55 protein-coding genes and 1 tRNA gene (2 of these 56 running past the window's edge) are annotated in these 55,664 nt (G+C 71.8%); 26 read left to right on the forward strand and 30 right to left on the reverse strand.

Annotated elements, in window-relative coordinates; genetic code table 11:
- Together EDD93_RS08165 and EDD93_RS08170 are read left to right on the forward strand one after the other, a co-directional pair.
- Nucleotides 1–306 carry the 3' portion of a 1-phosphofructokinase family hexose kinase gene (locus EDD93_RS08165; RefSeq protein WP_123524527.1) on the forward strand. It extends 639 nt beyond the left edge of the window, so only the last 306 of its 945 coding nucleotides appear in the window; its start codon lies off the left edge, out of view; its stop codon occupies nt 304–306.
- A gap of 55 nt (nt 307–361) precedes the next feature.
- Nucleotides 362–1,213, forward strand: coding sequence for a class II fructose-bisphosphate aldolase (locus EDD93_RS08170; RefSeq protein ID WP_123524528.1), 852 nt, complete (start codon nt 362–364; stop codon nt 1,211–1,213).
- Nucleotides 1,214–1,399: 186 nt separating this feature from the next.
- Here EDD93_RS08170 and EDD93_RS08175 read toward each other — a convergent pair whose 3' ends face one another.
- The gene (locus tag EDD93_RS08175) at nt 1,400–2,398 is read right to left on the reverse strand and encodes a CBM35 domain-containing protein (protein ID WP_123524529.1); all 999 of its coding nucleotides are present in this window, start codon (nt 2,396–2,398) and stop codon (nt 1,400–1,402) included.
- 152 nt (nt 2,399–2,550) lie between these two features.
- Nucleotides 2,551–4,200: a diguanylate cyclase CdgB gene (cdgB, locus tag EDD93_RS08180; protein ID WP_123524530.1), complete on the reverse strand. Its 1,650-nt coding sequence runs from the start codon at nt 4,198–4,200 to the stop codon at nt 2,551–2,553.
- A 300-nt stretch (nt 4,201–4,500) separates the two neighbouring features.
- Here cdgB and EDD93_RS08185 point away from each other — a divergent pair, with 300 nt between their 5' ends.
- Entirely contained in the window at nt 4,501–5,007 is a 507-nt protein-coding gene (locus EDD93_RS08185) for a flavin reductase family protein (protein WP_123524531.1), read from the forward strand.
- A 64-nt stretch (nt 5,008–5,071) separates the two neighbouring features.
- On the opposite strand, the gene arfB is transcribed toward EDD93_RS08185, so the two are convergent.
- Nucleotides 5,072–5,506, reverse strand: coding sequence for an alternative ribosome rescue aminoacyl-tRNA hydrolase ArfB (arfB, locus tag EDD93_RS08190; RefSeq protein WP_123524532.1), 435 nt, complete (start codon nt 5,504–5,506; stop codon nt 5,072–5,074).
- A 184-nt stretch (nt 5,507–5,690) separates the two neighbouring features.
- Between arfB and EDD93_RS08195 the strand changes: the two genes are divergently transcribed.
- Entirely contained in the window at nt 5,691–6,266 is a 576-nt protein-coding gene (locus EDD93_RS08195; RefSeq protein ID WP_123524533.1) for a TerD family protein, read from the forward strand.
- Between the two features lie 277 nt (nt 6,267–6,543).
- On the forward strand, nt 6,544–8,115 hold the full coding sequence (locus EDD93_RS08200; protein ID WP_123524534.1) for a M4 family metallopeptidase: 1,572 nt from the start codon (nt 6,544–6,546) through the stop codon (nt 8,113–8,115).
- A 51-nt stretch (nt 8,116–8,166) separates the two neighbouring features.
- On the opposite strand, the gene EDD93_RS08205 is transcribed toward EDD93_RS08200, so the two are convergent.
- The 4 genes from EDD93_RS08205 to EDD93_RS08220 all read right to left on the reverse strand — a co-directional run bounded on the left by EDD93_RS08205 (nt 8,167) and on the right by EDD93_RS08220 (nt 12,042).
- Nucleotides 8,167–9,546 (reverse strand): M1 family metallopeptidase, encoded by a 1,380-nt coding sequence (locus tag EDD93_RS08205; RefSeq protein WP_398903102.1) that lies wholly within the window; start codon nt 9,544–9,546, stop codon nt 8,167–8,169.
- Between the two features lie 133 nt (nt 9,547–9,679).
- Nucleotides 9,680–10,867, reverse strand: a complete 1,188-nt coding sequence (locus tag EDD93_RS08210; protein ID WP_260255664.1) for a YncE family protein — start codon at nt 10,865–10,867, stop codon at nt 9,680–9,682.
- Nucleotides 10,864–11,460, reverse strand: a complete 597-nt coding sequence (locus tag EDD93_RS08215) for an ankyrin repeat domain-containing protein (RefSeq protein WP_123524535.1) — start codon at nt 11,458–11,460, stop codon at nt 10,864–10,866. The genes EDD93_RS08210 and EDD93_RS08215 overlap by 4 nt, the downstream gene beginning before the upstream one ends.
- A 24-nt stretch (nt 11,461–11,484) precedes the next feature.
- Nucleotides 11,485–12,042, reverse strand: coding sequence for a heme-binding protein (locus EDD93_RS08220; protein WP_123524536.1), 558 nt, complete (start codon nt 12,040–12,042; stop codon nt 11,485–11,487).
- Between the two features lie 241 nt (nt 12,043–12,283).
- On the opposite strand from EDD93_RS08220, the gene EDD93_RS08225 reads away from it, so the two are divergent.
- Nucleotides 12,284–13,534: a sensor histidine kinase gene (locus EDD93_RS08225; RefSeq protein ID WP_123524537.1), complete on the forward strand. Its 1,251-nt coding sequence runs from the start codon at nt 12,284–12,286 to the stop codon at nt 13,532–13,534.
- Entirely contained in the window at nt 13,531–14,193 is a 663-nt protein-coding gene (locus EDD93_RS08230; protein ID WP_123524538.1) for a response regulator transcription factor, read from the forward strand. The genes EDD93_RS08225 and EDD93_RS08230 overlap by 4 nt, the downstream gene beginning before the upstream one ends.
- A 74-nt stretch (nt 14,194–14,267) precedes the next feature.
- On the opposite strand, the gene EDD93_RS08235 is transcribed toward EDD93_RS08230, so the two are convergent.
- Nucleotides 14,268–15,089 carry a class I SAM-dependent methyltransferase gene (locus EDD93_RS08235; RefSeq protein WP_123524539.1) on the reverse strand — a complete coding sequence of 274 codons (822 nt, stop codon included), beginning with the start codon at nt 15,087–15,089 and terminating at the stop codon, nt 14,268–14,270.
- A gap of 182 nt (nt 15,090–15,271) precedes the next feature.
- Between EDD93_RS08235 and EDD93_RS08240 the strand changes: the two genes are divergently transcribed.
- Nucleotides 15,272–15,805, forward strand: a complete 534-nt coding sequence (locus EDD93_RS08240) for an NUDIX hydrolase (RefSeq protein WP_123524540.1) — start codon at nt 15,272–15,274, stop codon at nt 15,803–15,805.
- Here the strand turns inward: EDD93_RS08240 and EDD93_RS08245 are convergent.
- The gene (locus EDD93_RS08245; protein ID WP_123524541.1) at nt 15,783–17,129 is read right to left on the reverse strand and encodes a hypothetical protein; all 1,347 of its coding nucleotides are present in this window, start codon (nt 17,127–17,129) and stop codon (nt 15,783–15,785) included. The genes EDD93_RS08240 and EDD93_RS08245 overlap by 23 nt on opposite strands.
- A gap of 257 nt (nt 17,130–17,386) precedes the next feature.
- Here EDD93_RS08245 and EDD93_RS08255 point away from each other — a divergent pair, with 257 nt between their 5' ends.
- Nucleotides 17,387–17,782 carry a hypothetical protein gene (locus tag EDD93_RS08255; protein ID WP_398903106.1) on the forward strand — a complete coding sequence of 132 codons (396 nt, stop codon included), beginning with the start codon at nt 17,387–17,389 and terminating at the stop codon, nt 17,780–17,782.
- 92 nt (nt 17,783–17,874) lie between these two features.
- Here EDD93_RS08255 and EDD93_RS08260 read toward each other — a convergent pair whose 3' ends face one another.
- Nucleotides 17,875–18,768, reverse strand: coding sequence for a hypothetical protein (locus EDD93_RS08260; protein WP_123524543.1), 894 nt, complete (start codon nt 18,766–18,768; stop codon nt 17,875–17,877).
- Between the two features lie 270 nt (nt 18,769–19,038).
- Between EDD93_RS08260 and EDD93_RS08265 the strand changes: the two genes are divergently transcribed.
- The 4 genes from EDD93_RS08265 to EDD93_RS08285 all read left to right on the forward strand — a co-directional run bounded on the left by EDD93_RS08265 (nt 19,039) and on the right by EDD93_RS08285 (nt 21,375).
- Complete coding sequence (locus tag EDD93_RS08265; RefSeq protein ID WP_123524544.1) at nt 19,039–19,740, forward strand: class I SAM-dependent methyltransferase; 702 nt, start codon at nt 19,039–19,041, stop codon at nt 19,738–19,740.
- A 330-nt stretch (nt 19,741–20,070) separates the two neighbouring features.
- Complete coding sequence (locus EDD93_RS08270; RefSeq protein ID WP_123527649.1) at nt 20,071–20,328, forward strand: hypothetical protein; 258 nt, start codon at nt 20,071–20,073, stop codon at nt 20,326–20,328.
- 8 nt (nt 20,329–20,336) lie between these two features.
- Nucleotides 20,337–20,705, forward strand: a complete 369-nt coding sequence (locus EDD93_RS08275; RefSeq protein WP_123527650.1) for a hypothetical protein — start codon at nt 20,337–20,339, stop codon at nt 20,703–20,705.
- Nucleotides 20,706–20,877: 172 nt separating this feature from the next.
- A complete protein-coding gene (locus tag EDD93_RS08285) occupies nt 20,878–21,375 on the forward strand; it encodes a hypothetical protein (protein WP_123524545.1) in 498 nt (165 codons plus the stop codon).
- A 25-nt stretch (nt 21,376–21,400) separates the two neighbouring features.
- Here EDD93_RS08285 and EDD93_RS08290 read toward each other — a convergent pair whose 3' ends face one another.
- On the reverse strand, nt 21,401–22,108 hold the full coding sequence (locus EDD93_RS08290) for a pentapeptide repeat-containing protein (protein ID WP_123524546.1): 708 nt from the start codon (nt 22,106–22,108) through the stop codon (nt 21,401–21,403).
- Nucleotides 22,109–22,218: 110 nt separating this feature from the next.
- Between EDD93_RS08290 and EDD93_RS08295 the strand changes: the two genes are divergently transcribed.
- On the forward strand, nt 22,219–23,439 hold the full coding sequence (locus EDD93_RS08295) for an NAD(P)-binding protein (protein WP_123524547.1): 1,221 nt from the start codon (nt 22,219–22,221) through the stop codon (nt 23,437–23,439).
- Between the two features lie 52 nt (nt 23,440–23,491).
- Nucleotides 23,492–24,493, forward strand: a complete 1,002-nt coding sequence (locus tag EDD93_RS08300) for a zinc-binding dehydrogenase (RefSeq protein ID WP_123524548.1) — start codon at nt 23,492–23,494, stop codon at nt 24,491–24,493.
- A 37-nt stretch (nt 24,494–24,530) separates the two neighbouring features.
- Here the strand turns inward: EDD93_RS08300 and EDD93_RS08305 are convergent, their stop codons facing one another.
- Both EDD93_RS08305 and EDD93_RS08310 read right to left on the reverse strand, forming a co-directional pair.
- On the reverse strand, nt 24,531–25,007 hold the full coding sequence (locus EDD93_RS08305) for a GNAT family N-acetyltransferase (RefSeq protein WP_123524549.1): 477 nt from the start codon (nt 25,005–25,007) through the stop codon (nt 24,531–24,533).
- Between the two features lie 34 nt (nt 25,008–25,041).
- Nucleotides 25,042–25,971, reverse strand: coding sequence for an aminoglycoside phosphotransferase family protein (locus tag EDD93_RS08310; RefSeq protein ID WP_398905016.1), 930 nt, complete (start codon nt 25,969–25,971; stop codon nt 25,042–25,044).
- 24 nt (nt 25,972–25,995) lie between these two features.
- Here EDD93_RS08310 and EDD93_RS08315 point away from each other — a divergent pair, with 24 nt between their 5' ends.
- From EDD93_RS08315 to EDD93_RS08325, 3 genes are all read left to right on the forward strand, one after another.
- A complete protein-coding gene (locus EDD93_RS08315) occupies nt 25,996–26,670 on the forward strand; it encodes a rhomboid-like protein (RefSeq protein ID WP_123524551.1) in 675 nt (224 codons plus the stop codon).
- A 76-nt stretch (nt 26,671–26,746) separates the two neighbouring features.
- The gene (locus EDD93_RS08320; protein ID WP_123524552.1) at nt 26,747–28,147 is read left to right on the forward strand and encodes an FAD-binding oxidoreductase; all 1,401 of its coding nucleotides are present in this window, start codon (nt 26,747–26,749) and stop codon (nt 28,145–28,147) included.
- Between the two features lie 179 nt (nt 28,148–28,326).
- On the forward strand, nt 28,327–30,024 hold the full coding sequence (locus EDD93_RS08325; protein WP_260255665.1) for a PE-PGRS family protein: 1,698 nt from the start codon (nt 28,327–28,329) through the stop codon (nt 30,022–30,024).
- 96 nt (nt 30,025–30,120) lie between these two features.
- On the opposite strand, the gene EDD93_RS08330 is transcribed toward EDD93_RS08325, so the two are convergent.
- Together EDD93_RS08330 and EDD93_RS39545 are read right to left on the reverse strand one after the other, a co-directional pair.
- Entirely contained in the window at nt 30,121–30,924 is an 804-nt protein-coding gene (locus tag EDD93_RS08330) for a maleylpyruvate isomerase family mycothiol-dependent enzyme (protein WP_123524553.1), read from the reverse strand.
- A gap of 225 nt (nt 30,925–31,149) precedes the next feature.
- Nucleotides 31,150–32,214 carry a hypothetical protein gene (locus tag EDD93_RS39545; protein WP_185092246.1) on the reverse strand — a complete coding sequence of 355 codons (1,065 nt, stop codon included), beginning with the start codon at nt 32,212–32,214 and terminating at the stop codon, nt 31,150–31,152.
- Nucleotides 32,215–32,337: 123 nt separating this feature from the next.
- On the opposite strand from EDD93_RS39545, the gene EDD93_RS08340 reads away from it, so the two are divergent.
- Nucleotides 32,338–32,799, forward strand: a complete 462-nt coding sequence (locus tag EDD93_RS08340; RefSeq protein WP_123524554.1) for a hypothetical protein — start codon at nt 32,338–32,340, stop codon at nt 32,797–32,799.
- A 40-nt stretch (nt 32,800–32,839) separates the two neighbouring features.
- Here EDD93_RS08340 and EDD93_RS08345 read toward each other — a convergent pair whose 3' ends face one another.
- Nucleotides 32,840–33,160, reverse strand: coding sequence for a co-chaperone YbbN (locus EDD93_RS08345; protein WP_123524555.1), 321 nt, complete (start codon nt 33,158–33,160; stop codon nt 32,840–32,842).
- Between the two features lie 252 nt (nt 33,161–33,412).
- On the opposite strand from EDD93_RS08345, the gene EDD93_RS08350 reads away from it, so the two are divergent.
- Nucleotides 33,413–34,990 (forward strand): AMP-binding protein, encoded by a 1,578-nt coding sequence (locus EDD93_RS08350; protein WP_123524556.1) that lies wholly within the window; start codon nt 33,413–33,415, stop codon nt 34,988–34,990.
- 51 nt (nt 34,991–35,041) lie between these two features.
- Here the strand turns inward: EDD93_RS08350 and EDD93_RS08355 are convergent, their stop codons facing one another.
- Nucleotides 35,042–36,562, reverse strand: a complete 1,521-nt coding sequence (locus tag EDD93_RS08355; protein ID WP_123527652.1) for an FAD-dependent monooxygenase — start codon at nt 36,560–36,562, stop codon at nt 35,042–35,044.
- 228 nt (nt 36,563–36,790) lie between these two features.
- Nucleotides 36,791–36,867: transfer RNA gene (locus EDD93_RS08360), tRNA-Thr, on the reverse strand.
- A gap of 181 nt (nt 36,868–37,048) precedes the next feature.
- On the opposite strand from EDD93_RS08360, the gene EDD93_RS08365 reads away from it, so the two are divergent.
- The 3 genes from EDD93_RS08365 to EDD93_RS08375 all read left to right on the forward strand — a co-directional run bounded on the left by EDD93_RS08365 (nt 37,049) and on the right by EDD93_RS08375 (nt 39,560).
- Nucleotides 37,049–38,185, forward strand: a complete 1,137-nt coding sequence (locus EDD93_RS08365) for an ABC transporter ATP-binding protein (RefSeq protein ID WP_123524557.1) — start codon at nt 37,049–37,051, stop codon at nt 38,183–38,185.
- 215 nt (nt 38,186–38,400) lie between these two features.
- Nucleotides 38,401–38,814, forward strand: coding sequence for a hypothetical protein (locus tag EDD93_RS08370; RefSeq protein WP_123524558.1), 414 nt, complete (start codon nt 38,401–38,403; stop codon nt 38,812–38,814).
- A gap of 35 nt (nt 38,815–38,849) precedes the next feature.
- Nucleotides 38,850–39,560 carry a nucleotidyltransferase family protein gene (locus EDD93_RS08375; RefSeq protein ID WP_123524559.1) on the forward strand — a complete coding sequence of 237 codons (711 nt, stop codon included), beginning with the start codon at nt 38,850–38,852 and terminating at the stop codon, nt 39,558–39,560.
- 116 nt (nt 39,561–39,676) lie between these two features.
- Here the strand turns inward: EDD93_RS08375 and EDD93_RS08380 are convergent, their stop codons facing one another.
- From EDD93_RS08380 to EDD93_RS08420, 9 genes are all read right to left on the reverse strand, one after another.
- A complete protein-coding gene (locus EDD93_RS08380; RefSeq protein WP_123524560.1) occupies nt 39,677–41,344 on the reverse strand; it encodes a DoxX family membrane protein in 1,668 nt (555 codons plus the stop codon).
- Between the two features lie 290 nt (nt 41,345–41,634).
- Nucleotides 41,635–42,591: a 23S rRNA (guanosine(2251)-2'-O)-methyltransferase RlmB gene (gene rlmB, locus EDD93_RS08385; RefSeq protein WP_123524561.1), complete on the reverse strand. Its 957-nt coding sequence runs from the start codon at nt 42,589–42,591 to the stop codon at nt 41,635–41,637.
- A gap of 83 nt (nt 42,592–42,674) precedes the next feature.
- On the reverse strand, nt 42,675–44,078 hold the full coding sequence (gene cysS / locus EDD93_RS08390; protein ID WP_123524562.1) for a cysteine--tRNA ligase: 1,404 nt from the start codon (nt 44,076–44,078) through the stop codon (nt 42,675–42,677).
- A 199-nt stretch (nt 44,079–44,277) separates the two neighbouring features.
- Nucleotides 44,278–46,002, reverse strand: coding sequence for an ABC transporter permease subunit (locus EDD93_RS08395; RefSeq protein WP_123524563.1), 1,725 nt, complete (start codon nt 46,000–46,002; stop codon nt 44,278–44,280).
- 4 nt (nt 46,003–46,006) lie between these two features.
- Complete coding sequence (locus EDD93_RS08400) at nt 46,007–47,527, reverse strand: ABC transporter substrate-binding protein (RefSeq protein WP_123524564.1); 1,521 nt, start codon at nt 47,525–47,527, stop codon at nt 46,007–46,009.
- Nucleotides 47,528–47,603: 76 nt separating this feature from the next.
- Entirely contained in the window at nt 47,604–48,176 is a 573-nt protein-coding gene (locus tag EDD93_RS08405; protein ID WP_123524565.1) for a GNAT family N-acetyltransferase, read from the reverse strand.
- 121 nt (nt 48,177–48,297) lie between these two features.
- The gene (gene ispF / locus EDD93_RS08410; RefSeq protein WP_123524566.1) at nt 48,298–48,819 is read right to left on the reverse strand and encodes a 2-C-methyl-D-erythritol 2,4-cyclodiphosphate synthase; all 522 of its coding nucleotides are present in this window, start codon (nt 48,817–48,819) and stop codon (nt 48,298–48,300) included.
- Nucleotides 48,809–49,555, reverse strand: coding sequence for a 2-C-methyl-D-erythritol 4-phosphate cytidylyltransferase (ispD, locus tag EDD93_RS08415; RefSeq protein WP_123524567.1), 747 nt, complete (start codon nt 49,553–49,555; stop codon nt 48,809–48,811). The genes ispF and ispD overlap by 11 nt, the downstream gene beginning before the upstream one ends.
- 505 nt (nt 49,556–50,060) lie before the next feature.
- Nucleotides 50,061–50,543 carry a CarD family transcriptional regulator gene (locus EDD93_RS08420; RefSeq protein WP_006380568.1) on the reverse strand — a complete coding sequence of 161 codons (483 nt, stop codon included), beginning with the start codon at nt 50,541–50,543 and terminating at the stop codon, nt 50,061–50,063.
- 664 nt (nt 50,544–51,207) lie between these two features.
- On the opposite strand from EDD93_RS08420, the gene EDD93_RS08430 reads away from it, so the two are divergent.
- Nucleotides 51,208–51,891 carry a DUF461 domain-containing protein gene (locus EDD93_RS08430; protein WP_123524568.1) on the forward strand — a complete coding sequence of 228 codons (684 nt, stop codon included), beginning with the start codon at nt 51,208–51,210 and terminating at the stop codon, nt 51,889–51,891.
- A gap of 158 nt (nt 51,892–52,049) precedes the next feature.
- Here EDD93_RS08430 and EDD93_RS08435 read toward each other — a convergent pair whose 3' ends face one another.
- Nucleotides 52,050–52,730: a response regulator transcription factor gene (locus EDD93_RS08435; protein WP_123524569.1), complete on the reverse strand. Its 681-nt coding sequence runs from the start codon at nt 52,728–52,730 to the stop codon at nt 52,050–52,052.
- Nucleotides 52,727–54,001, reverse strand: a complete 1,275-nt coding sequence (locus tag EDD93_RS08440; protein ID WP_123524570.1) for a cell wall metabolism sensor histidine kinase WalK — start codon at nt 53,999–54,001, stop codon at nt 52,727–52,729. The genes EDD93_RS08435 and EDD93_RS08440 overlap by 4 nt, the downstream gene beginning before the upstream one ends.
- A 198-nt stretch (nt 54,002–54,199) precedes the next feature.
- On the opposite strand from EDD93_RS08440, the gene phoU reads away from it, so the two are divergent.
- Together phoU and EDD93_RS39550 are read left to right on the forward strand one after the other, a co-directional pair.
- The gene (phoU, locus tag EDD93_RS08445; protein ID WP_123524571.1) at nt 54,200–54,877 is read left to right on the forward strand and encodes a phosphate signaling complex protein PhoU; all 678 of its coding nucleotides are present in this window, start codon (nt 54,200–54,202) and stop codon (nt 54,875–54,877) included.
- A 180-nt stretch (nt 54,878–55,057) separates the two neighbouring features.
- On the forward strand, nt 55,058–55,207 hold the full coding sequence (locus EDD93_RS39550; protein ID WP_185092247.1) for a hypothetical protein: 150 nt from the start codon (nt 55,058–55,060) through the stop codon (nt 55,205–55,207).
- Between the two features lie 60 nt (nt 55,208–55,267).
- Here the strand turns inward: EDD93_RS39550 and EDD93_RS08450 are convergent, their stop codons facing one another.
- On the reverse strand, nt 55,268–55,664 hold the final stretch of the coding sequence (locus tag EDD93_RS08450) for an MFS transporter (protein WP_123524572.1). 929 nt of this gene lie beyond the right edge of the window; the window shows 397 of its 1,326 coding nt (coding positions 930–1,326); its start codon lies beyond the right edge, outside the window; the stop codon is at nt 55,268–55,270.

The following is a 55,664-nucleotide window of genomic DNA, read 5'->3' on the forward strand; positions in this document are numbered from 1 at the left end:
GGCGCGCACACGGTGATCGCCTCGCTGGGCCCGGAGGGCATGCTGGCCGTCACCCCCGACGGCAGCTGGCAGGCATCGCCGCCGGCCGCCGTCAGGGGCAACCCGACCGGAGCCGGCGACTCAGCGGTGGCCGGGCTGCTGTCCTCCCTCGTCGAGGGCCTGAGCTGGCCGGACCGGCTGCGACGGGCGGTGGCACTGTCGACGGCGACCGTGCTGGCCCCCACAGCGGGTGACTTCGACCGCGCGGCCTACGAGGAGCTGCTGCCGCGCGTCGCCATCGAGGAACACGCAGACGGAGCGGCCTGAGCGCCGCGCCCCCACCGGGCCCCCGCCGGGTCCGAGGAAACAACAGAGGTCAGCAATGCCGCTCGTCAGTACCGGTGAACTCGTCTCCGCCGCACAGGCCCAGGGACGCGGGATCGCCGCCTTCAACGTCATCACGCTGGAGCACGCGGAGGCCATCGCCACCGGTGCCGAGCGGGCCGGCGCCCCCGCCATCCTCCAGATCTCCGAGAACGCCGTGAAGTTCCACGGCGGCCGGCTCTCCGCCATCGCGGCCGCCGCCGCGGCCGTCGCCCGCACCTCCACCGCCCCGCTCGCCCTCCACCTCGACCACGTCGAGTCCGTGGAGCTGCTGCACCAGGCGCACGACGAGGGCTTCGGCTCGGTCATGTTCGACGCCTCCAAGCTCAGCTACGAGGAGAACGTCCGGACCACCGCCGAGGCCGTCGCCTGGGGCCACGAGCGCGGGATCTGGATCGAGGCCGAGCTCGGCAAGGTCGGCGGCAAGGAGGGCGAGGCCCCGCTCGACGCCCACGCCCCCGGCGTCCGCACCGACCCGGCCGAGGCCGCCGCGTACGTCGCCGCGACCGGCGTGGACGCGCTCGCCGTCGCCGTCGGCTCCTCGCACGCCATGACCGAGCGCACCGCAGCCCTGGACCACGCCCTGATCGGCCGGCTGCGCGACGCCGTCCCCGTACCGCTGGTCCTGCACGGCTCCAGCGGCGTCCCGGACGACGAGATCCGCCAGGCCGTCGCCGCCTCCGGCATGGTCAAGATCAACGTCGGTACGGCCCTGAACACCGCGTTCACCGGCGCCGTCCGCGCCCACCTGGCCGAGAACACCACGGGCGTCGACCCGCGCAAGTACATCGCCCCGGGCCGCGAGGCGATGGCCGCGACGGTGGCGGGTTTCCTGGCGCTGATGGGCTGACGGCGCGGCGCGGCCACGGTGGCGGACCTCCAGGGATCGAAGTCCACGGATAGTCGGCCTCACCGCCTCGCCGGCACCGGCACCGCGGGCCAGGACAGCAGGGTCGTGTCCGGGTGAGAAATACGACTGTGGCCCCTCCCGGGTTCGGACACCGGGAGAGGCCACAGACAGTTCGTCCGCGAGGGGCTAGCCCTTCTCGGGGGTGACTTCCAGCCAGTCCAGGATCACGTCGCACTGGTTGCCGTCCTGGCACGAAATGCTGATCTCGTTCTCACCCTTGACCAGGTCGACGGGCGCCCAGGTCGTCTGCCAGTTCTTCTCCCAGTTCGGGTCGGAGGAACCGACGAAGTCCTTGAGCCCGATCGGCTGCGAGTTCGGCTTCCCGTTAACCGTCAGCGTCGCGTTGGCGTCCTTGGCGGGGATCGCGTAACGCACCGTCAGGCGGTACGAACCGGCGTTCTCCATCGCCGCCTGCCACGTCACGGAGGACCCGACCGTGTTGAACCCGGAGACATAGGAACCGTCCGGGCCCTCGGCGCCCTTGACGCTCTTCTCCACGGCCGCCGTACCGCCGAGCTTCAGCGAGGCCGCGTCCTGCTTCGGGAGCTCGGGGGGCGCCTCGGAGGTCTCGGACTGCTGCGGCTTCGGCGACTCCTCGACCTCACCGGCCGCGCCGGAGGAGGCGGACGCCGTGTCGTCGTTCTTCTTGTTCTTGTCCCCGTCGCCCGTCATCAGGGCGGCGGCGATGCCGATGAGCACGACCGCGACGACCGCGACGGCGCCGATCAGCAGGCCCTTGGTGTTGGGGCCGCCCTTGCCGGGGCCGCCGCCGTTGCCACGGCCGCCCTGGTGCGGGACCTGGGTGGTGGGGGCACCGGGGTACGTCTCCGGCGCCGCGTACTGCGCGTTCGGCTGACCGTACTGGCCCTGCTGCTGGCCGTACTGCGCCTGCTGCGGCGGGTAGCCGTAGGCCCCCTGCTGCGGCACCTGCTGGCCGTACTGGCGCTCACCGACGGTGCGCACCTGGTTGTACGAGGTACGCGGCACACCGGGCTGCGCGGCGGGACCCGGGTAGCCGTAGCCTCCCTGACCCGGCGGCTGTGCGCCGGCCGCCCGCCCGTCCTCGTAGAGGTAGCCGAACGGGTCGTCGTCCTCGGGTGTACTCGCGCCGTTGTTCCCGGCCATCCCTGGGTCACTCCTCACCATGTCGTCGGCCCTCGCCGTATACCGTCAGCCCACGCCGACCGGCCGAGCCTACCCCGAACGGACCAGCCCAAGAATTGCCGGAGGCGCCGCGGGAACCTGGGTGGGGTAAGCGCGCGACGGCCCGGCGAACCTCAGCCGGCCCTGCGGTGAACCTTCGACCGGGACCGCTTCTCGATGTACATCCGCTGGTCGGCGGAGCGCAGCACCTCTTCGGCGGTCATGCCGCAGGCGGCCCAGCCGATGCCGAAACTCGCCCCGACGCGCACCGCCCGCCCGTCGACCCGAATGGGCGGAATGATGGCGTTACGCAGGCGTACGGCCAGGTCCGCGGCGTCCGCCGAGCCCAGTCCGTCCGCGAGCACGACGAATTCGTCACCCCCGAGCCGGGCGACGGTGTCGCCGTCGCGGACACAGGTGGTGAGCCGGCGGGCGACCTCGATGAGGACCGCGTCACCCGTGTGGTGGCCGAAGCGGTCGTTGATCGACTTGAAGCCGTCCAGGTCGCAGAAGAGGACAGCGAGCCCCTTCGAGCCGTCGTCCTTCCCGGTGTCGGGTGCGACGGAATGCACATGGTGGTCGTACGGGCCGACGCCCGCCCCGGCGTCGAACCCGTCGACGGGGAAGCCGTGCACCCGGGCCTCGTCCACGTCCCCGTAGGCCGCGTCCAGCACCTGCACGTCCGTGGACGCCATCGCGTGCGGGCGCTCGCAGAGCCGGGCGCTGAGCCGGGAGCGCAGCTCGGCGCTGTTGGGCAGGCCGGTGAGGGCGTCGTGGGAGGCGCGGTGCGCGAGGTTCAGCTCGTGGCGCTTGCGCTCCTCTATGTCCTCGACGTGCGTGAGCAGGAAGCGCGGCCCGTCCGCGGTGTCCGCGACGACGGAGTTGCGCAGCGAGACCCAGAGGTAGGTGCCGTCCCGGCGGCCCAGCCGCAGCTCGGCCCGGCCGCCCTCGGCGGAGGTGCGGAGCAGGGTGCCGATGTCCTCGGGGTGGACCAGGTCCGCGAAGGAGTAGCGGCGCAGCACGGAGGCGGGGCGGCCGAGCAGCCGGCACAGGGCGTCGTTGGTGCGCAGCAGCCGGCCGTGCTGGTCGCCGCCCATCTCCGCGATGGCCATGCCGCTGGGGGCGTACTCGAAGGCCTGGCGGAAGGATTCCTCGCTGGCCCGCAGCGCCTGCTGTTCCCGCTCCAGGCGGACCAGGGCGCGCTGCATGTTGGCCCGGAGCCGGGCGTTGCTGATGGCGATGGCCGACTGGGAGGCGTACATCTGGAGGGCCTCGCGGCCCCAGGCGCCGGGGTGGCGGCCGTTGCGGGGGCGGTCGACGGATATGACGCCCAGCAGGTCGGAGCCGCCGCCGGAGGCGTACATCGGGGCGTAGAGCCGGTCCTGCGGGTGCCACTCGTCCTCGAAACGGGGCTCGGGGCCCTCGGTGTGCCACTGCGGGACGTCGTCGTCGAGGAGGACCCAGCCGTCGGTGTGCGGTATGAAGCGGAGCTCGTCCCATATCTCGCCCATGGCCAGCCGGCGCTCCCAGGAGGTGCGGGAGCCGACGCGGCCGGTGATCAGGGCCTCGGCGGCGCTGTTCCCGGCGAAGGCGGCGACGACGAGGTCGCCGTCGGGACGGACGAGATTGACGCAGGCCAGCTCGTAGCCGAGACCAGCGACGATTCCGTCGGCCACGGTCTGCAGCGTGTCGGCCAGGCTCCGCGCCGTGTTGAGATCGGCCACGGCCTGGTGCAGCTGCCGCATCGTCGCAAGACGGACGTACGGCTCCGACTCGGCCTCCATCGCTCGCACTCCCCGAGACCTCGACAGCACTCCAGGTTTCATATCGGCGTACTTGACGTACTTACTGCAGTGTCACGGCCACTGAATCACAGTGAGCTGTGCACCCGGTACACAGGGTCAACAAATATCGCGCTCTGTGAGACAAGTCACAACAGATAGTAAAGGACTCCATGGCGGTCCTAGGACCTGGCTGGTCCCCTGGCCCGATGCGCCGGCGCCCCGCGCACGACTAGCGTGCCCGGTGTGTTGCAGACGAAGCCCCCCACCCCGCGTTCCCGGCCCGTCCCCCATGCTGAGGGGGTGAGCAACGACGAGTTCCGTGGTGCCCTCGCCCGACTGGCCGCCGGCGTGGTGCTGGTCACCGCGCAGGAGCCGCCGCTCGACGAGCACGGGCGCGGCGAGGACGTCGGCATGACCGCGACCGCGTTCATGTCGGTCTCGCTGGATCCGCCGCTGGTCATGGTGAGCCTGCGCAACGACTCACGGATGGACGACCTGCTGGCCGAGCAGCCGCTGTGGGCCGTCTCGGTCCTGTCGGAGAGCCAGCGGCACATCGCCGGACGGTTCGCCATGAAGGGCCGGATCAGCGACCGGCTGCTGTTCGAGGACATCCCGCACGTACGCGGGGAGATCAGCGGGGCACCGCTGGCCGGCGGCGCGCTCGCCACGCTGGAGTGCCGCACGGAGCAGCGCGTCGTGGCGGGTGACCACACGCTGGTGATCGGGCGGGTGCTCGCTGCGCAGCTGCCGACCCAGGAAGGCGGCCCGCTGACGTACTTCCGCGGGCGCTACCGGCAGCTGGGCTGACCGCCTCCGCCGGCGGACGGCCGGTTCACCGGTCGCGGCCGGTGCTCACGGCGCCGCGGCCCGTTCACCAGTCGCGGCCGGAGCGGCCGCGCTTGGTGTCGCCGCGCTGCTTCTTCTCGCGCAGCCTGCGCTCGTTGATGCCGCGCGGGATCTTGCGCTTGCGGCGCGGCTTGGGGGGCGGCGCCGTGGCCTCGGCCAGCAGGGCGGTGAGCCGTACGGCGGCCGTCTCGCGGTTGCGCCACTGCGAGCGGTGCTCCGATGACCGTACCGACACGACCCCGTTGACCAGCCGGCTCTCCAGCCGCTCCAGGGCGCGCTCCTTCCACACCTCGGGCAGCGACTCGGTCGCCGCGAGGTCGAAGCGGAGCTCCACCTGGGAGTCGGTGGTGTTGACGTGCTGCCCGCCTGGCCCCGAGGACCGCGAGAAACGCCACATGAGCTCGGCCTCCGGCAGGGAGACCGCACCGCGGATGACATAGGGCCCGGACATGACACCCATGTTCCCTGGCCCACCGGGTGTTCGTCACCTTCTTTAAGGGCTGCCCCGTAGCCGCACCCGGCGCCGGTTCGGTAAAGAAAGCAAAGGCGGAAGGAACCTCCTGGTCCCTTGTCTGCGTTATGAGGTGTGACGGTAGCTTCGTGACGACACGAAGCCCGCACATGACAGATGAAAGGGACTTCCCATGGCAGTAAGCCTGTCCAAGGGCGGCAACGTCTCCCTCACCAAGGAGGCCCCCGGCCTCACCGCCGTCACGGTCGGCCTCGGCTGGGACGTCCGGACCACCACCGGCACCGACTTCGACCTCGACGCCTCCGCGATCGCGGTCAACGCGGCCGGCAAGGTCTTCTCCGACGGCCACTTCGTCTTCTTCAACAACAAGGCGACGCCGGACCAGACCATCGTGCACACCGGTGACAACGTCACGGGTGCGGGCGAGGGCGACGACGAGCAGATCACCGTCAACCTGGCAGGTCTGCCGGCGGACATCGACAAGATCGTCTTCCCGGTGTCGATCTACGACGCCGAGACCCGCAGCCAGAACTTCGGCCAGGTCCGCAACGCCTACATCCGCATCCTCAACCAGGCCGGCGGCGCCGAGATCGCCCGCTACGACCTGAGCGAGGACGCCGCCACCGAGACCGCCATGGTCTTCGGCGAGCTGTACCGCAACGGCGCCGAGTGGAAGTTCCGTGCCGTCGGCCAGGGCTACGCCTCCGGCCTGCGCGGCATCGCCTCGGACTTCGGCGTCACTCTCTGACGCTCCGTCCCACCGCTTCACGGGAGCCCCCGGCCGAACGTCCTGCGGCCGGGGGCTCCCGCGCGTCCGCATACCACTGACCTTCCCCAATGGGGCGCACGACACGCAGTGTTGCTCAACTGACGGAAGTCCGCCGGATAGCGGACACGGACGTACCCCAGTCGGACAAGAACTGGTCAAAGAAATGTGAGGTAATTGTTAGTACACCGTCAATGTCGGTCATTCGGTGGCACGCTCTCCGCTCGTAACCCCCCACGGAACGAGCAACGGAGAACCCATGACCCCCCACATGAACACCCGTCGCGCCGCAGCCCTGGCCGCCGTGGCCGCGATGGTCGTCGTCGGAGTGCAGACCGGTACAGCGAACGCCCGGCCGGCCGCCCCCGACAACGGCTCCTCCGCCTCATCCCCCGCCTTCAGCAGCGCCATGGCGCGCACCACCGCCATCAAGTCGGCGCAGACCGACGCCTCTTCGACCGCCGCCACGCTGAAGCTCGGCGCCAAGGAGAAGCTGATCGCCCGTGACGTGATCAAGGACGCCAAGGGCACCGTCCACACCCGCTACGAGCGCACCTACGCCGGACTGCCCGTCATCGGCGGCGACCTCGTCACCCACACCGCGAGCAACGGCAAGCTCAAGAGCGTCACCCGGGCGACCGACGCCAAGATATCCGTGCCGTCCACGACGGCGAAGATCAAGACGGTGGCCGGTGCCCGCAAGGTGATCTGGGCGGGCGGCTCCAAGCCCGTCCTCGCGCTGGAGTCGGTCAAGACCGGGGTCCAGAAGGACGGCACCCCGAGCCGCAAGCGCGTCCTCACCGACGCCATCACCGGCAAGGTCCTGCACAGCTACGAGGAGATCGAGACCGCCGGCGTCGGCAACAGCCAGTACAGCGGCAAGGTGGACCTGTCCACCACCGCCTCCGGTTCCGGATTCGAGCTGACCGACGGCGACCGCGGCGGCCACAAGACGTACGACCTGAACCAGGGCGAGAGCGGCACCGGCGACCTGGTCACCGACGACGACAACACGTGGGGCGACGGCACCGGCAACGACCGCCAGACCGCCGCGGTCGACGCCCACTACGGCGCCGCCGAGACCTGGGACTTCTACAAGGACGTCCTCGGCCGCGACGGCATCGCGGGCGACGGCAAGGCCGCGTACTCCCGGGTCCACTACGGCGACGCGTACGTCAACGCGTTCTGGGACGACAGCTGCTTCTGCATGACGTACGGCGACGGCGCCGACAACAAGAGCGCCCTCACCGGACTCGACGTCGCCGGGCACGAGATGAGCCACGGTCTGACCTCGTCGACCGCCAACCTCGACTACGTCGGTGAGTCCGGCGGCCTCAACGAGGCGACAAGCGACATCTTCGGCACCTCGGTGGAGTTCTTCTCCGACAACGCCACCGACGTCGGCGACTACCTCATCGGCGAGAAGATCGACATCAACGGCGACGGCACCCCGCTGCGCTACATGGACCAGCCGAGCAAGGACGGCGGCTCGGCCGACTACTGGGACAGCAGCGTCGGTGACCTGGACGTGCACTACTCGTCCGGTGTCGCCAACCACTTCTTCTACCTGCTGGCCGAGGGCAGCGGCGCGAAGACCATCAACGGCGTCGACTACGACTCCCCGACCTCCGACGGCTCCACCGTCACCGGCATCGGCCGGGACAAGGCCATCCAGATCTGGTACAAGGCCCTCTCCGAGTACATGACCTCCTCCACCGACTACGCGGCCGCCCGCACCGCGACCGAGAAGGCCGCCACCGACCTCTACGGCGCGGACAGCGCCGAGCTGAAGGCCGTCGACGCCGCCTGGACCGGCGTCAACGTCAAGTGACAACCGCCACATTGCTCACGTAACAACCGTCACGTTGCTCCAGGGAGCCGGTCAGCCGTCCGCGGCGGGCCGGCTCCCGCCGTACAGCCAGTCCTTCCACAGCTCCGTCAGATCCAGGCCGGTCGCCTTCTCCACGTACGCGGTGAAGTCGGCCGTCGTGGCGTTGCCGTGCCGGCGGGCCTTCGTCCAGCCCGCCAGGAGCGCGAAGAACCGCTCGTCGTCGTCCACCGCCTCACGGACCTTGTGGATCACCATGGCTCCCCGCCCGTACACCGGCGGATCCGAGATATTGGACGCGGACGGCGGATCGGCGGGCGGGAAGGCCCAGTTGTCGTCGTCCGCGTAGGCCTCGTCGAACGACTCCTGGGCCGGGGTGTCCTCCTTCTCCTCCTCCCACAGCCACTCCGCGTAGGTCGCCAGACCCTCGTTGAGCCACATGTCGCGCCAGCTCGCGGGCGTGACCGAGTCCCCGAACCACTGGTGCGCCATCTCGTGGACGAGCAGCCCGACGCTCGGCGGCCCGGGGAAGAACGGCCGGTTCTGCGTCTCCAGCGCGTACCCGGCGTCCCCCTTGCGCTCGACGATCGCGCCGGTGGCGGAGAACGGGTACGGGCCGAAGTGCGCCGCCTCCCACTTCACGACCTCGGGGACCCGTGCCAGCGTCGCCGCGCTCGCCCCGGCCGACTCCGGGTCCACGGCGGTGAACACCGTGATACCGCCCGCCATCGTCGACGTCTTCGTCTCGAACCGGCCGACGGCCAGGGTCGCGAGATAGCTCGCCATCGGTTCGGCGGTGTGCCAGCGGTAGGTGGTACGGCCCTCCGCCGTGGCGGGGCGGCCGGTGAGCACGCCGTTGGAGACCGCCGTCAGCCCCTCGGGCACGGTGACCGACAGGTCGTACGTGGCCTTGTCGCTCGGGTGGTTGTTGCCCGGGAACCAGGCCATCGAGCCGGTCGGCTCCCCCAGCGCCACCGCTCCGTCGGCGGTCGGCAGCCACCCCTCCTCGGAGTCGTCCGGGTCGGTGATGGTCTTCGGGGTGCCGGAGTAGTGCACGACCGTACGGAAGGTACGGCCCCGGCGCAGCCGGTCCTGGACCTCGATGTCCGGACGCAGCGTCAGCTCGTCGGCCGCCCGGCTGACAGCGGCGGGGCGCCCCTCGACCGAGGCCGACTCCACCTTCAGCCCGGCCAGGTCGAGGTTGAACGAGCTGAGGTCCTGGGTGGCCCGCGCGGTGATCCGGGCCGTACCGCTCAGCGTCTTGGCGTCCTTGCCGACATCGAGCGTGAGGTCGTAGTGCGTGACGTCGTAGCCGCCGTTGCCGAGCCTGGGGAAGTACGGGTCGCGCACCCCGGCGGCGCCCGGCTTTCCCCGCACCCCGCTGGCGCCCGCGGTGCAGGCCGGGGCGAGAACCGCCAGGGCGAGGAGCAGCACGGCGATCCTGGCCGTGCGGGGTGCGTGAGCGGCACGGGGCGTGCGCGCCGGGCGGGGTGCGTGTGCAGCACGTGCCGTACGGGGCGTGCGTGCCGGGGCGGCTTGATCCAGATCCAGATCCACGCCGATGATCCTATGTGCGGAATGTCGGAGTAGGGGGATGCCCGGACCGTGCCGTCTGCCGGAGCCGGTCCGGAGCCCGGTCTCGGAGCACCGCGATCCCCAGCGGCCGGTTCCCCGCCGCCAGCCGGACCGGCGGCGTGTCACCGGCCAGGTCGACGACGGTGATCCCGTTCCAGTACCCGTCCCGCGTGAAGCCCCCGGTGACGTAGGCCGTGCGGCCGTCACCGGACACCGCCACGTCCTCGTGCGGACCGTCCAGGGGCACGACGCGTTCGGTGCCGTCGGGGGCACGGACGGTCAGCGACGCGTCCTCGTCGTCGGAGGCGATCGGTCCGGTGCCGACGACGAGCAGCGTGCCGTCCGGGGTCAGCGCCGTGCCGTGCTGGTGGGTGTCGGCCGTCATCCGCTCGACGGCGACCTTCCCGGTGTGCGGGTCGAGGACCGCCAGCCGCTCGCCCTCGAACGGCAGCAGCAGCTTGCCGTCACCGGGGCGGACGGCCGCGTAGTGCGGTTTCAGCCAGGAGCCGAGACCGCCCTCGGTGCCGTACGGGGCGACCTCCATACGGCGGGTGCGCAGCGTGTCCGTGCGGACCGCCGTCACGTCGAAGGAGTCGTGTCCGGTGGCATAGGCCTCCGTACCGTCGCGCGAGACGTCCACGTCGAAGGGGCGGCGGCCCACCGGCGCGGTGCCGGTGACCTCGCGGGCGCCGGTGTCGATGACCTCCAGCACCCCGTTCGCACCGGGCACGTTGACGCCCACGTAGACGTGCCGCCCGTCGGGCGCCAGGGCGATGCCCATGCCGCCGCCCCGGTACTCACCCCTCGTCGCGGGACCGGTCGCCGTCCGGTACGCGATGCGGGCCGTGCGGGTGCGGGTCCTCGTGTCGACGACCGCGACGCCCTCGGCCGTGGCCACCCAGGCCCGGCCGTCCGCTCCGACGGCCAGCCCGTACGGGGCGGTGCCGACCTCGACCCGGTCGAACGCGCCGCGCTCCGGATCCACGAACGTCACCGTGTCCCCGCCGAAGTCGGCGACGAGCAGCGTGCCGTCGGGGGTGGTGCCGGTCGTGTTGGTCGGGGCCTTCGCGGCTGGGGTCGCGGCGGGCGACGGGTCCGCCTTCCCGCAGCCCGCGAGCACCGCCACCGCCGCGAGGGCCACCACCAAGTGCCGGGCTCTCACCGCGTGCCGGGCTCTCACCGGGTGTCCCGCAGCAGCGCCGCGATCTCCGCGAAACCCCGGCGCTCGGCGTGCTCCAGTGCCGTGACCCCGTCGGCGTCCGGCAGCCCCGGCGTCGCACCCGCGGCCAGCAGCAGCTCGACGATCTCCCGGTGCGCCCGGCCCCCGTCACCGAGGATCACGGCCTCCAGCAGGGCCGTCCAGCCGAGGCGGTTGACGTGGTCGACGTCGATGCCGGTGGTCCGGAGCAGCTCCCGTACGTAGCCGACATGGCCCCGCTCGCTCGCCGGGATCAGGGCGATCCCACCGAACCGGTTGCGCAGCTTCAGGTCGGGCCCGGCCGGCAGCAGCACGCGCAGCATCGGGACGCTGCCGGTGACGCCCGTGGCCAGCCACGGGCTCTCCTCGCGGCGGTCCTGGGCGTCGGGGTCGGCGCCCGCCGCGACGAGCAGCCGGGCCACCTCGACGTGCTCCCCGTGAACGGCGAGCAGCAGCGGGGTGCGCAGCTCCTCGTCGCGGACGTCCACCCGGGCGCCGCCCTCGATCGCGGTCCGCACCCGGTCGGCGTCGCCGGTGCGTGCGGCGTCGAGCAGCTGGTGATCGAGGGCGTTCATGTGTCTCTCCTGTGTCCGGTCCCGCTACTTGGTGAGCGCGGCGGCGCCGGCCTGCGCGAACTTCTCGTCGAGGTCGCCGCTCGGCGCCCCCGCCACTCCGATGCCCGCCACCGGAGCACCCTTGACCTGCACCGGGGCGCCGCCCGCGAGGAACAGGGTGCCAGGGATGTCCTTCAGGTTCGGGGTCTGGGCCAGCCGCTTGGCCAGCTCGGAGGTGGGCGCGTTCCAGGACACCGCGGTGTACGCCTTCTTCTCGGCCGACTCGTACGCCTGCGGGCCCGCGCCGTCGCCGCGCAGGGTGACGATGGTGTTGCCGTTGCGGTCGACGACGGAGACGGAGACGCGCTGGTGCTCCTTCTCCGCCGCGTCCAGGGCCGCCTGGGCCGCCTTCGACGCGGCGTCCACGGTCAGGTGCGTGGACTGCTGGAGGTTCCGGTTCGCGGTGTCGGCCTTGACGGCGGCGGCGGGCGCGGCGGCCGGGGCGGAGGCGTTCGCGGACACGGCGCCGAGGGTGCCGGCCCCGAGGGCGGCGGCGGCGACGGCACCGGTCAGGACGCGGGTGCGCAGCGACATCTTCTTCATGGTGGGGCTCCTCTGGAGTGGCCGTGGGTGTTCCTGTGGTCTGTCGGTCTGTGTTCCATCCTTGGGCCGGTCCCGGGGCCGTACGGTCGGCGTACCGGCTGGAGACCGCACGCGGTACGGCTGACGGCCCCATCGGCCGATCGGTTGATGCGGACCGGGTCCTTCGGGGTGACGATGGAATGTCCGCGCAGGTCAGCGGCGGTGAGCGGAACGGGGCACGGCCCGCAGAAGGGGGTACGAGGTGGAGCAGCGAAGCCGGTCGGCGCGGGACACCCGCCGGGCCGACGACGGCGGCACGCGCGCCCTCTCCCTGCTCATGCACGCCGCGTTCTTCCTGCTCCTGGGCGCCTCGCTGACCCGGTTCCTGCTGCGCCACCCCGGCGAGGCGCGCACCCCGTGGATCATCGGTCTGTCCGTCGCGCTGGCCGTCCTGTACGTGATCGGGCCGGTGCTCGGCTCCCGCCCGACCCCGCGCAGCCTGCTCTGGCTGGGGGTGCTGGTCGCCGTGTGGATGGTGCTGGTCGTCCTCGCGCCGAGCTTCGCGTGGTGCGCGGTGCCGCTCTTCTACACCGGGCTGCGGATCCTGCCGCCACGGGCCGCGCTCGCCCTGGTCGCGCTGCTCACCCTGTTCGTCGTCGCCGCGCAGCTCCGGCTGGCCGACGGATTCGACCCGAACCTGATCCTCGCCCCGCCCGCCGTCGCGGCCGTCGCGACAGCCGTGTTCGTCCACATGCAGCGCCAGGCCGTCACGCAGAACGAGCTGATCGACGACCTGCTGCGCACCCGCCGCGAGCTGGCCGCCACCGAACGGCGCGAGGGCACCCTCGCGGAGCGCCAGCGGCTCTCCATGGAGATCCACGACACCCTCGCCCAGGGCCTGTCCAGCCAGCAGATGCTGCTCCAGGCCGCCGACCGCACCTGGGACACCGACCCGGCGACCGCCCGCCGCCACATCCGGACCGCCACCGGCATCGCGGAACGCAACCTCGCCGAGGCCCGCCGCTTCGTCCACGACCTGGCCCCCGCCGACCTGGCCGAGGGCGGCGGCCTGGACGCGGCGCTGCACGCGCTCGCCGCCCGCGAGACGGCGCAGGCGCACGGCCGGCTGACCGTCCGCTGCCACGTCGAGGGCGCACCCGCAGACGCGCTGCCCGGCCGGGTGCAGTCCGCGCTGCTGCGGATCGCCCAGGGCGCCCTGGCCAACGTGACCGAGCACGCGGACGCCACCGAGGCCGCCCTGACCCTCACCCACCTCGACGACCGGACCGTCCTCGACATCGCGGACAACGGCCACGGCTTCACACCCGCCACCGGCACCGGGGCTGCGCGCGGGGTGCGCGGACACGGGCTGCCCGCGATGCGCGCCCGGCTGCGTCAGCTCGGCGGCACCCTGACCATCGAGTCCGCGCCGGGCGAAGGCACCGCGGTGACGGCCACCGTCCCCCTCACCACCGGGCCCGCCGCCCCCTCAGACCCCCAGGACCCCGCATGACCGCCACCCACTCGCCCGTCCCCCCGCCCTCCCCCGCACCTGTCCGCATCCTGCTCTGCGACGACCACGCCGTCGTCCGCGCCGGACTCCTCGCCCTCCTCGGCAGCGAACCCGACATCGAGGTCGTGGGCGAGGCGGGCAGCGGCGAGGAGGCGGTGGCCCTGACCGCCAGGCTCACCCCCGACGTCGTCCTGATGGACCTCCAGCTCGGCGCGGGCATCGACGGCGTAGAGGCGACCCGCCGGATCGTGGCCGCCGCAGTCGGCGCCCACGTCCTCGTCCTCACCACGTACGACACGGACGCGGACATCACCCGCGCCATCGAGGCGGGCGCCACCGGCTACCTGCTGAAGGCCGAACGCCCCGAAGAACTCTTCGCCGCGATCCGCTCCGCCGCCCAGGGCCGCACCACCCTCTCGCCGCCCGTCGCCAGCCGCGTCATGGCCCGCATGCGCAAGCCGCTGCCCACCCTCACCGACCGCGAACGCGACATCCTCGGCCAGCTCTCCCGGGGCCTGGGCAACCGCGACATCGCCCGCGCCCTGTTCATCAGCGAGGCCACCGTCAAGACCCACCTGGGCCGCATCTACGACAAGCTCGGCGTCGACACCCGCGCCGGAGCGGTCGCCGTGGCCAAGGAGCAGCGGCTGCTGCCGTGAGGGCTGAGGGCATGCAGTTACCCATCAGCCTTGGGGCGCGCGCATAGCGGCACACCGGCATTCATGCGTGGGTTCTACCGCCGCGCTGCCTGGCATACGAGCATGCCGCCCAGGCAAGTGACACGGAATGCGCCCTCTGCCTGAATGGTCTCGTTGACCCGCTCCCGCGCGCGCTCGATCGTCTCCCGGAACGGAACGCCCATCTTGTCGGCCCAGGCTTCGTACGAGGCCAAGTGCGCGACGACCGGTTCGGCGTCGGTCACCTCGATCACCCCGGGAAGGGGGATCGTGCGGATCTCGCCGAAGACCGTGCCGAGGATCGCTGGCGCGTCCTCCAGGGTGAAGCGGGCGGACAACTGCACTCGGGCCGGGCCCTCTTGGATTCCAAGCACATCGCCTGCGGCCTGGCGCCAAAGGTGCTCCAGTTCCTGCTTGTCGGTCTGACTGTTCGTGGAGACGATCGCGATGCCGCCGGGTGTCAGTACGCGGCCCAGCTCCCGTATGGCCTGGGCCTGGTCCTCGACGTGATACAGCATGTGCAGCGCAAGAACCGCGCCGAGGACTCCATCCACGATGGGCAGTTGTTGGACGTCCGCGACGACGGCTCCCGAAATGGCGCCGAGGATGCCGTGAGAGACGTCCATGGGCAGCACGTTCAGGTCGGGACGGTCCTCCCGTAGCCGGGCGACGAACTTCCCATTACCGCAACCCACATCCGCGACCGCACCGCGTATGCCGGTCAGCTCGTTCACGACGATGCCCGGAAGGTCGTGGCTCGGGGTCTGCCACTGGTAGAGGGACTGGCGCGCGGCCAAGTGCTGACCCGTGCCGTACGCCTTGATGGAGAGAAGGCTGCGGTCGGTGACCAAATGATCATGCGAGGGCTGGGCGGTCATCGGGGCTCCGTAGGATTGCTGGCGAAAGCGGGCCGGACGGTGACCTCGTGGATGTGCGCGCGGAGATCGACTGCCGGCTGCGCCCCGGCCCATCTCGTCACCCTGACACGAATTGCTCTGATGCTCGGGATCGGCCCGGGACATTCTGCGATGCTTGAGGCCGATCGAGAGGGGCCGCAGCGATGCAGTGGAAGATCCACGGGGAACGTCCGATCTACGAGAACCAGTGGGTCAACCTGTGGTTGACCGATGTAGAGCAGCCGGACGGGCGCCGGTGGGAGTACCACGTCGTCAAGCTTCGGCACCTGGCAGTGGCCGCCGTGGTCAACGAGCGTCAGGAGATCCTGATGATGTGGCGGCACCGCTTCATCACGGACTCGTGGGCCTGGGAACTGCCGATGGGTCTCGTCGAGGACGGGGAGAGCCCCGCCGACGCCGCCGCGCGCGAGGTGCTTGAGGAGACCGGCTGGCGGCCCGGTCCGATCAAACCGCTGATCTACGCCGAACCGGCCAACGGCATCACCGACTCCCAGCACCACGTCTTCCGGGCCGACGGGGCGACCTGCGAGGGACCGCCGACCGAGAAGAACGAGTCGGACCGGATCGAGTGGATCCCACTGGCCGACGTACGGGCCATGATCGACCGACGCGAGATCGTCAGCAGCGGCTCCCTCGTCGGATTGCTCTACGTCCTCATGGACGAGGCCATCCGCTGACCTGGCGGGGCAGCACCTCCCGGAGCCGGGACTCGAACGCTACCGCGGCCGGTTCACGGCTGAAGGGCTCCAACTGCTCGCAGAACTCCCGCAGGTGGGCAGCGACTCGTTGCGAGCTGACGGCCGCCGCCGGGGCGAGGGCGTGCATGGCCGTGTGGCACGCCTCGTCGAGTTTGCCGCGCTGGAGCTGGGCGCGGGCGAGCCAGAAGGCGTGGAATGCACGGCCTCGGTGGTTCGATGCGTGTTCCCGGCGGAGGGCGTCCGCGATGAGGGGTTCGGCGAGGGCGGCTTCGCCCAGGCGGCCGTGCGCGATGCCGGTGTCCACGATCAGCTTCGGCTCGTCGAAGTAGGCGACCCAGGCCGGGTCCGGATCACCGGTGCTGATCCGTCCGAAGTGGGTGTGGGCTTCCGAGATCGCGGTGTGGGTCGCACCTTGGTTGTCGAGCGTGGCGTGGGCGAAGGCTTCGCGCATCGCGAGCATGGCCAGCACGCGCGGTGTCGTCCCCACGGCGGATCGGGCCTGGTCCTGGGCGGCCGTGACGAGTGCGAGGGCGTCGCCGGGCTTGTCCTGGTAGGTGGCCTGAAGACTCATGCAGGCGAGGACGTTGGCCATGAACTGGCGGTCGTCAATGGCCTTGGCCAGGCCGAGGGATTCGGTGAAGTAGGCGCGTGCCTGGTTGTACTGGCGGGCGTCGAAGTAGGTCCATCCGGTGAGCCGGGCCAGTTCGGCCGCGATGCTGTGCAGGCCGTCCCGTAGAGGGGCCGGACGCTGCTCCTTGAGGAGGTCGACGACGTAGCGGAGCTGGCCGACGACGGCCGGCCGTAAGGTCTCTCCGCCGTGCTCGTCGTCCCGGCGCCAGTAGTCCGCGATCGACGAATGCAGCGCGTCCAGCGTCGAGGCACTGAGATCCCGCTCGGCCGCCAGGGCGAGGATGCTGTCAACGTCCGCCCCCGGTAGTCCGGCTGCCAGTGGTTCGACGGCTGAGGTCGGCACCTCGGCCGGCTCGCGAGGCGTGACCGTCAGACTGGGCGGCGTCTCCCAAGAGCGTCGGGCAAGGCCGAGCATGTGTCCGGGGATGCACAGTCCGTCCGAGATCCGTTCGATCACGTCCATGTGCAGCAGCTGCCGCCGTCCGGCGATCACCTCGCCCACGCGGCTCGGGGTCAGGTCGCAGCGACGCGCGACCATCGACGGATAGATGCCTGCTCGTGCCTTGACCAGCTGAAAGACGCGGCCGAAGTCCCTGGCCCGGCATGCCTCGATCATCACTGGGTCCGTGAGCAGCCTGACCGGGAGTTCCTTGGAGCGGGGTGGCTCGGACATCGGGCACGCTCCGGCATGAGAACTACGGATTGCTGCACTTGGTCAACCGAGGGTGATGTTACCCAGGCTGGGTAATCCGCTTGGCCTTTCTGGCCGGGCCCGTAGCCCGCGATGCTCCTGACCATGGCGAACGGACAGGACGACGTACGGATGACGTTGAGGGTCTCCCGCGATTGCGGCCAGACGTGGGGGCCTCTCGCGGAGGTGCGCGTGGGCGAGGATCCGGTGGTCCCGGAGGACCCGGGCCGCTACCCGCCGTGCCTCTGCCCACGGTGCTCGAAGCAGGAGTGGCACGCCGTCTCTTCCTTCCGGATGGTGTCGTGATGCGGTGCGCGCACTGGCGCCGGGTGCCCCTCGACCTGGCACGGGAGGCACGGGAGAAGTCGGCCGCCTCGTACGTCGACAGGGCGGTGCAGTGCCAGTTGTGCGCGCACGACAAGGGCGAGCACTTCGGCCTCCTCACCGACGACGGTGCGTACGGGACCGCGCTGTGGCTCCGCTGGTACGGAGCGGACGGGGCGGAACTTGTCGTGCTGCCGGACTGCCCGGTGGCCGCCCCGGGGCCCGACGGTGAGGGCTGCTGTCTGTTCGCCGACCACGCCGAGCAGCACACCTGGGAGAACGCCCTGGAACAGGTCTCGTACACCAGCTGATCGCCAGTCCGTACAAGACCGACGGCCCCCGCTGCGGTGGCAGCGGCACACCCCCTCTCCCCTCACAGAACCGTGCTCAAGGCCGTCCGGCGTCAGTGGCGTCCCCGCTCGGCGCGGGGTACGAGTCCGGCGCGGACGGCGCTCATCCGTGCCCGTACGCCGTGTTCGGGTACGGCGCCCGCAGGGCCGTTGCGGGCGGGGTCCGGCTTGCCGCGGCAGTTTCCGCAGAGGCCGCCGGGCATGGCTGTCGCGTTGCCGGGTGCGCGGCATTCGGCGCATTCCAGGGTTCGCAGGACGACCCGTGGGGCGGGGGAGGCTGCGCGTACGGGTGGGAGTTTGTCCAGCAGGCGTCGGCGGACGAGGGCTGCGGCGTGGTGGATGCGGGGTGGGAGGCCCTCGGTCAGGGCGTGCAGGATTTCCGGTTCGGTGGCTCCGCGTTCGAACCATTCGCTGACCTGTGGTTCGAGCGTCACGCAGTCGGCCTGGGACAGGCTCAGTGCGGGCTTCTCGCGTCCGAGGGCGGCGAGGAAAATGAACGACCTTGAGCGGGTGGGGCGTTGGGTGGCGTGTTCCGGGGGTGCGTCGCCCCGGGTGAAGGCGTCCCACCACTCGTCGCCGCGTGCGGTGCGGGAGAAGAAGGTGCGTGTGACCCAGATCAGCACTTCCTCGGTGGCGACGCATTCGCTGCCCCTGCGCAGATGACCGGCTTCCTGGAGCCGGTTCAGGGTGGTCCGCAGGGCGCACTGGCCGTACGGAAGCGTCTTGGCCAGGGTCTTCACGGAGATGTCCGCGCCGTCGCACAGTCCGTCGATGTACGCGGCGACGGCGGCGTCACGCGGGAGGAGGTGGGCGAAATCCGTGGCGGTGCGGGGGCGTTGGCCCGGTGCGGAGCGCTTGCCGTACCCGGGATTGGCCATCGGGTGGTCAAGCGTGGGCGGCGGTACGGGCGCGGGGGAAGGGGCAGCATTAAGCTGGCTGGCAGCCATCAGATCGGGCCTAACGATCGAAGTGGTCAGGCCCTCGTCAGGTGTTTCTGCACCGACGGGGGCCGTCTCGTCCCGGCTGACGCTAGAGCGCGACTACCCTCCGTGGCAAGTCGATCGCGAAAAGTCAACCCTCAAGGCAGGGAGGGCGGGTGGGTGTTCAATCCCTCCACCCATTCCGCTGAAAGAGCGCCCGGATCTCGACGCTTGAGCCCCGGTCGTGAGCTGCGAAAAGGGCGCGCCTGGCCGCCTGCGCGCGAGAACGGAAGCGAAGTGTCCGACACCCGTAGTGCCGCCTGGGATCAGTACGCGCAGACCAAGCCCCAGAGGCGCCCGATGAACGCCCGTGGCGAGTCCACATGGTTCAACTGGACGCAGTACGCCGACCACGGCCCCGGAGCCGAAGTGCTTGGCCTGAAACCGGGTGAGGCCGCGCTCGACCTCGGCTGTGGTGCGGGCGGGAACGCGGCCCATCTTGCCCGGCTCGGCATGCGGGTCGTGGGCATCGACCTCTCCCCCAAGCAGCTCGCGAAGGCACGGGACCGGTGGCCCGATGCTGACGGGATGGAACTGCGCCAGGGCGACGCACTCACCTGCCTGGGAGAGGCCCGTACGGTCTTCGACGCGATCTACAGCGTCTTCGGGGCGGGCTGGTTCTCGGACCCCGGCCTGCTGCTGCCGATCATTCACGCGAACCTCAAGCCCGGTGGCGTGTTCGCCATGTCCCAGCGGCCCCCGGTCGAGGGGTGCTACGGCTGCCAGGCGTCGTACATCCCTCGCGGGCCCGACGAAGACCCCGCTGTCGTCAAGCGGTGGGACTACGAACCGGATGTCTGGGTGCTGATCCTCAAGAAATACGGATACGTGGACGTGTCCGCCTCCGTCATCGCACCGCCCCCGGGAACCCGCCGCACGGGCACGCTGTTCGTGCGGGGCGTCCGGGGAGGGAGCAACGCATGCTGCCGTGAGGACTGAGGGCCGTCGGGTGTCACCGGTGTCCGCGCTCGGCGCAGGGTGCCAGTCCCGCGCGGACGGCGCTCATCCTGGCCCGTACGCCTTGCTGGTGCCCTTGCGGGCGGCGAGGGCGCGCAGGTACGACTCCGCGCCCTGGAGCAGGCCGGATCAGGCAGGCCGGATCACGCAGGCCGGATCACCGGATCAGGGGTGGAGGGTCACCAGAGCGCGGGGGGTTCCGCGGTTCAACCCTGAAACCTGCACACTCACCGCGAAATACCGATCCGCTCAGCAGACCTGCGGGATACGGGTACGTACCCGTACCCTTGGGGGATGGGAAGGAGCACGATGATGTCCGATGCCAATGTCCGTATCCCCGAGGAAGCCAAGGACCGGCTCGCCTCGATCGCAGCTGCGGAGGGGCTGTCGTTGCGCGCATATCTGGCGCGCCTGGCCGAGACACTGCTGACGCCGGCCGAGCGGGCCGAGCGGGCCGAGAAGACCCGGGCAATGCTGAGGGAGTGGACCGGCTACGCCCCGACCGCTGCCGAGCAGGACGACCTGGACAGTGAGCTGGACCGTCGCCTGGCGCAGGCGACCGCCCGGTGAGCGATGCCATGCACATCGTTCTGGACGACACGGCGATGGCCGCGGCAGGGCAGGGCAACGTTCTGGCGTCGCGGCTAATCCACCGGGCCCACGCCGAACCGGGTTGGTTCCTGTACGTACCGGCTTGCGCGCTCGTGGAAGCCGACCGGGCCCGGCCCGGCACGGCAGAACACCTGGCGTCCCTGCCCGGTGTCACCGTCCTGGACCTGGACCTGGCCGCCGCGCTGGCCCTCGCGCAGCAGGAGACCTGGGCCGCGGCTCACAGCCAGTACGCGGCGCAGCCCACCGCGGACCGTCCCGACGGGGCGATCATCGCGACCACCGCGCCCGAGCGGTGGGCGGGGGAGCCTGTCCGCGTTCTGGACCTCACACCCTGAGCCCACCACGATGCCGGGAAGCCGCCCGCCGGCCGCGTCAGCGCCGTGGGCCGCGTGGCTGCGACGCCCCGGACCTGGTCCCGGCCCCGGTCCCGGTCCCGGTCCCGGTCCTGACCCCGGTCCCGGTCCCGCCGGGGCGCAAGCGACACGCCGGGCATGACACCATCGAACCGTGCTCGACATCGGCTACTCCCTCTCCCGGCGCTTCCCCGATCCCCCGCAGACCGACTACCGCCGGGCGGACGTCCGCTCCCTGCGCCACGATCTGTTCTCCGGGGACGTCTACCTCGCGGACACCAAGGAGGACCGCGAGGTATCCACAGGCTGGGGATGGGTGCCGGTGCTCGACTTCGCCTGGGCCCTGTGCGACATCGTCGAGCAGCTCGACCAGGACCCCCGAGGCAACCGCTCGCACCGCCGCCAGTTCGCGGAGCTCGACTTCACCGAGTCGTCCGACCGGATGCTCTTCGAGCGCCGCTTCGGCTGGGTCGACGTCGAGGCCGACTGGATGCCCGCCGAGGAAGCCCCGCTCACCTTCAACCACGCGCTGCTGCGCCGCGAGGCCCGCGACTTCCTGCACGACCTGATCGCGGACCTGGCCGACATGCACGAGGGCCTCGCGGACAACCCCGTGGTCTGGGACCTCCAGGCCCGCTTCCCCCGCCTCTGAGTTCCGGGGCCGGGGGGGGCGGGGCTCACGCCTCCACCCGCACCCCGATCTGCGCCGCGAACGCCGGAGCCAGCTCCATCAGCTGCGACGGGCTGATCACCGCGCCCGCCAGCCGCTCCACCCCGCGCGCGATGTCCAGCTCGGCGACCGTCCGCAGATCCACCGACTCCATCCGCACCGCACTGAAATCGGCCCGCTTCAGCACACAGTCCCGGAACTCCACCCGGTCCAGCTGCGCTCCCCCGAAATCCGGCTCGGACAGCACACAGCCCTCGAACACCACGTCCTTCAGCCGCGCCTTCCGCAGATTCAGGTAGTCGATCTTCCCGCCCCGCACCAGCACCCGTTCCAGCACCGCGCCATGCATCTGCACCCCGCCCAGCCGCGCGTCCACCAGCTCCACGTCACGCAGCGACGCCCCGGCGAGATCCGTGCCCACCCCCCGTACGCCCGTCAGCACCGAATCGATGAAACGGGCCCTGACCAGCTCCGTACGGTCCAGAGCGCAGCCCTCCAGCGAACAGTCCATGAACCGGGCGCCCGGACCCGACTCGTCCGCCAGGTCCACGGACTCGAAGCGCACCCCGTCGTAATCCCCGTCCGGCTCGAGCCCCTCGCCGCCGTACGGTTCGAGCGGCGGCAGCCGCACCTCCGGGCGCCGCGCCACCGCGACCCCGTCCTTGCCGACCCGGCTCCTGCCGCTCCCCTGACCACTACCGCTGCTGCGCACCATGCCCCCATCGTGACGCACCCCACTGACAACGCCCCGCCGTAGATGTCACACCCGGACCCCCGCCGTCCGTCATGTACGCGAAGGCACCTCCAGCGAAGGAGACGGGGACCATGCAGCGCATCCACATCATCGGCGGGGGCCTCGCCGGACTCACCGCGGCCATCACCGCAGCCGAATCCGGCGCCCTGGTGACCGTCCACGAGGCCCACCACACCCTCGGCGGACGGGCCAGGACCGCCGAGGGCCCGTACCGCACCAACGAGGGCCCGCACGCGCTCTACCGCCGCGGCCCCCACTGGACCTGGCTCGACCGGCGCAACCTCCTCGGGCCCACCACCGCCGTCCCGCCCCTCGAAGCCGCCCGGCTCCGCTTCCGCCACCGCTCCGCCCTGCGCCGCACCCCGCCCCTCGCCCTCCTCCGGCTCAGCCGCCGCAGCGCCGCACAGGCGCCGTCCGACCTGGACTTCCGTACCTGGGCCACCGCGCAGATCGGCGAGGAGGGCGCCCGCGCCGCCGCTCACTACACCGCCGTCGCCCTCTTCCACCACGACCCCGGCAGCCTCTCCGCCGCGTTCGTCCAGGAACGGCTGCACCGGGCCGGGGCACTGCCACCGGAAGCCCGCTACCCGGCCGGGGGCTGGGCGCAGATCATCGACCGGATGGCGTCGCGCGCCTGGAACCTCAGCGTCCGCATCGAGACGGCGACCCGTATCGACACCGCCGCGCTCGACAGCCTCGCCCGCACCGGCCCGGTCGTCGTCGCCACCTCCCTCGACGCCGCCCGCACCCTCCTCGGCGACCCCACCCTCACCTGGGCCTCCGGCCGCACCGCCCTCGTCGACCTCGCCCTGCGCACCCGGCGCGGCGACGCGTTCGCCGTGTCCGACCTCGACGCCCCCGGCTGGATCGAACGGTTCACCACGCAGGACCGCACCCTCGCCCCCGCCGGCGAGCAGCTCCTCCAGGGACAGTTCCCCCTCGCGCCCGACGAGTCCCGGTCCACCGGAACCGCCCGCGCCGAGGAACTCCTCGACCTGGGATACCCCGGCTGGCGCGAGCGCACCGTGTGGCGGCGCGAGGCCCTCGCCACCGGCCGCACCGGCGCGGTCGACCACCCCGGCACCACCTGGCGCGACCGCCCCGCCATCGACCGGGGAGACGGCGTCTACCTCGCGGGCGACCAGGTCGCCGCACCCGGCCTGCTCAGCGAGGTCTCCTTCAACAGCGGCATCGAAGCGGCCCTCCTCGCCCTCCGGGCCACCGAGCACCGCACCGCGACCGCCGGCTCCACCTCTACCCCTCAGACACCGCTTGACCTCAAGCACGCTTGAGGCCGAAGAGTGGACTCACCGGCACCGACACCGACACCCCGGGGAGCCCACCATGCACGCCGTCCGCCTCCACGCCTTCGGCCCCGCCGAAAACCTCGCCTACGAGCGCGTCGAGGACCCCGTCCCCGCGCCCGGCCAGGTCCGGATCGCCGTCCGCGCCGCCGGCGTACACCTGCTCGACACCGCCCTGCGCGAGGGCATGACCGGCCCTTATCCCGCGCCCGCCCCACTGCCCACCGTCCCCGGCCGCGAAATCGCCGGCACCGTCGAATCGCTCGGCGAGGGCACCGACCCCGACTGGCTCGGCCGCCACGTCGTCGCCCACATCGGCAACGTCCCCGGCGGCTACGCCGAACTCACCGTCACCGAGGCCGAAAAGCTCCACCCCGTACCCGACGGCCTCGGCGACGCCGAGGCCGTCGCCATGATCGGCACCGGCCGCACCACCCTCGGCATCCTCGGATTCACCCCGCTGGGACCCGAGTCGATCGCCGTCGTCACCGCTGCGGCGGGCGGCATCGGCACCCTGCTCGTCCAGTACGCCAAGAACGCCGGAGCCATCGTCATCGGCCTCGCCGGAGGACCCGCCAAGACCGGCCTCGTCCGCGCCAACGGCGCCGACCTGGCCGTCGACTACACCCTCCCCGACTGGCCCCGCCAGGTCCGCACCCACCTCGACGCCCTCGGCCGCCGCGCCACCGTCGTCTACGATTCCGTCGGCGGTGCCACCGCACGCGCCGCCGTCGACCTCCTCGGCAAGGGCGGACAGCACGTCGTCTACGGCTGGTCCGGCGAAGGCCTCCACGACGGCCGGCCACTCACCTTCACCGAGGACGAGCTCGCCGCCCTCGCCATCACCTCGCAGAGCGTCCTCGGCCCGGCCATGGCCCAGCGCGGCGGCGGCCTGCGTGCCCTGGAGGCGCGCGCCCTCGCCGAGGCCGCGGCCGGCCGCCTGCGCCCCGCTGTCCAGCGCTACCCGCTCGCCGAGGCGGCCGCCGCCCACCGCGCCCTGGAAACCCGCGGCACCACGGGCAAGGTCGTCCTCATCCCCTGACCGCCCCGCCCCGCGAACCCGGCCCGGACGAGAGGCGCTACCGCCCGCCCAGCCCCGCCAGCGCCCCGTCCGTCAGCCGGTACACCGTCCACCCGTCCTGCGGCCGCGCGCCCAGCGACTCGTAGAACGCGATCGACGGGGCGTTCCAGTTCAGCACCGACCACTCCAGCCGCTCGTAGCCGCGCTCCACACAGATCCGCGCCAGCTCACCAAGCAGCGCCTTGCCGTGTCCGCCGCCGCGCCGCTCCGGACTCACGTAGAGATCCTCCAGATAGATCCCGTGCACCCCGCGCCAGGTGGAGAAGTTCAGGAACCACAGCGCGAAGCCCACCACCTCACCGTCCTCGTCGTCCTCGGCGATGTGCGCGAACGCCGCGGGCCGCTCACCGAACAGCGCCTCGCGCAACTGCTCCTCGGTGGCGTGCGCCTCGTGCAGCGCCTTCTCGTAATCGGCCAGCTCACGGACCATCGCGTGAATGGCGGGGACGTCTGCGGCGGTAGCGGTACGGATCATGGGGGCAGCGTAAGCAGTACCGGGCCGCCCGCCGCTACCGGCCCAGCAGCCGCCGTACGGTCTCGGCCTGCTCCGGCACCAGCCGCCGAGCCCCGTCCTCGGCACCCCAGCACGCGTTCTGCAGCACCCGCCCCAGCGTCCACGCCCGCGCCCGCCCCCGGTCGAGACCCAGCGCCGCCGTCAGCAGATCGAACCGCCACTCCACCGCGTCCGCGTCGAACCGGTCGGCCAGCGCCGGCAGCAGCTCGAACCCCGGATCACCGGCCAGCGGCTTCGGGTCGATCGCCACCCACCTCACGTCCGCCTCCGCCGCCCCCGCACCCGGCCCGGCCAGCACATTGCCGAAGTGCAGGTCCCAGTGGAGCAACCGGTCCCCCGGCTCCCCCGCCACCTCGCGCACCGCCGCCGCACAGTCCGCCAGCAGCCGCCGCTCCCGCGCATCCACGAGCAGACCCGCCGCCCCCGGCGCCGCCGCCAGCAGCCGCGCCGCCACCTCGCCCAGCCCCCGCAGGCCGCTCCCCGCCGGAGCCCGCACCGCCGTCAGCCCCGCCAGGAGACCGGCGACGACCCGCACCGCGTCGCGCGCGTCGGGCACACCCGAGAGCGGACGCAGCCCGTCCAGCCGCTCCAGCAGCATCGTCCCCGTCGCCGGGTCGTGCTCCAGCAGCTCCACCGCACCCGCCGACGCCTCGCCCCACACCCGCAGCGCGAGCGGCTCCCCCGCCGTCTCCGCGTCCACCGCCTGCAGCTTCAGCGCGGCCGGGCGCCCGTCCGCCACCCGCACCACCGGCAGCACCAGCGCGCACACCCCGTACAGCGCCCCGCCGTCCCGGCGCAGCCCCCACCGCTCCAGGAACTCCGCGGCCAGCCCCGGCAGCGCGGCCAGGAACGCCCGCCCGGCCTCACCGTTGTACTTGGACTGGGTGGCGATCAGCGCATCCGGAATGTCAATCACGTCCCCGATCGTAGGAGCGTGCGTCAATCGGATATGACCCCGAGCCACCCCGCCCCGCCCACGCGGCCCCGCCCGGCACCCGTCACGTGGCTCCGCGGCGCCGGCTCATGGATCCGCAGCGCCCCCGGCACGTACGTCTGGCTGCTGGTCCTCTTCGTCACCACCGTCATCGTCCACCAGATGTCACCGGACTTCGAGGAGGACTTCCTCCGCCAGCGCTCCACCAACATCCACGAGCTGTCCCAGAACCCCGTACGCGTCCTGATCAGCAGCGCGTTCTGGATCGACGGCGGCCAATGGCTCCCCTACGCCGTGCTCTACACCGTCTTCCACGCCCCCGCCGAACGCCGCCTCGGCACCCTGCGCTGGCTCACCGTCGTCGCCGCCGCGCACATCCTCGCCACCCTCGTCAGCGAGGGCGTGCTGGCCTGGGCCATCCGGCACGGCCACGCGCCCGAGACCGCCGCGAACACCCTGGACGTCGGCGTCAGTTACGCACTCGCGGGCGTCGTCACCGTCCTCACCTACTACATCCCGCGCCCCTGGCGGTACGTCTACCTCTTCGCCGTCCTCGTCATCTACGGCGTCCCCCTGGTCACCGGCGCCAACTTCACCGACGTCGGCCACTTCACCGCGGCACTCATCGGCCTCGGCTGCTACCCACTGACCCGCCGCCACCACAAGACGAAACCGCCCCCCGCCCAGTAACGTCCAGCCACGCAGAACACCGCACTCCACACCGCGCCGCACATCCGGCGCCGGCCACACGGACAGCAGGGGCAACATGAGCACCGTCAGCACAGTCAACGGCGGCATATCCTTCTGGTACGCGGACCAGGGCACCCCCCTCCCCCGCGAACCCCTGCCCGGCGACGCCACCGCCGACATCTGCATCATCGGCGGCGGATACACCGGCCTGTGGACGGCGTACTACCTCAAGAAGGCCGTCCCCTTCCTCAACATCACCGTCCTGGAAGCCAAGTTCTGCGGCTACGGAGCCTCCGGCCGCAACGGCGGCTGGCTCTACAACGGCATCGCCGGCCGCGACCGCTACGCGAAGCTCCACGGGCACGAGGCGGCCGTCCGCCTCCAGAAGTCGATGAACGACACCGTCGCCGAGGTCATCCGCGTCGCGGACGAGGAGAAGATCGACGCGGACATCCACCGGGGCGGCGTCCTCGAAGTCGCCTGCACCCCGGCGCAGCTCGCCCGCCTGAAGGACTTCCACTCCGTGGAGATCGCCTTCGGTGAGACCGACCGCACCCTGCACGGCGCCCGCGAGACCGCCGAACGCGTCCGCGTCACCGGGGCCATCGGCTCCAGCTGGACCCCGCACGGCGCCCGCCTGCACCCCGCGAAACTCGTCAAGGGCCTCGCCGACGTCGTGGAGGCGCTCGGCGTCACGATCCACGAGTCGACCCCCGTCACCGAGATCAAGCCCAAACACGCCGTCACCCCCTACGGCACGGTCCGCGCCCCGTACATCCTGCGCTGCACCGAGGGCTTCACGGCGGGCATCAAGGGCCAGAAGCGGACCTGGCTCCCGATGAACTCCTCCATGATCGTCACCGAGCCGCTGTCGGAGTCCCTCTGGGACACCATCGGCTGGGACGGCCGCGAGACCCTCGGCGACATGGCCCACGCGTACATGTACGCCCAGCGCACCGCCGACGACCGCATCGCCCTGGGCGGCCGCGGCATCCCCTACCGCTACGGCTCGGCCACCGACAACGACGGCCGCACCCAGCCCGCCACCATCGAGGCCCTGCGCGACCTGCTCGTCCGCCTCTTCCCCACCACCGCGGGCACCCGCGTCGCCCACGCCTGGTCCGGGGTGCTCGGCGTCCCGCGCGACTGGTGCGCCACCGTCACGCTGGACCGCTCCACCGGCCTCGGCTGGGCGGGCGGGTACGTCGGCTCCGGCGTCGCCACCACCAACCTCGCCGCCCGCACCCTGCGCGACCTGATCCAGCAGGACTCGGGCCAGGGCGGCCCCACCGAGCTCACCGCCCTGCCCTGGGCCAACCACAAGGTCCGCCGCTGGGAACCGGAACCCCTGCGCTGGCTCGGCGTCCACAGCATGTACGCCGCCTACCGCGCCGCCGACCGCCGCGAACTCACCTCACCCCGCGCGGGGACCGACCCCCTCGCGAAGATCGCGGACCGGCTGGCCGGGCGGGGCTGAGCCGGACCGGGACCGGGTTCGGCCGCCCGGACGCCCGGACGCCCGACGGACCGTAGGGGCAGCCGAACTGCCCCTCCGGGCAGACCATCGCGCGGGCACGCCGTCCGAAGCACGCGACGCCCTAGCGTGGCACTGCACTGGTCCCGGCACGGGGGCACGGTCTCGGCTGAGGGGCGTCCATGAAATCCCATGACAGGAAGCGTCCCACCACCCCGGCCGGCCAGGAGAAGACCGTCCGCGCGACCGCGCCCACCGGCTTGATGGGCGTACAGGCCAGCAGCGGCAACCAGGTGGTGCTGGAGATGATGCGCCGAGGGCACGAGACCACCACGGTCCAGCGCACGGGACCCACCGGGCAGGACAGCGCCGAAGCGGCCGAGTCCGCCGGACCGGCGCAGGAGGCGGACCCGAAGGGCAAGGAGATCATCGCCCGGCTCAGCCAGTCGATCGAGCAGCACACGACCCAGACGAGTTCCAAGGCGAACGTCTTCGCACCCGGCACCTGGTGGCCCGAGCAATGGATGGCCAACGGACCCGCCCGGCTGAAGAAGACCCTGAACCGGCGGGTGATGCTGGGCGAGGCGTTCGACGCCCAGGACCTGGACGACATCAGGCAGCTGTCCTCGGTCAACGCGAAGTGGCTGAAGGATGTGGGCATCGGCACCTACGAGGAGGCCGCCGCATACGCCGAAGGGACGTTCAAGGACTGGTTGCAGCTGGAGGCCGGCAAGCGCGTGCTGACCGCGACCCTGGCCATCGCGAAGCGTCCCGACATCGTGGCGGACGTGTCCGCCGTCCGCGCACCGACGGACCCCGCCTACACGCTCGGCCGGTTCATGCTCACCCAGACCGCCGGCACCGCCCCGGACAAACGGGCGAACCTGGAGGCGGAGCGCGACCAGCAGATCCGCGACACCGCCGTGGACACGCTCCACCCGGCGGGCATGGACCCCGGGCGCCTGCACGAGGGTTCCGTCCCGGCGGAGGGCACCCCGCTGGGCAAGGACAAGAAGAAGGCCCCCGACTACGCCGAGAAGGACGCCCAGGGCCGCGAAATGCTCACCAGGATCCTGCTCGTCCTGCGTCACGGGCTCCAGCTCTACGACCCGGGGAAGAGCCGGCACGTGGCGGACCACGAACAGGACGTCATCCGCGCGCTGTCCCACGGCGGCCGCGTCAACGTGCGTATCCCCGCACTCAGCTCGAAGGGCGACCCGGCCTACGCGCTGCCGCACTTCCTGGGCGTGACCAAGAACGCCACCGAGGGCGAGGCCGCAGAGCACGTGTCCGAGCGAAGCTTCGCCACCCACCGCACCGACATCGGCCCCAACAAGGGCGAGCAGCCGGGTCGTTTCAAGGAGAAGGGCGGCGTCCCGGCGTCCCTCGCGAACAAACTCGCCGTCGGCGCCGCCAGGCCGAAGCTGTGGGGCCAGGACATCTCCGGCGGCGGACTCGGCTCCAAGGACTGGAACGGCGACATGGTCCTGCCGAACGGCTCGTACGGCCACGTCCTGCTCGTCTACCACCGCCCGACCATGGAGAAGGACGGCTCCCTCCAGATCGGCGTCGAGACCATCGCTCCGCACGCCGACAGCCCGGTCGGCTACAAGCACGACTTCCGCTCGACCGAGGCCACCTCGAACCCCGAGTCCGTGCTGCACGGCCACAAGAAGGACAAGATCGGCTCCGGCGGCCTCGGCAAGAACGAACGCTACGTCGACCTGCGGGAGATGGGTACGCGTTCCGACGACGGCTGGCAGGGCTACCTGAACGAGATCAAACAGGAGTGGGACCAGGACCTCGCCCGGACCGAAGACGACCCGGACGGGCGCCGCGCGCTCTACGAGCAACTGGTCGGCAAGCGGCCCCCGGCGTGACACGGGGGCGAGGCCTGCTCGCCCCCGACGGGACACAGGGCGGCTTTCCGTTTCCGCGCCGTCCTGCCCCGGCAGCCCGGGTGCCTGTGGTGCCGGTCAGCCGCTGGCGTGCGCGGTGGCGGCGAGCCAGTGCCGGGCGAGGTCGGTGTCACCGTCGATCGTGATGCGGGTGGCTTCGTGGCCTGTGAGGGGAAGCCGCCGGGTCAGGGCCAGCAAGAGCGACTGTGCCGGGCCGGTCACCGTCACATCGGCCTGCCGTGCCGCGTGGTGCCACGTCGCCCCGTCAGGGCGCCGTTCGACGAGCCAGGCGCCCGCCTGGTCCGCGGTGTCCGTGGCCAGCCATTGCAGGGTCTGCCCGGTGCCCCGGATGGCGTGGGCGGATTCGGGCCGCTGCATCTCCCAGGTGGGGGAGGTGAGCATCGCGAGGTGGTTACTGATGAGCGCTGCCGCGATATCCGGGCGGATGCCGACCGGCCGGCCGGCCGCGCCGGCTGCGTCGAAGCCGTGGACGACTGCCTCGTTGAGGGCGCTGGACATCCAGAATCGCGTACCGGACCGCTGGTCCCCTGCGGCGTTGAACACCGGCGCGTTCAACGCGTCGTCGCTGCACGCGCTCGAGATCCGCTGCGCGGACTGCGCCAGCCACGCCTGCCACTGGCGGGGGTCGTCGGGAAGCACGGCCATCTCCGTCGGCAGCAGCGCGGGGTCGGTGACGCGCCGCTCGATGATCTCCGCGACCCAGTGCTGGGACTGGCCCACGTGCTGCACCAGGTCAGTGATGGTCCACCCCGGGGTGGTCGGCACGGCTGCGTCGGGTCCGGCCGCGGATGCGGATTCCGCCAGATGCCGGGTGTGTTCGACGATCGCTTGCCGGACCTGTTCCGCCTGCAACTCGGTCATGGGATCTTCCCTCTGCATAGGTTCGTTGTGCTGCGTATGACTCAGGAGGCCGGCCGAACTCATCGGTGGCCCGCGGACCGGATCGGCACCCAGAGGTCAGTCCACCGTCAGCTCATCAGCACGCAGTCACGCCAACGAACCCCCCGCAGTCGTGGGCAGACGCGGTTGCACTACCAGGGCCGTCAGGCGGATCTTCGCGGGCCCACGTAGATCCGCCGGCAGGCCTTAGTCGCCCCCGCCGCCGTCACCGCCCCCGCCATCGCCGCCACCGTCGCCGCCACCGGAGTCCCCGCCGTCGCCGCCGTCCGATCCCCAGCCGTCGCCGCCGCCGGGTTCGTTGTCGTCACCGCCGTTGCCGAGGTTGCTGAACCACGGGCGGTCCCACGAGCTGTCGGCGGCAATCGGCTCGCCCCCGCTGCCCCCGTGCCGGACCGACCGGAACCGTGCGGTCCCGGTCGTGTCACCTATCCCGAACGCGGCGGCGAAGACGTGGGCCATGACCGCGTCCAGCGGGTCGGCGCTCTCGTGACGCACCGGGGCCAGCGGCCGCAGCACCGTGTCGGGCGTACGGGCCGGCCTGCGCGGGGGCCGCGCGAGCAGCGCGACACGCTGATCGCCACGCAGCAGCCACGAACTCGTCGCGTCCTCCCGGCGCAGCACCCAGTGCGCTCCGGCAAGCCGCACCTCGACCACGCTCTTCGACTTGCGCAGCTTCTTCTTCAGTACGAGCTCCGCCGTGGCGTCGCCGACGGTCAGGAGCAGGCCCTGGGACGGCTCGGGCACCTCGCCCTGGAAACCGCGGGGCGCCCGTATCCGTACCGCGGGGGCCTGCGGGCCCCACACGTCCACGCGCACCAGACGCCGGTCCACGGCGACGGCGACCGGCCCGGCGGGCCCGTCCGCGAACCTCCGCGCGATCCACAGCGGCACGCCCTCCGCCTCCGCCCGGCCCGCCAGCGCGGCCACCCGCTCGGGGCCGCCGCACAGCCGCACCGCCAGCTCGCCCAGCGCACGGGCGAACTCGGCGGCCTGCCGCACCTTCACCGGGACGGTGGTCCCGGTGACCCGGGTCAGCGGAACGGTCCCCGAACCCTCCGGAAGCCGGTCCAGCGGACGCTCGGCCCCACCGCCGCCCAGCCAGCAACCGCGCAGGTACGCCTCGGCCGTCGCAGCGAGGTTCAGCTCGCCCATCGGCGTGTTCCGGCCGCCCCTGCGCAGCCGCCCCTCGGTCAGCTCCACGGTCTGCGCGAGCGGATTCCAGGTCCGCTCGCCATAGAGCACCTGGCTCACGGCAACCCCCCATGTACGTATGTGTCTCGGCCGAAGACACCCTCACACATGACCGGTCGCCCACCGGGGGCGGGGACGCACTGCCGCTGCCACGTCCCCCTCGTGCAACCGTAGGATCACGCCATGCCTGCCACCCCGGCCGTCGTCCTTGCCGCCACTGCCGTGACCGGCTCGATGCTTACCGGATGCTCCGTCGGCGACACGGCCGGGTGCGGACCGGCTCCGTTGGCGGAGGTCAGCCAGGCCGACCTGTACGGGAGTTACTCCGGCCCCCACGGGGCACGCCTCGACCTCACCGCCGTCGGCGGCACGTCGGTCACGTTCTCCGTGAAGGACTGGCCCGGGGAGGACGGCACCGAGATCCTGGCGGAGGACATCCCCACGTTCAACGGTGGTGGGATCTGGAAGCTGCTGAACGCACCGGGACAGGACGGCAAAGTCGGGCTCGGCTTCGACGCTCGCACCGAACACGCCGGCAGCGACGCCGTCAACGAACTCCTCGTGGGCAGGGAGGACGGGCATCTCGTGCTCTTCGCCAAGCTCGGCGACCCCGATGTGTGCCGGACCTACGAGCTGGCCCCGTAGGCAACGGCGGCCAGACCCACGGGACGCGACGGCGAGGGACTCACAGGCAGGAGTCGAGGAACTCCTGCATCCGTCCCTTGCTGTTCGCGCCGATCCTCTTGCCGACGACGACGCCCTTCTCGAACAGCAGCATCGCCGGGATCGCGGTCTCCTCGTAGCGGGGAAGCGTCGCCGGGCTGGAGTCGATGTTGAGGGCCGCCACGGTGAGCCTCCCCGCGTAGTCGACGGAGATCTCCTCCAGCACGGACTTCATCATCTTGCAGGCCCCCGACCACTCCGCCCAGAACAGCGCCAGCACCGGGCCGGCGGCGTCGACCACCTTCGCGTCGAACGTGGCGTCGGTGACGGTGACGAGGGCCATGACGGGACTCCGATCCGATTCGGGCGGCCGGGGCAGAGGCCGGCCCGCCAAGGGTTTCGCGCGTGGCAGGTGTGTCAAGGGCGCGTACCGGCCGAGCGTGGCCCGAAGCCATTCGCGTGCGATCCGGGCGCGATCTGGCGCGATGTGATCTTGCCCCCGCCCGAGGCAGGCGCCGTAGGGTCGCCTCGGCAGCCTGACGTGCACCGCTCGGCGTACGGGGGTCACGCGTATCGGCGCGAAGGGATCGTCAGGGTGAAGGCAACGTCCGGTCCGGAGTTCCGCAACTACGTGGACATCGTCCTCGGCGGGCTGTCCGGCGGCTCCGGGGGCGAGGTGCTGGTCAGCGGTGAACGCCGCCTGGGCGCAGCCGAGTTCCGGTCCATGGTGTACCGCCTGGCCAGAGCGCTGCGGGAGCAGGGTGTCGGGCCGGGGCGTGCGGTCACGCTGCTGTGCGGGAACCTGCCGGAGACCATCGCCGTGCGGTACGCCGTCAATCTGCTCGGCGCGCACTTCAACCACCTGTACAACCGGCTGGCGCCGGACGTGCAGGCGCAGATGATGGCCGATGTCGAGACGTACGCGCTCGTGGTCGACCCCCGCCTCGGAGAACGTGCCGCGCAGCTTCTCGGCAAGGTGCCACCGGTGGAGCACGTCCTCGTTCTGGGTCCCGTTCCCGAGGCCGGGAGCGAACCGCCCCTGGGCCAGGACCTGCTGGCGCTGGCGGACAAGCAGCCGGCCACCCCCCTGCCCAGCGCCGCGCACCCCGACGACCTGTGCTTCATCCGGCACTCGGGCGGGACGACCGGCCACCCCAAGGGCGTACGCAGCACCTTCGGGCGGATGGAGGGCAGCATCGCCCTGACCCAGCAGTTGTTCAGCGGAACGGGACGGCGGGACCTGGTGTGCACACCGCTGTCCCACGCGGCCGGGTTCATCGCGGACGCGACGCTCGCCGCGGGCGGCACCGTCGTCCTGCACTACGCCTTCGAACCCGCCGAGATCCTCGCCACCGTCGCCCGCGAGCGCATCACCAACATCATGCTGCTGCCCCCGCTGCTCTACCAGGTCCTCGACCACCCGGACGCCGCCCGCGCCGACACCTCCAGCCTGCGGCAGATCACCTACGGCGGCACCCCCTCCTCCCCCACCCGCATCGCCGAGGCGGTGCGCCGCTTCGGCCCGGTCCTGCAGCAGGGCTACGGCCAGTTCGAAGCGGGCGCGGTCAGCGTGCTGCCGGCCGCGGAACACGATCCCGACCGGCCCGACGTACTGCGCACGGCCGGACGCGTCGTCCCCGGCGTCGAGGTCGAGATCCGCGACGAGACGGGCGCCGCCCTGCCTACCGGCCGGGCCGGCGAGATCTGTGTCCGCTCCGGACAGGTGATGGAGGGGTACTGGAAGAACCCCGAACTGACCGCCCAGGTCATGAAGGACGGCTGGGTGCACACCGGCGACCTCGGCCACCTGGACGAGCACGGCTACCTCAGCGTCGTCGACCGGATCAAGGACATGATCGCGGTCGTCGGCGGCCACGTGTACACCACCGAGCTGGAGGACTTCCTGAACACCCACCCCGCCGTCCGGCACAGCGCCGTCTACGGGGTCAGGGGCGACGGCGGCCACGAACGCATCCACGCCGACGTCGTCACCGCATCCGGCGCGGCGCCCACGGCCGAGGAGCTGCGCACGTGGGTGCGCGAGGGACGGGGCGCGATGTACGAACCCGACCACATCCACTTCACCGACGCGCTGCCGCTCACCGACGCGGGCAAACCCGACAAGAAGGCCCTGCGCGCCGCCCGCACCGACCGCGACGCCGACCGCGTCTGAGGCCGGCGCCCGGCGCTCGCGTGAAGGGGCACAGCTCGCGCACGGACCGGCTCAGGCCCCCGGGCGGCCGAACCACCGGCAGGCCGCCCGCTCGAACTCGTCGACGGCGAAGCCGTGGCCGTCCGCCCACGCGACGGTGCCGTCCGGGCGGACCAGTACGGCACCGAGCCCGAGGTCGTCCACCGGCGCCCCCGCCACGTGCCGCAGCCGGCCCCGCCACGCCGCCGCCGGGCCGGCCAGCCGGCGGTCGGCACTGAAGTCGAGGACGACGCCGCGCCCGTCCCGCATCAGCTCGCCGAGACACTCGCCGTCCCCGGGACGGAAGTCGGGAGCATTGCGGCCCACCAGCGGATGCGCGCCGCCGAGGTCGTAGCGGATCGACGCCCCCGACACCTTCTGGAAGACGTACGCCGTCCCGTCCCCGGTACCGAGCAGATCGCGGACCACGCCCTGGACGGCGCGGGCGTGCTCGTCCGGTCGCATGATCGACACCTGGGCACGGGACCAGTCGAGCACCTGGGCGCCGATCGGGTGCCGCTCGCGGGTGTACGTGTCGAGGAGCCCGTCCGGCGCGTGCCCCCGCACGGTCGCCGCCAGTTTCCAGCCCAGGTTCACGGCGTCGCCGATGCCGGTGTTCAGGCCCTGGCCGCCGAGCGGCGAGTGGATGTGGGCCGCGTCACCGGCGAGCAGGACGCGTCCTCGCCGGTACGTCGTCGCCTGCTTGGCCCGGTCGGTGAAAGTGGAGGCGAGGCGGACCTCGCTCACGGTGACGTCGGTGCCGGACACCCGGCGCAGCACCTCCTGGAGGTGGTCGCGGTCCGGCTCCCGCGAGCGGTCGAACGCACCGCCGTCGAAATCCATCATGCCGATGTGCCCCTCGGTGGCCATCCGGATGTACATGCCCGTCGGCGTCGGGTTGATCCCGGGGCGCAGCTTCTCCGGATCGGCGAGTGTGCCGACCATGGTGTACCCGGTGAACGCGGGGTCGGTGCCGGTGGACTCGAAGCCGGCGAGACGCCGTACCGCGCTGCGGCCTCCGTCGCAGCCGACGACCCACCGCGCCTCGAAGTCCGCCCCGCCCGCCGACACGACGGCGTGATCCGCGTCCTGCCGGACCGCGTCCACGGCAGTCCCGCGCCGGATCTCGACGCCCAGTTCGGCCGCCCGCCCGGACAGCAGCGACTCGACCGCGTGAAGGCTGATCATGGTGGACTCCGGGGCCGGGCTCGGCAGCCGGAAAGGCAGTGCGGCCAGGTCGACCAGGGCCGGATCGAGCACGATTCCGGCGAAGTGGCCGACCGCAGCGGGCCGGTTCGGCTCGTCGGGCCCGGTGCGGGGTTCACGCCCACCGGGACGGAAGGACGCCCCCACGAGCGCGTCCAGCAGCCCGCGCCGGTAGAACGCCCCGATGGAGAAGCCGAACAGCCCGCGCAGGCCGAGCGGTTCCGTCCGCCACGGCGAGTCCGTCGCCGCCTCCTTCTCCAGCACCAGCACGGAGCACCCCGCGAGACCGAGCTCGCAGGCGAGGAAGAGACCGACCGGGCCGCCGCCCACGATCACCACGTCGTGCATGAACATCCCCCTTCTCAAGCCACCGCCGGGTGATCACCCGGCCGGACTCCTCGAAGGTGTCAGTCCCCGTCGACACCGCCCCGACACGGCGCCGACAGCCCCGACAGGGCTCCGACAGCCGGCAGCCGCTCAGAGGGCCCGGCCACGGATCCGGCTCCCACCGATCCGCCCCTGCGGTCTCCGCAACAGGAAAACCCCAGGTCACAGAACACGTGACCTGGGGTTTCGTGGAGCCCCCTATCGGATTCGAACCGATGACCTACGCATTACAAGTGCGTTGCTCTGGCCAGCTGAGCTAAGGAGGCGCGCTGGGGAGCAGTGTAACCAACCGCGCCCCGGGACCGTGCAGGGATTTCGCTCCCCAAGAACTACTGACAGATTCGAAATGGCCAGGTAGCGTCGCTGAAGGTTCACTCAAGTGGACCAGACCACTCCCTTACAACGGATCGTCCGGCACGTTCCTGCCGGTGGAGGAGAAGATTCAGCATGGCCAGTGTCACGTTCGACAAGGCGTCCCGCGTATACCCCGGCTCCACGAAGCCCGCGGTTGACCAGCTCGAGATCGACATCGAGGACGGCGAGTTCCTCGTCCTCGTCGGTCCCTCCGGTTGTGGCAAGTCGACCTCCCTGCGCATGCTCGCGGGTCTTGAGGACGTCAACGGCGGCGCGATCCGCATCGGTGACCGCGACGTCACGCACCTGCCGCCGAAGGACCGGGACATCGCCATGGTGTTCCAGAACTACGCGCTGTACCCGCACATGTCCGTCGCGGACAACATGGGCTTCGCCCTGAAGATCGCCGGTATCAACAAGACCGAGATCCGGGCGAAGGTCGAAGAGGCCGCCAAGATGCTGGACCTCACCGACTACCTCGACCGGAAGCCGAAGGCGCTCTCCGGTGGTCAGCGTCAGCGTGTCGCGATGGGCCGTGCCATCGTCCGTGAGCCGCAGGTCTTCCTCATGGACGAGCCGCTGTCGAACCTCGACGCCAAGCTCCGTGTCTCCACCCGTACGCAGATCGCCTCGCTCCAGCGCCGTCTGGGCATCACGACCGTGTACGTCACCCACGACCAGGTCGAGGCCCTCACCATGGGCGACCGCGTCGCGGTCCTCAAGGACGGTCTGCTCCAGCAGGTCGACTCGCCGCGCAACATGTACGACAGGCCGTCGAACCTCTTCGTGGCCGGCTTCATCGGCTCCCCGGCGATGAACCTGGTCGAGGTCCCGATCACCGACGGTGGCGTGAAGTTCGGCAACAGCGTCGTCCCGGTCTCCCGCGAGGCGCTCACCGCCGCCGCGGACCGCGGCGACACGACCGTCACGGTCGGCATCCGCCCCGAGCACTTCGACATCGTCGAGCACGGCGGCGCCGCCGCGAAGTCCCTCACCAAGGACTCCGCCGACGCCCCGGCCGGCCTGGCCGTCTCGGTCAACGTCGTCGAGGAGCTCGGCGCCGACGGCTTCGTCTACGGTGCGGCCGAGGTCGGCGGCGAGCACAAGGACCTCGTCGTCCGCGTCGGCGGCCGCGCGGTTCCGGAGAAGGGCACCAAGCTGCACGTCGTGCCGCGCCCGGACGAGCTGCACGTCTTCGCGACCTCGACCGGTGAGCGCCTCACCGACTGATTTCGCACCGCCCGCTGCACGACGTCGGCCCCGCACGCTCTCCGTGCGGGGCCGACGCGCGTTCCCGGGGGTTTGGGGAGGCCACCTCAAATTCCCCGGCACAACGGTCATTTCGCTCCGGTTCGTCAACACGGGATTCGAAAAACACTCTCGAACCATCCCTCGCCCGAGTGACGTAATGTCGCCGAATCATCACTGCCCGCTACGCTCACTGCGTGACCCACACCGCGCGCCGCATCGGCCGAACTCTCGCTTTCGTACTGCCTGTCTTCATGGTTCTGTCCGGGACCCTCGCGGTCACCGCCGTGCCGTGGGCAGGCAGCAACTCCGACTCGCAGATGCTCACCGCCTCGGCCCAGACCGTCTCCAAGCGCGCCAAGCCGCGCGCCCCGCAGGACATCCTGCGCGACAAGCTCCTCCTGGAGCTCCAGGAGAAGGACCCCGCCGCCGCGTTGACGGATCTCCAGCGTGCCGTCGAGGGGCGGCCCTCGCTCGCGAGGCACTGCATGTCCCTCGCGAAGGCGCTGGGCAAGGCCGCGGTCGAGCAGTACGGCCCGACCCGGGCGCACCGCTTCTCGCGTCCCGTCTGCGACACCTCGTTCGCCTCGGGTGTCGCGCAGTTCAGCTGACGGGCCCCGTACGGGCACGGCATATCGTGCCTGGCATGCATACGTTTCCGACGCAGGCCGTGATCCTGGCGGGTGGCCAGGGGTCACGGCTGCGCCCGTACACCGATGACCGCCCCAAGCCGATGGTCGAGATCCCTGGTACCGGGACTCCGATCATCGGCCATCAGCTTTCCTGGCTGGCCGCCGAGGGAGTGACCGACGCCGTGGTGTCGTGCGGGCACCTCGCCGAGGTGCTGCAGGAGTGGCTGGACGCGGCGGTGCTGCCGCTGCGCGTCACCACGGTCGTGGAGTCCGAACCGCTGGGGCGCGGCGGCGGGCTGAAGTACGCGGCGGCCCGGCTGCCCGATCCGGAGCAGCCCTGGTACGCGACCAACGGTGACATCTGGACGCGTTTCTCGTTGCGTGAGATGGCGGCGTTCCATGCGGAGCGCGATGCGACCGCGACGCTGGCGCTGGCCCGTCCCCGGATTCCGTGGGGCGCGGTGGAGACGGACGCGTTCGGGCACATCACCGACTTCATCGAGTCGCCGCCGTCGCCGTATCTGATCAACGCGGGGGTGTACGTGTTCTCCCCGGCGTTCACGGACATGCTGCCGGACCGCGGCGACCATGAGCGGACGACGTTCCCCCGGCTCGCGCGGGAGCGCAGGCTGGCCGGCTATCCCCTGCCGCACGGGGCCTACTGGCGGGCCATCGACACCGCCAAGGACCTCACCGAGGCGGCCAAGGAGCTGGACGAGCGGTAGGGCCCCGCCTCAGGGGGCCCGTGGATGCGGGGAACACAGCACAGCGAGGGGCGGGCACCGGAATCGATTCCGGTGCCCGCCCCTCGCTGTGCTGTGTCGTGTGCTCCCTGCGGCGCTCAGCCCAGGAGGCCGCCGATGGGGTTCTTGCCGCCGCCTCCGCCCGAGGAGCTGTCGGGGGCGCCGTCCGTGCCGGGGGCCGGGTCCGCGCCGCCCGAGGTGGTACCGCCGGCGCCGCCGGTGGGGCCAGCGGAGCTGGGGCCGGCGCTGGTGGTGCTCGGGGGCTGCTGCGGGGTGGTCTGCCGCGGGGGCTGCTGGCCGGTGCCCTGGGTCTCGCTGGGCCGGCCCGTGCCCGCCGTCGCCTGGCCCGACTCGCGGACCGTGCCGCCCGTGGTGGCCGGTGTGGAGGCCTGCGCGGACGGGGTCTTGGGGGCGGTGCTCCGGGACGGGGCGGGCTGCTGCCCGGCCGGGGTGTGCGAGGCCTTGGCGCCGCTGCGGGACTTCTCGGGGAGCGGGGAGCCGGGGAGCTGGTTGGTCGGGACTCCGTTGGGTCCGGGAACGGTGACGACTCCGGAGGAGCGGACCGCCCCGCCGAGCACGGAGCCGATGAGCAGCGTGAGGCCGACGACGACCGTGGCGACGGCGGCGCCCCGGCGCAGTACGCGGCGGCGGAGGTCCCAGATCTCGGAGCGGGGGCCGAGCTTGCGCCAGGCCTCTCCGGCGAGGCGTCCGTCGACGGAGTAGACGGGGGCGCCCGCGATGATCAGGGGGCTCCACGCCGCGAGGTAGATGATGTCCGGCGCGTCGTAGACCGGGACGGTGCGCCAGCTGACGGTGACCAGGAGGGCGGCGGAGAGGAGCGCGCCGACCGAGGCGGCCACGCGCTGCCAGAGGCCCAGGACCGTGAGCACGCCGACGACGACCTGGAGGAAGGCGATGCTGAGTCCGGCACCCACGGGGTGGGAGAGCGCGAATTCGCGCAGCGGCTCGGCGAGGGCCCAGGGGTGCAGCGAGTTCAGCCACTTGACCATGGAGCCCCGGTCGCCGCCGTCGAAGTAGACGGGGTCGCAGAGCTTGCCCATGCCGGCGTAGATCGAGATGAAGCCGAGGAAGACCCGCATGGGCAGCAGGACGACGCCGAGATTCATCCGGCGGCCGGGGTAGTACGCGTGCCGGACCGAGTCGCCGCTCTGGCGCCGCTCGCTGCCGTCGTCGTCGAACTCGTCGAAGTCGTCGTCGCCGTCGCCGTCGGGCCCGTCCGGGCCGTACCCGTCGGCGCGGTACGCGTCCGTGCGGTATCCGTCCGCGGCGTACGGTCCCCCACCGGTCTCGACCGGGTCGAACGCGCCGACGGCCTGCCGCATCGGCGGCAACAGCGGCCCGCCGGAGCGGGGGCCGCCCACGAGCGGGGTGGGCTGGGTCTCTTCGAGGCGCGGGATGAGCTGGGTGCCGGCGCCGCGTCCGCCCTCGGGTTCGTACGAGGCGTACGGCTCGTAGGGGTCGTACGCCGGGTCGGGGCGGCCCGTGCCGCCCGGCCGGCCGGCGGTGGAGTTCCGTACGGCCTGGAGCAGTCCCGTGGCGCCGGGATCGCCGGGGGCGGACCTGCCGCTCCACACGACGGGGGCGCGTCGGCCGCGCCCCGCTCCGGAACCGCTCATGGCGGGGATCCTGGGCGCAGCGGCGGGGGTCACACCGCGCAGCCGTGCGCGCTGGCCGGGTGCGAGCTGCACCCGGAAGCTGGCGTGGTTGACGATGACCTGCGCAGGGTCGCAGTCCACCTTGGTCATGCTCAGGGCGGGTTGTTCGTCGAACCGAGGCGTTCTGGTGTCCACACTCATCTAACCGAGTGATGTGTGTTTAGGACACTGCCTTGACGGCGTCGAAGTGTCCGAGGCCCGTCAACCGGTGGTGGCGGGGCGCGGTGGGGCGTACGCGCGCTCCGGTGCGCCCCCGCGCACGGTCGTGCACAGCCGCGCACAGGAGGCGGACGGCGGAGGGTCTGCTCCGTCGGCCGCCGCCCGTGCGGGTGGTCCCGCCGGGCCGCTCAGGCGCGGCGGCTGCCGTGCGTCACGACTGCTCAGGCGCGGCGGCGGGCGACCTCGTACATCACGATGCCGGCCGCGACACCGGCGTTCAGGGACTCGGCGCCGCCGGGCATCGAGATGCGGACCCGGTAGTCGCAGGTCTCGCCGACGAGGCGGCCGAGGCCCTTGCCCTCGCTGCCGATGACGATGACGACGGGGCCGCCGAGGGCTTCGAGGTCCTCGACGGTGTGCTCGCCGTCGGCGGCCAAGCCGACGATCGCGATGCCTTCCTTCTTGTACGCCTCGAGCGCCCGGGTCAGGTTGGTGACGCGGGAGACCGGGGTGCGGGCGGCGGTGCCGGCGGAGGACTTCCAGGCCCCGGCGGTCATTCCGGCGGCGCGGCGCTCGGGCACGACCACGCCGTGGCCGCCGAACGCGGAGACGGAGCGGACGATCGCGCCGAGGTTGCGCGGGTCGGTGACACCGTCGAGGGCGACGATCAGCGGGTCCTGGCCGTTGTCGTACGCGGCGGCGGTGAGGTCCTGCGGGTCGGCGTACTCGTACGGCGGGACCTGGAGGACGAGGCCCTGGTGGTTCAGGCCGTTCGTCATCCGGTCGAGCTCGGGGCGCGGGGCCTCCATCAGGTTGATGTTGCCGCGCTGGCCGGCGAGCTGGAGTGCCTCACGGACCCGCTCGTCGTTGTCGATGTACTGCTGGACGTACAGGGTGGTGGCGGGGACGCCGTCGCGCAGCGCCTCGAAGACCGGGTTGCGGCCGACGACCATCTCGGAGGTGCCCTTGACGCCGCCCCGGCGGGGGGCCGGGCGGCGGTTGGCGGCCTGCTTGGCCTTGGCGGTCGCGATGCGGTTCTTCTTGTGCTTCTTGCGGTCCTCGGCGGGCGGCGTCGGTCCCCGGCCTTCGAGAGCACGGCGTCGGTTACCGCCGCTGCCGACCTGCATGCCCTTCTTGTTGGACGTGCGGCGGTTCCTGCGCTGGCTGTTCCCGGCCATGACCTACCTGTTTCGTTGCTTCAGACGTGCATGCGTATAAGTGAGAGTGTGCCGCCCGGCGGGCCGGGCGGCACTCGGGAGGACTACTGGCGCGGGCCGAGTGTCCACCGTGGTCCGGCCGGGCTGTCCTCGATGACGAGCCCGGACTGGTTGAGCTGGTCGCGGATGGCGTCGGCAGCCGTCCAGTCCTTGCGCTCGCGTGCCGACTGGCGCTGGTCCAGAACGAGCCGTACGAGGGTGTCGACGACGCCGTGGAGGTCGTCGCCCCGGTCGCTCTCGCCGGCCCAGTGTTCGTCGAGCGGGTCGAGGCCGAGCACTCCGAGCATCGCACGTACCTCCGCGAGGCGGGCGACGGCGGCTTCCTTGTCGTCGGCGGCGAGCGCGCTGTTGCCCTGGCGGACGGTGGTGTGGACGATCGCGAGGGCCTGCGGGACGCCCATGTCGTCGTCCATCGCCTCGGCGAAGGCGGGCGGCACCTCGGCGGCGGGCTCGACCGTCTCGCCGGCCTTCTCGGTGACGCGCTGGACGAAGCCCTCGATGCGGGCGAACGCGGACTCGGCCTCGCGCAGGGCGTCCTCGCTGTACTCGATCATGGACCGGTAGTGCGGGGTGCCGAGGTAGTAGCGCAGCACGATGGGGCGCCAGGTCTTGACCATCTCGCTGACGAGTACGGAGTTGCCGAGCGACTTCGACATCTTCTCGCCGGCCATGGTGACCCAGCCGTTGTGCACCCAGTACTTCGCGAACTCGTCGCCGAAGCCCTTGGCCTGGGCGATCTCGTTCTCGTGGTGCGGGAAGATCAGGTCGATGCCGCCGCCGTGGATGTCGAAGGCGGTGCCGAGGTACTTGTGCGCCATCGCGGAGCACTCCAGGTGCCAGCCGGGCCGGCCCCGGCCCCAGGGGGTCTCCCAGCTGGGCTCGCCGGGCTTGGACGCCTTCCACATGGCGAAGTCGCGCTGGTCGCGCTTGCCGGTCTCGCCGTCGCCGGAGGGCTGGCGCAGATCGTCCAGGTCCTGGTTGGAGAGCTCCAGGTAGCCGGGGAACGAGCGCACGTCGAAGTAGACGTTGCCGTCGGCGGCGTAGGCGTGGCCGCGCTCGATGAGGCCGCGCATCATCTCGATCATCTCGGTGATGTGGCCGGTGGCGCGCGGCTCGTAGGTGGGCGGCAGGCAGCCGAGCGCGGCGTAGCCGTCGTTGAACGCGCGCTCGTTCTCGTAGCCGATGGCCCACCAGGGGCGGCCCTGTTCGGCCGACTTCCAGATGATCTTGTCGTCGATGTCGGTGACGTTCCGGACGAACGTCACTTCGTAGCCGCGGTGGGCGAACCAGCGGCGCATGATGTCGAAGTTCAGTCCGGACCTGATGTGCCCGATGTGCGGGGCGGCCTGGACGGTAGCGCCACAGAGGTAGATCGAGACACAGCCCGCTGTGAGCGGGACGAAGTCACGGATCTGCCGGGCGCTGGTGTCGTACAGGCGAATAGTCACGCCTCAAGGGTAGTGGGCGCGCACCAGTGCCCCGCGACCCCTTGGGGGAATGCGGCGGCAGTTGTCGGTGTCCGTTGTCACGGCGCGGGCCGGACCGGCTCCCTCGGCCCGGGTCCGGACGGGCGCGGGTTCGCCGGGCAGCACCCCGGTGGCGGCGCTGCCGGGGCCGGTGCCGCGGTGGTGGGGAGCGGGGCGGCGTTCACGCGGCGCCCTGGCGGTGCCGGACGCCCCGGACGGCGGCGGTCGCGAGGACGGCCGTCGCGCCGAGGGCGGCGAGCGCGGCGGCGGGGGCGAGTACGGCCCAGGGGGCGCGCTCCGCGTAGGGGAGGTTCTCGGAGAGCATCCGGCCCCATTCGGGCGACGGGGGCGCGGTGCCGAGGCCGAGGAAGCCGAGGGAGGCGAGGGCCAGCGCGATGGCGGGGACGCGCAGGACGGCGTGGCGGACGACGGGTGGCAGCACGCCCGGCAGCACGTGGCGGCGCAGCAGGTGGACGCGTCCGGCGCCGAGCGCGCGGGCGGCGGCGATGTGCGGGGCGGCGCGTTCCTGGGCGTGGAGGGCGCCGGTGTGCGCGGCCAGTGGTGCCCAGGCGACGGCGGTGACGGCTGCGGCGGCACTCCAGGGGCCGGGTCCGGCGATGCCGGCGACGACGAGCCCGGTGAGGATCGCGGGGAGCGCGTTGGCGGTCTCGGTGAGCGCTCCGGCGCGTACGGCTCCGAGGGCGAGGCCGATGAGGAGGGTGGCGGCGGAGACGGCCAGCGCGGTGAGGACGGTGCGGGCGGCGCCGTGTCCGAGGCGGGCGAGGACGTCGCGGCCGAGGGAGTCGGTGCCGAGGGGGTGGGCGGCGGACGGTCCGGCGAGGCGGGCGGCCGCGTCGATCTGGAGGGGATCGCGCAGGAGTCCGGCGACGGTGACGGCGGCGAAGAGCACGGCGAGCGCGACGGCGGCCGAGGTCAGCAGCCGGCGGGCCGGCAGGGCGGGCGGCAGCAGGGCGGGCAGGGCGCCGTCGTGCAGGGCGGGGCCCAGCAGGGTGCGGGAGGCGAGGCGGGCGGCGAGCCCGGCCGCGACGCCGAGGAGCAGCAGCATCAGGACGCAGGCCTGGAGGACCGGGAGGTCCTGGGCGAGTGCGGCGGCCAGCGCGGTGCCACCGAGGCCGGGGATCGCGTAGAGGGTCTCGACGGCGACGGCCCCGCCGGTGAGCCCGACGACGATCAGCCCGAGCTGGGGCAGCAGCCCCGGCAGGGCGCGGCGCAGGGCGTGCCGGGCGATCCGGGGTCCGGGCAGTCCGCCGGCGGTGGCGGCGCGGGCCCAGGGTTCGGCGAAGGCGGCGGGCAGCGCGTCGTCCAGCAGCCGGCCGAGCAGGGCGCCGGCCGGGAGGCCCATGGCGAGGGCGGGCAGCACCGTCTGCCCCGGGGTGCCCCAGCCGAGCGCGGGGAGCCAGCCGAGCCGGACCGCGACGACTGCGGCGAGCACGGCGGCGATCAGGAACTCGGGGAAGGCGGCGAGGACGGCCGCGCCGACGCCCGCGCGGGTGGTGACGATGCGGCGGGACGCCCCGCGCCGCAGGGTCCCGGCGGCGAGAGCGGCGGCGAGGGCCAGGGCGACGGCCAGGGAGACGCCCATCAGGGTGAGCGAGACGCCCAGGGCGGACATCGCGTCGGGGGCGACGGGCTGTCCGGAGACCCAGGAGGTGCCGAGATCGCCGCGCGCGAGTCCGCCGAACCAGCGGCCGAGGACGTGGAGGGAGCCGCCGTCGAGGCCGGTCCCGGCCCGGATGGCGTCGAGGGTCTCGGGGGTCGGCGGCCGGTCGGCGTACCGGGCGCGCAGGATCGTGCGGGCGGGGTCGGTGCTGGTCAGCCGGGGCAGCAGGCCGATGACGGCGAGGACCGCGAGGAGCGCGCCGAGGCGTCCGGCGAGGTACTTCACCCGGTCATCCGACGCGGGTGTCTGCGGTGATGAGGGTGCGTTCCATCGGGTCGAGCGCGACACCGCGGACGCGGCTGTCGTCGTAGCCCTGGACGAAGCGTTCGTGGAGCAGCGGGACGAGGGCGTCGGTGCCCAGAACGTCTGCCTCGGCGGTCATCGCGGCGCGGTGGCGGGCGTCCGTTCCGGCGAGTGCGGAGGCCTTGTCCACGTCGGCGTCGACGCGCTTGTCGCAGAGCTGCGAGATGTTGAAGCTGCCGTCGCAGGTGAAGTCGGAGGCGAGGTAGGAAACCGGGTCGGCGGTGTCCAGGAGGGTGTTGCGGGCCTGGATGAAGGCGTCGTACTTGCCGGCGAGGGCGTCGGCCTCCAGCTGGGCGTAGTCGCGGACGACCTGCTTGACGGTGAAGCCGCGCTTCCGGAGCTGCTGCTGGACGACGGTGGCGACCTCGGGGAGTTCGGGCCGGTTGGTGTAGGTGGCCAGCACGATCTGCTTTGTCTTCGCGATCTGCGCCTTGCCGGCGGCCTTCGCCCGGCCGGCCGGGTCCTGGCGGGCTGCGGCGGCCCATGGCACGCCGGGTCCGAGGAGGCCCTGCGCGCTGTCGGCGCGGCCTTCGTAGACGGCCTTGACGAGGGCCTCGGAGTCGATCGCCTCGCGGGCGGCTGCGCGCATCGCGGGGTCGCTGAAGACGCCGTGCTCGGTGTTGAGGGAGAGGCCGTTGGTGCGGGCGGAGGGGAACTCGTGGACGAGCCCGTCGCCGAGGAGGGAGGCCTGCGAGATCGGTACGTACTCGGCGACGTCGACGGCCTCGGTGCGCAGGGCGTTGGCGCGGGCGGTGCCGTCGGCCACGAACGTCACGTCGACGCCGGGGGCCTTCGCCTTGCCGCCCCAGTAGTGGTCGTTGCGTTCCAGGGTGGCGCTGACGGCTCCCTGGACCGAGGCGAGGGTGAAGGGCCCGGTGGCGTGTCCGGCGGGGTTCACCTTGCCGTCGCGGTAGGCGGCGGCCGACAGGACGGCGAGGGAGGGGTTGGCGAGGCGCTGGGGCAGCAGCGGATCGGCCTCGGTGGTGACGACCCGTACGGCGCCGTCGCCGCCGGCCGTCGCGGTGATGCCGGTGTCGGACAGGACGCGGGGCTTGGGCGAGGCCTTCTGGGCGGCGTTCAGGGACCGGGCGACGGCGGCCGCGTCGACCTTCGTGCCGTCCTGGAAGGACGCCTGGCGCAGGGTGAAGGTCCACGCCTTCGGGCTCTCGCGCTTCCAGGAGGCGGCCAGCGCGGGCTTCGCGGCGCCTTCGCGGTCGAGGGAGGTGAGGCCTTCGATGACCGAGAGGCGGCTGAGGTTGACGGCGTCGTCGCCGTAGGGGGACATCGCCTGGGCGGGCGGGAAGGCCATGACGACCCGGAGGCGTTGCCCGCCGCCCGACGCGCTCCCGGTGTCGTCCGCGCCGCTGGAGCAGGCGGTGGCGAGCGGGACGAGGAGGGCGGCCGCGGTCAGCGGCAGCGTGGCGCGACGGAGGCGGGACGTGGGCATGGCAACGACCTTATATGAAAACGATTGTCATTTGAAGTGGTGGGGACCGGTGCGACGACCCCGGGAGGGCGCCGGTTCAGCCGGCGGCGGGCACCGGCAGCTCGAAGTGGACGACGCTCTGGCCCCGGCCGGGCAGGGTGCGCTCGTCGCACACCTCCCGCGCGAGGGACCGCCAGAACGGCTCGGCGCCCGGCACGGAGGGATCGGTGTGCAGGTAGACCGCCTCGTACCCGCCGGCCCGCGCGACGAAGTCGCACAGCTCGCGCACCAGCCGCCGCGCCAGCCCGTGCCTGCGGTGCTCCGGCGCCACATAGATCCGGCACAGCTGGGCGGTGCTGCCGGACGGGAAGCGGTCCGCGACCCACTGCGGGTTGGGCGGCGCCTGCGGCCCCCGGTCGCGTACGGCGCCCGTCGCGACGATCTCGCCGTCGCGCTCGACCACCAGCAGGGTGCAGCGCGCGGGCCGCAGGTAACTGGCCTCGGGATCGATGATGTCGGCGTGCCAGCGCGGTACGTAGCCGGACCTCAGGTCGCGGTAGACGGTGTCGAGCATCACGGCCCGCGCCCCGTCGACGTCATGGGGAGTGGCGGTGCGCAGGATGTATCCGCCGGCATCGGCCCGTACCTCGGCCGCCGTCGTCGTACTCATCCCGGAGCCTCTCCCGTCCCTCGCGTCACCTCATTGCCGTACCAGGGTACGTGCAAGTGATGTGCAACAAGGCCGCGGGCCCGACGGTCCGCCGGGCCCGCCGGACTGGCTCCGGGGCAGGTCAGGCCAGTCGGTAGACCAGCGCGGTGGCGATTCCCGCGATGCCCTCCGCACGGCCGGTGAAGCCGAGTCCGTCGGAGGTGGCGGCGGAGAGCGAGACCGGCGCGCCCACGGCGGCGGACAGCACCCGCTGCGCCTCGTCGCGCCGTTTGCCGATCTTCGGCCGTACGCCGACGACCTGGACGGCGATGTTGCCGATCTCGAAGCCCTCGGACCGCACGATCCGGGCCGCCTCGGTCAGCAGCGTGACCCCAGCGGCGCCGGACCACTCGGGGCGCCCGGTACCGAAGTGCTGCCCGAGGTCGCCGAGGCCCGCGGCCGAGAACAGCGCGTTGCACGCGGCGTGCGCGACGACGTCCGCGTCGGAGTGCCCGGCGAGCCCCGGGCCCTCGCCCTCCCAGAGCAGACCCGCGCACCACAGCTCGCGGCCCTCCTCGAAGGCGTGAATGTCGGTACCGATCCCGACGAGCGGGATCACCGGCGCGTCGCGTCGGCCGGAAACCGGCTGCTCCTCAGAAGCCATCGTTCGCCCTCCTGCGTGCGAGAACCGCTTCGGCCAGGACCAGGTCCAGCGGCCGGGTCACCTTGAACGCCTCCTCGTGTCCGGGCACCACCACGACGGGCGCCCCGAGCTGCTCGACCAGGCCCGCGTCGTCGGTCGCGCCCTCGCCGCTGACGGCGACCCGCTCGTGGGCCCGCACCAGCGTGTCGCGGTCGAAGCCCTGCGGCGTCTGCACCGCGCGCAGCCTGGAGCGCACCGGCGTGGAGAGCACCGGTTCGGGCTCCCCCGGCGCACCCGGCTCGACCTCCTTGACGGTGTCCGCCAGCGGCAGCGCCGGGACGACGGCGAGCGCCCCGTCGCGTACCGCCTCGACCACCGCGTCCACCGTGTCGACGGGCACCAGCGGGCGGGCCGCGTCGTGCACGAGGACGGCGGACACATCGGCGGGCAGTGCGTCCAGGCCGAGCTTCACCGACTCCTGGCGGGTGTCGCCACCTGGCACGACGAGGAATTCGGTGCGCTCGGGCAGGGCGTGTTCGTCGAGCAGGCTGCGGACCTCGGGGGCGCCGTCGGGCGGGGCGACGACCACGACCAGGGAGACCTGGCGGGAGGCCGCCATGGCCCGTACGGCGTGGACGAGCATGGGTGTTCCGCCCAGCGCGCGCAGCGCCTTGGGGGCGCCGGGGCCGAGCCGTACACCGCGGCCGGCCGCGGGAATCACGGCGGCGGTGCGGCCTGGAAACGATTGATCAGACATCGGTTGCACTCCGAAGCATCGGCATGTTTGTCTCCACGGCCGACGTGGGTATGGCCTCAATCGAGCCGGGCGCTACGCCATGACTCGACCGGGACCCTTTCCGTGACCCCGGGCGAGACGAGGACCGCCCCGGCCGCTCGGGATCGGCCTGACACGTCGACTTCACAAGATCGCGAGCAAAGTACCGGGGGATCGTCGCCGAGGCCAACGCGTCGGCGCATCGAGAACAACATCCGGGACGCCTGGGCCTTGCCCGTCGGCGTCCTTGCGCCCGGAATCCGGAATATGGCCGGAATCCGCGTGTCCGAAAATCCGCAGTCGGACGCCCGGAATCCGTCGCCGGCCATGCGTTCATGTCCGGGGTCGGACCCATGCCCGGACATGCCGCAGCGCCCGACGACAGGCCGTTCAAACGGCTGGTCAGCGGGCACCGCGGCACATTATTTACGCCTTCGACCGGTGCGATCCGGTTTCAGACATCAGGCACGAGCACAGCACGAGCACTTCAGGACGCGAGGACCTCGTCGAGCAGAGCCTCGGCCTTGTCCTCGTTGGTGTTCTCCGCGAGAGCGAGCTCACTCACCAGGATCTGGCGAGCCTTGGCGAGCATGCGCTTCTCACCTGCGGAGAGTCCACGCTCGCGCTCACGACGCCACAGGTCACGAACTACTTCCGCGACCTTGATGACATCGCCGGAGGCGAGCTTTTCGAGATTTGCCTTGTAGCGTCGGGACCAGTTCGTCGGCTCTTCGGCATACGGCGCGCGCAGCACCTCGAAGACCCGGTCCAGCCCTTCCTGCCCGACTACGTCACGCACACCCACGAACTCCGCATTGTCCGCCGGTACACGCACCGTCAAGTCGCCCTGAGCGACCTTGAGCACCAAGTAGGTCTTGTCCACGCCTTTGATCTGGCGAGTTTCGATAGCCTCGATCAGCGCGGCCCCGTGATGGGGATAGACCACGGTGTCGCCAACCTTGAACGTCATGTGACAGGTACCCCTTCCGTGGCTATCAAGAGTAACACGAGAACAGCTTCTCCTGAATGGCGTTTTCGCAGGTCAGGGCATATCTCGGGGCTTGACAACTGAGACACGTACGTGCTGCGGAAGGTCCCTCGGGGACGGTATTCGCAGGTCGGAGCGGCTGTACGGGCGAGGAGAAACGCGGACGTTACACCCGTCGGAACTTGCTCGGAAGGGACCTAACGTCCCGTTTTGCCGGGTTCAGGATGGTGAACTTTCCGTACTCCGTTCGAGGATCGATCACCCGTACGGCGGTAAGTGCGGATGGCCAATGAAATTGATCAACGGTCGGCCGTCGGGTGGATGTCGCGGGGATTATGCGCAATGAATGCGCCGGAGCACGCCGGGGCCGGTGGAACTCCCGGGAACTCCTTGGGAAGCACGGGGAACTCCTGGAGGAAGCACCGGCCGAACGCCCGGCGGAATTGATCAAGCCTGTTATGTGAACGGCTTGCGAATGATCACCTCCGGGCCGGCCGCGATCCCCGGGGCGTCCGGGGGGCGGGTCGGTTGCGGGCCGGGGACAGCGGCTCGGTAACCTGACCGCTGTCACACCGCTTGGGGCGACTTCGACACGACTCGCCCGACCCCGTCCGTAAGTCCGCTCGTCCAAGGAGTTGCCCCCGCCGTGAGCCGCAGCCTTCGACACGGCGCTCTCGCCGCCACCGCCATCGCGTTCTCGATCGCCGCGCTCTCCGCATGTGGTGCGGGCAAGAACGCGCAGACGCTCGAAGTCAGGCCCGACAACGCCGCCACCTCGGTCGGCGCCATCAAGATCCAGAACGCCAATGTCGTCACCCAGCCGGAAGGCGGCGCCAAGGGCCCGGCCGTTGTGATCGCCACGGTGTTCAACAACAGCACCAAGGCGGAGACCCTCAACGCCATCGCCCTGACCGGCACCAGCGCCTCCGTGCAGCTGCACCCCGCCAAGGGCACCGGGCCGCTCGTCGTACCGGCCGGCGGCCGGGTCGTGCTCGGCGGCAAGGGCAACGCGGCCGCCGTGATCGAGAACGGCAGCGAGGCCACGCAGAACGGCAACGTCCAGAACCTGGTCTTCAAGTTCAGCGAGTCCGGCGACATCCCGCTGGGCGCCACCGTCGTCCCGGCCACCAGCTACTTCAAGGGCTTCGGCCCCAGCGCGCTCCCGGAGCTGCCGAACGCGACGGCCTCGAACTCGGCCGACGCGACGCCCTCCGGCTCCGCCACTGGGACCCCGGGCGACCCGTCCGACACCCCGTCCGGGTCGGCCTCGTCGAGCGACACGGCCACCCCGACCGACGCGGCGTCCGACTCGGCACAGCCGAACACCTGACCCGCGAGCAGAGGCGAGCACAGGCGGACCGTCGCGCGAGCGCACCCGGGCCCGTTCGAGTGCACGCGGACTCGCGAAAGCGCGCATACGGCTGAGGCGCCTCCCGGGCCGGGAGGCGCCTCAGCCGTATGCGCGCTCGCGGCGGGCAGTGGGCCGGTTTACGGCTCGAACTTGTACCCGAGGCCCCGCACCGTGACCAGGAACCTCGGCGCGCCCGGGTCGGGCTCGATCTTGGCGCGCAGCCGCTTGACGTGGACGTCGAGCGTCTTGGTGTCGCCCACGTAGTCGGCGCCCCAGACCCGGTCGATCAGCTGCATCCGGGTCAGCACCCGCCCGGCGTTGCGCAGCAGCATCTCCAGCAGGTCGAACTCCTTCAGCGGGAGGTCGACCTTGCCGCCGGAGACCGTGACGACGTGGCGGTCCACGTCCATCCGGACCGGGCCGGCCTCCAGGGCGGCCGGGGTGACCTCCTCCGGCTCGCCCCGGCGGCGCAGCACCGCGCGGATGCGGGCGACGAGCTCACGCGAGGAGAAGGGCTTGGTCACATAGTCGTCGGCTCCTATTTCCAGGCCGACGACCTTGTCGATCTCGCTGTCCTTGGCCGTGACCATGATCACGGGGACGTTGGACTTGCTGCGCAGCTGCCGGCAGACCTCGGTGCCGGGCAGTCCGGGCAGCATCAGGTCGAGCAGTACGAGGTCGGCGCCATTGCGCTCGAACTCGTCCAGGCCGTCGGGACCCGTGGCCGCGATGGCGACCTCGAAGCCTTCCTTACGGAGCATGTAGGACAGGGCGTCGCTGAAGGATTCCTCATCCTCGACGACAAGCACTCGGGTCACGGAAGAGCCTCCGGGGCAGGGAATGAATCAAGAGTGTCGGGGGCGGCGGCCGGGTACGGCCCCTCGTCGCCGTTGACGATGAGCGGTCCGCCAGATGTGCGGTCCCGTTCCCTCACGGCGCCCGCTTCGGGCAGCCGCAGGGTGAAGGTGGAGCCCTGTCCCTCCGAGCTCCAGACGGTGACCTCCCCGCCGTGCGAGGCGGCCACGTGCTTGACGATGGCGAGGCCGAGGCCGGTGCCACCGGTGGCCCGTGAGCGGGCCGGGTCGACGCGGTAGAAGCGTTCGAAGACCCGCTCGCGGTCCTTCTCCGAGATGCCGATGCCCTGGTCGGTCACGGCTATCTCGATCTCGTCCCCGCCGGACACGGCCACCCGGCGGGCGGCGATGCCGACGCGGGTGCGGGCGGGGCTGTAGTTGACGGCGTTCTCGACGAGGTTGCCGAGAGCGGCGGCGAGCTGGCCCCGGTTGCCCCAGATGCGGAGCTCGGCGGTGCCGCCCGCGGCCATGGTGATCTGTTTGGAGCCGGCCTGCTGCCGGCAGCGGTCGATGGCCTCCGCGACCAGTTCGTCCACCCGGACCGGTTCGGCGTCCTCCAGTGGGTCGTCGTTCTGCACCCGGGAGAGGTCGATGAGCTCCTGTACGAGGTTGGTGAGCCGGGTCGCCTCGATCTGCATCCGGCCCGCGAAGCGTTCCACCGCCTCCGGGTCGTCGGAGGCGTCCATGACGGCCTCCGACAGCAGGGACAGCGCCCCGGTCGGGGTCTTGAGCTCGTGGCTGACGTTGGCGACGAAGTCACGCCGTACCGCTTCGATGCGGCGGGCCTCGGTGAGGTCCTCGACCAGCAGCAGCACCAGCCGGGAGCCCAGCGGGGCGACCCGGGCGGAGACCGCGAGGGCCTCGCCCCGGCCGGTACCGCGGCGCGGAAGGTCCAGTTCGACCTGGCGTATCTCACCGTCGCGGCGGGTGTCCCTGGCCATGTTCAGCATCGGTTCGACGGCGAGCCGCCCGCCCCTGACCAGCCCCAGCGCGTACGCGGCGGAGCTGGCCTTGACGACGCTGTCGCTCTCGTCGAGCACGACGGCCGAGGAGCTGAGCACGGACAGGACCGTGTCGACCCCGGGGGGCAGGGGGGCATTGCTGTCGGGCCGCAGGGAGGTACGCGTCGGCTTCTTCTGGTCGCGCTCGCTCCAGCGGAACGCCAGCATGGCGATCACACCGGTACACAGCCCGGCGATCGCTGCAGCTGCGGCGACCGCCGCGTTCACGTCCATAGCTCCAGGTTATGCGGCCGGGCGGACACTCTCCCAGCCATCCGAGTGCCTACTCGAACACTCGTCGCCCAGAGTTCACCGAGGAGCAAGCGCCGGTTCACTTGGCCGGTCGGAACCCGACGCGTACGGCCGTCACGGTGGCAACGTGGGGTTCAGAGCTGGCCCCGGCCTCGGTTAAGGACTGGAGAGGGACTTCCCATGCGTGACGCGTACCACGAGGAACTCGACTCGATCGGCGAGGGGCTGGTCGAGATGGCCAGGCTCGTCGGGTCGGCGATCGGCCGGGCGACGACGTCCATGCTCGATGCCGACCTGAAGCTCGCGGAGACCGTGATCGCCGCGGACCAGAAGGTCGACGACCTCCAGCACGACCTGGAGGCCAGGGCCATCGCGCTGCTGGCCCGCCAGCAGCCGGTGGCGACGGACCTGCGGATCGTGGTGACCTCGCTCCGGATGAGCGCCGACCTGGAGCGCTCGGGCGACCTCGCCCAGCACGTCGCCAAGCTGGCCCGGCTGCGCTTCCCGCAGTCGGCGGTGCCGCACGACCTGCACGCCACCATCCTGGAGATGGGGCAGCTGGCGCAGCGCCTGATGGCCAAGGCCGCCGAGGTGATCATCACCAAGGACGTCGATCTGGCGCTCCAGCTGGAGCAGGACGACGACGAGATGGACCTGCTGCACCGCACGCTGTTCCAGCACCTGATGGACGACCGGTGGAAGCACGGCATCGAGACGGCCGTGGACGTGACGCTGCTGGGCCGCTACTACGAGCGGTTCGCCGACCACGCCGTGTCGGTGGCCAAGCGCGTCGTGTACCTGGTGACGGGCGAGCACGCGGACGACATCCAGCAGGCGGCGCCGGTCGAGGGCGCGTAGCCGGAAGCGGCAGGCGTACGACGGCGCACTTCCTCGCACATGCGTTCCTGCGCGTGTGCGCCGTTGATGCGCCTGCCCGGGTGGGCATGCAATGGGGTGGGGCGGCACGACTTGTCCGTACGCCCCGGTCGTGGGCCCCGTGCGGGCGTACGGCCCTGTCGTACGCCTTGAGGAGGAACCATGGCCGATTCCCCCACGCCCGAACCCCAGCAGGAGACACCCGCCGACGTGGCGCACGGAGCCGTCCTCGGCGCCTGCGGCTGCGGCTCGGGCTGCGGGTGCGGATGCCAGTCCGGAGCGCCGTGCCAGTGCGGCGGCTGCTCGGGCTGACGGACACGACGCGGCGGCGGGCGCCCCGTGCGGGGTGCCCGCCGCGTGCGACTGTGCGGGTCAGACCGTGCGGGGCGGCGGTGAGCTCGTGGCGGGTGCCGTACTGGTGCCGGTCCCGGTGACCTCGACGGAACCCTGGCCGCTCTCCACCGTCATGCCCGCCTGCGGCAGGTTCCGCATCAGCAGCCAGTACCCGAACGCGGCGGCGGTGCCCAGGACCGCGCACATCCCCCACAGCCACCCGGCCCCGAAGTGGTCGATGACCACCCCGGACAGCAGCGGGGCGACCAGCGCGGCGGCGGCCCAGGAGAGCGTGTACATCCCCTGGTAGCGGCCCCGGCCGTGGGCCGGTGAGAGCTGGACGACCAGCCCGTTCTGCACGGGCGCGTTGACGATCTCGGCGACCGTCCACACGCAGATCGTCAGCGCGTACACGGCGACGGACCCGGCGAACGCG

The sequence above is a fragment of the Streptomyces sp. 840.1 genome (genome assembly GCF_003751445.1).
GTDB lineage: Bacteria > Actinomycetota > Actinomycetes > Streptomycetales > Streptomycetaceae > Streptomyces.

Excerpts from the sequence above, each read along its gene's own strand:
- EDD93_RS08170 (WP_123524528.1), top strand. The coding sequence starts at position 362 with ATGCCGCTCGTCAGTACCGGTGAACTCGTCTCCGCCGCACAGGCCCAG.
- EDD93_RS08175 (WP_123524529.1), bottom strand. The coding sequence starts at position 2,398 with ATGGCCGGGAACAACGGCGCGAGTACACCCGAGGACGACGACCCGTTC.
- cdgB (WP_123524530.1), bottom strand. The coding sequence starts at position 4,200 with ATGGAGGCCGAGTCGGAGCCGTACGTCCGTCTTGCGACGATGCGGCAG.
- arfB (WP_123524532.1), bottom strand. The coding sequence starts at position 5,506 with ATGGGTGTCATGTCCGGGCCCTATGTCATCCGCGGTGCGGTCTCCCTG.
- EDD93_RS08195 (WP_123524533.1), top strand. The coding sequence starts at position 5,691 with ATGGCAGTAAGCCTGTCCAAGGGCGGCAACGTCTCCCTCACCAAGGAG.
- EDD93_RS08200 (WP_123524534.1), top strand. The coding sequence starts at position 6,544 with ATGACCCCCCACATGAACACCCGTCGCGCCGCAGCCCTGGCCGCCGTG.
- EDD93_RS08215 (WP_123524535.1), bottom strand. The coding sequence starts at position 11,460 with ATGAACGCCCTCGATCACCAGCTGCTCGACGCCGCACGCACCGGCGAC.
- EDD93_RS08220 (WP_123524536.1), bottom strand. The coding sequence starts at position 12,042 with ATGAAGAAGATGTCGCTGCGCACCCGCGTCCTGACCGGTGCCGTCGCC.
- EDD93_RS08230 (WP_123524538.1), top strand. The coding sequence starts at position 13,531 with ATGACCGCCACCCACTCGCCCGTCCCCCCGCCCTCCCCCGCACCTGTC.
- EDD93_RS08235 (WP_123524539.1), bottom strand. The coding sequence starts at position 15,089 with ATGACCGCCCAGCCCTCGCATGATCATTTGGTCACCGACCGCAGCCTT.
- EDD93_RS08240 (WP_123524540.1), top strand. The coding sequence starts at position 15,272 with ATGCAGTGGAAGATCCACGGGGAACGTCCGATCTACGAGAACCAGTGG.
- EDD93_RS08245 (WP_123524541.1), bottom strand. The coding sequence starts at position 17,129 with ATGTCCGAGCCACCCCGCTCCAAGGAACTCCCGGTCAGGCTGCTCACG.
- EDD93_RS08260 (WP_123524543.1), bottom strand. The coding sequence starts at position 18,768 with ATGGCTGCCAGCCAGCTTAATGCTGCCCCTTCCCCCGCGCCCGTACCG.
- EDD93_RS08270 (WP_123527649.1), top strand. The coding sequence starts at position 20,071 with ATGTCCGATGCCAATGTCCGTATCCCCGAGGAAGCCAAGGACCGGCTC.
- EDD93_RS08275 (WP_123527650.1), top strand. The coding sequence starts at position 20,337 with ATGCACATCGTTCTGGACGACACGGCGATGGCCGCGGCAGGGCAGGGC.
- EDD93_RS08290 (WP_123524546.1), bottom strand. The coding sequence starts at position 22,108 with ATGGTGCGCAGCAGCGGTAGTGGTCAGGGGAGCGGCAGGAGCCGGGTC.
- EDD93_RS08295 (WP_123524547.1), top strand. The coding sequence starts at position 22,219 with ATGCAGCGCATCCACATCATCGGCGGGGGCCTCGCCGGACTCACCGCG.
- EDD93_RS08300 (WP_123524548.1), top strand. The coding sequence starts at position 23,492 with ATGCACGCCGTCCGCCTCCACGCCTTCGGCCCCGCCGAAAACCTCGCC.
- EDD93_RS08305 (WP_123524549.1), bottom strand. The coding sequence starts at position 25,007 with ATGATCCGTACCGCTACCGCCGCAGACGTCCCCGCCATTCACGCGATG.
- EDD93_RS08315 (WP_123524551.1), top strand. The coding sequence starts at position 25,996 with ATGACCCCGAGCCACCCCGCCCCGCCCACGCGGCCCCGCCCGGCACCC.
- EDD93_RS08320 (WP_123524552.1), top strand. The coding sequence starts at position 26,747 with ATGAGCACCGTCAGCACAGTCAACGGCGGCATATCCTTCTGGTACGCG.
- EDD93_RS08325 (WP_260255665.1), top strand. The coding sequence starts at position 28,327 with ATGAAATCCCATGACAGGAAGCGTCCCACCACCCCGGCCGGCCAGGAG.
- EDD93_RS08330 (WP_123524553.1), bottom strand. The coding sequence starts at position 30,924 with ATGACCGAGTTGCAGGCGGAACAGGTCCGGCAAGCGATCGTCGAACAC.
- EDD93_RS08340 (WP_123524554.1), top strand. The coding sequence starts at position 32,338 with ATGCCTGCCACCCCGGCCGTCGTCCTTGCCGCCACTGCCGTGACCGGC.
- EDD93_RS08345 (WP_123524555.1), bottom strand. The coding sequence starts at position 33,160 with ATGGCCCTCGTCACCGTCACCGACGCCACGTTCGACGCGAAGGTGGTC.
- EDD93_RS08355 (WP_123527652.1), bottom strand. The coding sequence starts at position 36,562 with ATGCACGACGTGGTGATCGTGGGCGGCGGCCCGGTCGGTCTCTTCCTC.
- EDD93_RS08365 (WP_123524557.1), top strand. The coding sequence starts at position 37,049 with ATGGCCAGTGTCACGTTCGACAAGGCGTCCCGCGTATACCCCGGCTCC.
- EDD93_RS08375 (WP_123524559.1), top strand. The coding sequence starts at position 38,850 with ATGCATACGTTTCCGACGCAGGCCGTGATCCTGGCGGGTGGCCAGGGG.
- EDD93_RS08380 (WP_123524560.1), bottom strand. The coding sequence starts at position 41,344 with ATGACCAAGGTGGACTGCGACCCTGCGCAGGTCATCGTCAACCACGCC.
- rlmB (WP_123524561.1), bottom strand. The coding sequence starts at position 42,591 with ATGGCCGGGAACAGCCAGCGCAGGAACCGCCGCACGTCCAACAAGAAG.
- EDD93_RS08400 (WP_123524564.1), bottom strand. The coding sequence starts at position 47,527 with ATGCCCACGTCCCGCCTCCGTCGCGCCACGCTGCCGCTGACCGCGGCC.
- EDD93_RS08405 (WP_123524565.1), bottom strand. The coding sequence starts at position 48,176 with ATGAGTACGACGACGGCGGCCGAGGTACGGGCCGATGCCGGCGGATAC.
- ispF (WP_123524566.1), bottom strand. The coding sequence starts at position 48,819 with ATGGCTTCTGAGGAGCAGCCGGTTTCCGGCCGACGCGACGCGCCGGTG.
- ispD (WP_123524567.1), bottom strand. The coding sequence starts at position 49,555 with ATGTCTGATCAATCGTTTCCAGGCCGCACCGCCGCCGTGATTCCCGCG.
- EDD93_RS08420 (WP_006380568.1), bottom strand. The coding sequence starts at position 50,543 with ATGACGTTCAAGGTTGGCGACACCGTGGTCTATCCCCATCACGGGGCC.
- EDD93_RS08440 (WP_123524570.1), bottom strand. The coding sequence starts at position 54,001 with ATGGACGTGAACGCGGCGGTCGCCGCAGCTGCAGCGATCGCCGGGCTG.
- phoU (WP_123524571.1), top strand. The coding sequence starts at position 54,200 with ATGCGTGACGCGTACCACGAGGAACTCGACTCGATCGGCGAGGGGCTG.
- EDD93_RS39550 (WP_185092247.1), top strand. The coding sequence starts at position 55,058 with ATGGCCGATTCCCCCACGCCCGAACCCCAGCAGGAGACACCCGCCGAC.